The sequence below is a fragment of the Saonia sp. genome, from assembly GCF_056326165.1.
The window spans coordinates 1-57,671 of sequence record NZ_JBWFBN010000016.1; the positions used below are offsets into that span (position 1 = coordinate 1).

The 57,671-nt window shown below is 35.9% G+C and carries 45 protein-coding genes, 2 tRNA genes and 1 pseudogene (1 of these 48 running past the window's edge); 17 read left to right on the forward strand and 31 right to left on the reverse strand.

Features of this window, described 5'->3' with window-relative positions; all coding sequences use genetic code 11:
* The 3 genes and pseudogenes from AC000W_RS12995 to AC000W_RS13005 all read right to left on the reverse strand — a co-directional run.
* Positions 1–356: pseudogene (locus tag AC000W_RS12995) on the reverse strand (NrfD/PsrC family molybdoenzyme membrane anchor subunit); the annotation flags it as partial.
* A gap of 34 nt (positions 357–390) precedes the next feature.
* Positions 391–3,501 carry a TAT-variant-translocated molybdopterin oxidoreductase gene (locus tag AC000W_RS13000; protein WP_474748895.1) on the reverse strand — a complete coding sequence of 1,037 codons (3,111 nt, stop codon included), beginning with the start codon at positions 3,499–3,501 and terminating at the stop codon, positions 391–393.
* Positions 3,502–3,536: 35 nt separating this feature from the next.
* Positions 3,537–4,871 (reverse strand): c-type cytochrome, encoded by a 1,335-nt coding sequence (locus AC000W_RS13005; protein ID WP_474748896.1) that lies wholly within the window; start codon positions 4,869–4,871, stop codon positions 3,537–3,539.
* A gap of 232 nt (positions 4,872–5,103) precedes the next feature.
* Here AC000W_RS13005 and AC000W_RS13010 point away from each other — a divergent pair, with 232 nt between their 5' ends.
* On the forward strand, positions 5,104–5,475 hold the full coding sequence (locus tag AC000W_RS13010; RefSeq protein WP_474748898.1) for an SPOR domain-containing protein: 372 nt from the start codon (positions 5,104–5,106) through the stop codon (positions 5,473–5,475).
* A gap of 42 nt (positions 5,476–5,517) precedes the next feature.
* Here the strand turns inward: AC000W_RS13010 and infB are convergent, their stop codons facing one another.
* Genes infB through rimP form a run of 3 tightly spaced genes read right to left on the reverse strand, consistent with a single transcriptional unit; the run spans position 5,518 to position 9,983 of the window.
* Positions 5,518–8,232 (reverse strand): translation initiation factor IF-2, encoded by a 2,715-nt coding sequence (gene infB / locus AC000W_RS13015; protein WP_474748900.1) that lies wholly within the window; start codon positions 8,230–8,232, stop codon positions 5,518–5,520.
* Between the two features lie 43 nt (positions 8,233–8,275).
* Entirely contained in the window at positions 8,276–9,508 is a 1,233-nt protein-coding gene (gene nusA, locus AC000W_RS13020; RefSeq protein ID WP_474748902.1) for a transcription termination factor NusA, read from the reverse strand.
* A gap of 13 nt (positions 9,509–9,521) precedes the next feature.
* A complete protein-coding gene (rimP, locus tag AC000W_RS13025; RefSeq protein ID WP_474748903.1) occupies positions 9,522–9,983 on the reverse strand; it encodes a ribosome assembly cofactor RimP in 462 nt (153 codons plus the stop codon).
* A gap of 196 nt (positions 9,984–10,179) precedes the next feature.
* On the opposite strand from rimP, the gene AC000W_RS13030 reads away from it, so the two are divergent.
* A complete protein-coding gene (locus AC000W_RS13030) occupies positions 10,180–11,442 on the forward strand; it encodes a cation:proton antiporter domain-containing protein (protein WP_474748905.1) in 1,263 nt (420 codons plus the stop codon).
* 5 nt (positions 11,443–11,447) lie between these two features.
* On the opposite strand, the gene AC000W_RS13035 is transcribed toward AC000W_RS13030, so the two are convergent.
* The gene (locus tag AC000W_RS13035; RefSeq protein WP_474748907.1) at positions 11,448–11,780 is read right to left on the reverse strand and encodes a hypothetical protein; all 333 of its coding nucleotides are present in this window, start codon (positions 11,778–11,780) and stop codon (positions 11,448–11,450) included.
* A gap of 251 nt (positions 11,781–12,031) precedes the next feature.
* Positions 12,032–12,103: transfer RNA gene (locus AC000W_RS13040), tRNA-Gln, on the reverse strand.
* Positions 12,104–12,270: 167 nt separating this feature from the next.
* Between AC000W_RS13040 and AC000W_RS13045 the strand changes: the two genes are divergently transcribed.
* Complete coding sequence (locus AC000W_RS13045) at positions 12,271–15,615, forward strand: glycosyltransferase family 117 protein (RefSeq protein WP_474748908.1); 3,345 nt, start codon at positions 12,271–12,273, stop codon at positions 15,613–15,615.
* Positions 15,616–15,649: 34 nt separating this feature from the next.
* On the opposite strand, the gene AC000W_RS13050 is transcribed toward AC000W_RS13045, so the two are convergent.
* The 3 genes from AC000W_RS13050 to AC000W_RS13060 all read right to left on the reverse strand — a co-directional run bounded on the left by AC000W_RS13050 (position 15,650) and on the right by AC000W_RS13060 (position 18,043).
* Positions 15,650–15,946 carry a thioredoxin family protein gene (locus AC000W_RS13050; protein WP_474748910.1) on the reverse strand — a complete coding sequence of 99 codons (297 nt, stop codon included), beginning with the start codon at positions 15,944–15,946 and terminating at the stop codon, positions 15,650–15,652.
* A gap of 91 nt (positions 15,947–16,037) precedes the next feature.
* Positions 16,038–17,264: a metallophosphoesterase gene (locus AC000W_RS13055; RefSeq protein ID WP_474748912.1), complete on the reverse strand. Its 1,227-nt coding sequence runs from the start codon at positions 17,262–17,264 to the stop codon at positions 16,038–16,040.
* Between the two features lie 56 nt (positions 17,265–17,320).
* Positions 17,321–18,043 (reverse strand): copper homeostasis protein CutC, encoded by a 723-nt coding sequence (locus AC000W_RS13060; RefSeq protein WP_474748914.1) that lies wholly within the window; start codon positions 18,041–18,043, stop codon positions 17,321–17,323.
* A gap of 32 nt (positions 18,044–18,075) precedes the next feature.
* On the opposite strand from AC000W_RS13060, the gene AC000W_RS13065 reads away from it, so the two are divergent.
* Both AC000W_RS13065 and polA read left to right on the forward strand, forming a co-directional pair.
* Positions 18,076–19,071, forward strand: a complete 996-nt coding sequence (locus AC000W_RS13065; RefSeq protein ID WP_474748915.1) for an isoaspartyl peptidase/L-asparaginase family protein — start codon at positions 18,076–18,078, stop codon at positions 19,069–19,071.
* Positions 19,072–19,127: 56 nt separating this feature from the next.
* On the forward strand, positions 19,128–21,962 hold the full coding sequence (gene polA / locus AC000W_RS13070) for a DNA polymerase I (protein WP_474748917.1): 2,835 nt from the start codon (positions 19,128–19,130) through the stop codon (positions 21,960–21,962).
* On the opposite strand, the gene AC000W_RS13075 is transcribed toward polA, so the two are convergent.
* From AC000W_RS13075 to AC000W_RS13105, 7 genes are all read right to left on the reverse strand, one after another.
* On the reverse strand, positions 21,959–23,101 hold the full coding sequence (locus tag AC000W_RS13075) for a DUF4249 domain-containing protein (protein ID WP_474748918.1): 1,143 nt from the start codon (positions 23,099–23,101) through the stop codon (positions 21,959–21,961). The genes polA and AC000W_RS13075 overlap by 4 nt on opposite strands.
* A 12-nt stretch (positions 23,102–23,113) precedes the next feature.
* The gene (locus AC000W_RS13080) at positions 23,114–25,528 is read right to left on the reverse strand and encodes a TonB-dependent receptor (RefSeq protein WP_474748920.1); all 2,415 of its coding nucleotides are present in this window, start codon (positions 25,526–25,528) and stop codon (positions 23,114–23,116) included.
* 12 nt (positions 25,529–25,540) lie between these two features.
* A complete protein-coding gene (locus AC000W_RS13085; protein ID WP_474748921.1) occupies positions 25,541–26,686 on the reverse strand; it encodes a DUF4249 domain-containing protein in 1,146 nt (381 codons plus the stop codon).
* A 65-nt stretch (positions 26,687–26,751) separates the two neighbouring features.
* Complete coding sequence (locus AC000W_RS13090) at positions 26,752–27,933, reverse strand: DUF4249 domain-containing protein (protein ID WP_476658683.1); 1,182 nt, start codon at positions 27,931–27,933, stop codon at positions 26,752–26,754.
* A gap of 97 nt (positions 27,934–28,030) precedes the next feature.
* On the reverse strand, positions 28,031–28,531 hold the full coding sequence (locus AC000W_RS13095; RefSeq protein ID WP_474748924.1) for a lipocalin family protein: 501 nt from the start codon (positions 28,529–28,531) through the stop codon (positions 28,031–28,033).
* Positions 28,532–28,605: 74 nt separating this feature from the next.
* Complete coding sequence (locus AC000W_RS13100; RefSeq protein ID WP_474748925.1) at positions 28,606–31,230, reverse strand: DUF5916 domain-containing protein; 2,625 nt, start codon at positions 31,228–31,230, stop codon at positions 28,606–28,608.
* Between the two features lie 79 nt (positions 31,231–31,309).
* Positions 31,310–33,958 (reverse strand): DUF5916 domain-containing protein, encoded by a 2,649-nt coding sequence (locus AC000W_RS13105; protein WP_474748927.1) that lies wholly within the window; start codon positions 33,956–33,958, stop codon positions 31,310–31,312.
* A gap of 232 nt (positions 33,959–34,190) precedes the next feature.
* Here AC000W_RS13105 and rplM point away from each other — a divergent pair, with 232 nt between their 5' ends.
* From rplM to tsf, 4 genes are all read left to right on the forward strand, one after another.
* The gene (gene rplM / locus AC000W_RS13110) at positions 34,191–34,646 is read left to right on the forward strand and encodes a 50S ribosomal protein L13 (RefSeq protein WP_474748928.1); all 456 of its coding nucleotides are present in this window, start codon (positions 34,191–34,193) and stop codon (positions 34,644–34,646) included.
* Positions 34,646–35,032, forward strand: coding sequence for a 30S ribosomal protein S9 (rpsI, locus tag AC000W_RS13115; RefSeq protein WP_474748930.1), 387 nt, complete (start codon positions 34,646–34,648; stop codon positions 35,030–35,032). Before rplM ends, rpsI begins: the two co-directional genes overlap by 1 nt.
* A gap of 240 nt (positions 35,033–35,272) precedes the next feature.
* Positions 35,273–36,379 carry a 30S ribosomal protein S2 gene (gene rpsB / locus AC000W_RS13120; protein ID WP_474748931.1) on the forward strand — a complete coding sequence of 369 codons (1,107 nt, stop codon included), beginning with the start codon at positions 35,273–35,275 and terminating at the stop codon, positions 36,377–36,379.
* Positions 36,380–36,475: 96 nt separating this feature from the next.
* Positions 36,476–37,300 carry a translation elongation factor Ts gene (tsf, locus tag AC000W_RS13125; RefSeq protein ID WP_474748932.1) on the forward strand — a complete coding sequence of 275 codons (825 nt, stop codon included), beginning with the start codon at positions 36,476–36,478 and terminating at the stop codon, positions 37,298–37,300.
* 73 nt (positions 37,301–37,373) lie between these two features.
* On the opposite strand, the gene AC000W_RS13130 is transcribed toward tsf, so the two are convergent.
* A complete protein-coding gene (locus tag AC000W_RS13130; protein ID WP_474748934.1) occupies positions 37,374–39,245 on the reverse strand; it encodes a M61 family metallopeptidase in 1,872 nt (623 codons plus the stop codon).
* A gap of 155 nt (positions 39,246–39,400) precedes the next feature.
* Between AC000W_RS13130 and pyrH the strand changes: the two genes are divergently transcribed.
* The 6 genes from pyrH (at position 39,401) to AC000W_RS13160 (ending at position 46,795) form a co-directional block, all read left to right on the forward strand.
* On the forward strand, positions 39,401–40,108 hold the full coding sequence (gene pyrH / locus AC000W_RS13135) for a UMP kinase (protein WP_474748936.1): 708 nt from the start codon (positions 39,401–39,403) through the stop codon (positions 40,106–40,108).
* A gap of 41 nt (positions 40,109–40,149) precedes the next feature.
* A complete protein-coding gene (frr, locus tag AC000W_RS13140) occupies positions 40,150–40,707 on the forward strand; it encodes a ribosome recycling factor (protein WP_474748937.1) in 558 nt (185 codons plus the stop codon).
* Positions 40,708–40,771: 64 nt separating this feature from the next.
* On the forward strand, positions 40,772–43,174 hold the full coding sequence (locus tag AC000W_RS13145) for an efflux RND transporter permease subunit (RefSeq protein ID WP_474748939.1): 2,403 nt from the start codon (positions 40,772–40,774) through the stop codon (positions 43,172–43,174).
* A gap of 81 nt (positions 43,175–43,255) precedes the next feature.
* Complete coding sequence (asnS, locus tag AC000W_RS13150; protein WP_474748972.1) at positions 43,256–44,689, forward strand: asparagine--tRNA ligase; 1,434 nt, start codon at positions 43,256–43,258, stop codon at positions 44,687–44,689.
* A 43-nt stretch (positions 44,690–44,732) separates the two neighbouring features.
* The gene (gene rpoN / locus AC000W_RS13155; RefSeq protein WP_474748940.1) at positions 44,733–46,190 is read left to right on the forward strand and encodes an RNA polymerase factor sigma-54; all 1,458 of its coding nucleotides are present in this window, start codon (positions 44,733–44,735) and stop codon (positions 46,188–46,190) included.
* Entirely contained in the window at positions 46,190–46,795 is a 606-nt protein-coding gene (locus AC000W_RS13160) for a hypothetical protein (protein WP_474748942.1), read from the forward strand. The genes rpoN and AC000W_RS13160 overlap by 1 nt, the downstream gene beginning before the upstream one ends.
* Here the strand turns inward: AC000W_RS13160 and AC000W_RS13165 are convergent.
* The 8 genes from AC000W_RS13165 to AC000W_RS13200 form a co-directional block, all read right to left on the reverse strand.
* Positions 46,790–47,461, reverse strand: a complete 672-nt coding sequence (locus tag AC000W_RS13165; RefSeq protein WP_474748943.1) for a porin family protein — start codon at positions 47,459–47,461, stop codon at positions 46,790–46,792. The genes AC000W_RS13160 and AC000W_RS13165 overlap by 6 nt on opposite strands.
* A gap of 88 nt (positions 47,462–47,549) precedes the next feature.
* A complete protein-coding gene (locus tag AC000W_RS13170) occupies positions 47,550–48,032 on the reverse strand; it encodes an ExbD/TolR family protein (RefSeq protein ID WP_474748945.1) in 483 nt (160 codons plus the stop codon).
* Between the two features lie 26 nt (positions 48,033–48,058).
* On the reverse strand, positions 48,059–48,679 hold the full coding sequence (locus tag AC000W_RS13175; protein WP_474748946.1) for an ExbD/TolR family protein: 621 nt from the start codon (positions 48,677–48,679) through the stop codon (positions 48,059–48,061).
* 22 nt (positions 48,680–48,701) lie between these two features.
* On the reverse strand, positions 48,702–49,142 hold the full coding sequence (locus AC000W_RS13180) for a hypothetical protein (protein ID WP_474748948.1): 441 nt from the start codon (positions 49,140–49,142) through the stop codon (positions 48,702–48,704).
* A gap of 24 nt (positions 49,143–49,166) precedes the next feature.
* Entirely contained in the window at positions 49,167–49,916 is a 750-nt protein-coding gene (locus AC000W_RS13185) for a MotA/TolQ/ExbB proton channel family protein (RefSeq protein ID WP_474748949.1), read from the reverse strand.
* Between the two features lie 77 nt (positions 49,917–49,993).
* Positions 49,994–50,081, reverse strand: a tRNA-Ser gene (locus AC000W_RS13190).
* A 66-nt stretch (positions 50,082–50,147) separates the two neighbouring features.
* Positions 50,148–51,176, reverse strand: a complete 1,029-nt coding sequence (locus tag AC000W_RS13195) for an asparaginase (protein ID WP_474748951.1) — start codon at positions 51,174–51,176, stop codon at positions 50,148–50,150.
* 12 nt (positions 51,177–51,188) lie between these two features.
* A complete protein-coding gene (locus AC000W_RS13200; protein ID WP_474748952.1) occupies positions 51,189–51,956 on the reverse strand; it encodes a TatD family hydrolase in 768 nt (255 codons plus the stop codon).
* A gap of 37 nt (positions 51,957–51,993) precedes the next feature.
* Here AC000W_RS13200 and AC000W_RS13205 point away from each other — a divergent pair, with 37 nt between their 5' ends.
* Complete coding sequence (locus AC000W_RS13205) at positions 51,994–52,452, forward strand: retropepsin-like aspartic protease family protein (RefSeq protein ID WP_474748954.1); 459 nt, start codon at positions 51,994–51,996, stop codon at positions 52,450–52,452.
* 29 nt (positions 52,453–52,481) lie between these two features.
* Here AC000W_RS13205 and odhB read toward each other — a convergent pair whose 3' ends face one another.
* Together odhB and AC000W_RS13215 are read right to left on the reverse strand one after the other, a co-directional pair.
* The gene (gene odhB, locus AC000W_RS13210) at positions 52,482–53,690 is read right to left on the reverse strand and encodes a 2-oxoglutarate dehydrogenase complex dihydrolipoyllysine-residue succinyltransferase (protein WP_474748955.1); all 1,209 of its coding nucleotides are present in this window, start codon (positions 53,688–53,690) and stop codon (positions 52,482–52,484) included.
* A 29-nt stretch (positions 53,691–53,719) separates the two neighbouring features.
* Complete coding sequence (locus AC000W_RS13215) at positions 53,720–56,470, reverse strand: 2-oxoglutarate dehydrogenase E1 component (protein ID WP_474748956.1); 2,751 nt, start codon at positions 56,468–56,470, stop codon at positions 53,720–53,722.
* A 101-nt stretch (positions 56,471–56,571) separates the two neighbouring features.
* Here AC000W_RS13215 and AC000W_RS13220 point away from each other — a divergent pair, with 101 nt between their 5' ends.
* Positions 56,572–57,093, forward strand: coding sequence for an alpha-ketoglutarate decarboxylase (locus tag AC000W_RS13220; RefSeq protein WP_474748958.1), 522 nt, complete (start codon positions 56,572–56,574; stop codon positions 57,091–57,093).
* Here AC000W_RS13220 and AC000W_RS13225 read toward each other — a convergent pair.
* The gene (locus tag AC000W_RS13225; protein WP_474748959.1) at positions 57,090–57,446 is read right to left on the reverse strand and encodes a hypothetical protein; all 357 of its coding nucleotides are present in this window, start codon (positions 57,444–57,446) and stop codon (positions 57,090–57,092) included. The two genes, AC000W_RS13220 and AC000W_RS13225, sit on opposite strands and share 4 nt — an antisense overlap.
* Before the next feature lie 36 nt (positions 57,447–57,482).
* On the reverse strand, positions 57,483–57,671 hold the 3' portion of the coding sequence (locus AC000W_RS13230; protein WP_474748961.1) for a metal-dependent hydrolase family protein. 1,086 nt of this gene lie beyond the right edge of the window; only the last 189 of its 1,275 coding nucleotides appear in the window; its start codon lies off the right edge, out of view; it ends in the stop codon at positions 57,483–57,485.

The window sequence follows — 57,671 nt, forward strand, 5'->3', positions numbered from 1 at the left end:
GTCATTGCTTCTGCAGAACGGTTAATTGCCATTCTCCATTTTTGTCTAAACAATAACAATACGGCAGAAATCAATGTACCAGCATGACCAATACCTACCCACCATACAAAGTTGGTAATATCCCAGGCCCAGCCAACAGTTTTGTTCAATCCCCAAGTACCAATACCTGTAGAAATAGTATATAAGATACAACCAACACCCCAAAGGAATGCCAGCATAGCAATAGAGAATACAATCCACCAATGCTTATTGGCTCTTCCCTCTACCGGAGCTGCAATATCAACGCTTACATCATGGTAGCCTTTATCTCCAAGTACTAAGGGTTTTCGTATAGGTGCTTCGTAATGCGACGCCATAATTTATATTAAAGTTACTTGCTTTATTTTTTTGTTATGCTTCGTTTGTATTTCTCACTTTTACATGATAGAATACATTAGGTTTAGTGCCTACATGCTCCAATAAATGGTACATGCGGTCACTTTCCTTTAACTCTGCAATTTTACTTTCTTTGTCATTTACATCTCCAAATGCCATAGCTCCAGAGCTACAAGCAGCAGAACATGCAGTATGGAATTCACCATCCTTAATCTCTCTACCATCTCTCTTGGCATCCAAAATTGTTTTCTGTGTCATTTGTATACACATAGAACATTTTTCCATAACACCACGAGACCTAACATTCACATCTGGGTTGATAACCATTTTACCCAAATCGTTGTTCATGTTATAATCAAACTCATCATTGTTATTATATAAGAACCAGTTGAAGCGTCTTACTTTATAAGGACAGTTATTAGCACAATATCTTGTTCCCACACATCTATTATATGCCATATGGTTCTGCCCTTGTCGGCTATGTGATGTTGCAGCAACAGGACAAACAGTCTCACAAGGAGCATGGTTACAATGCTGACACATTACAGGCTGAAAAGCTACTTGTGGATTTTCAGATGGGTTTTCCAATTGACCAAAGCCATCTAAACTTCCATTATCACCCCAAAGACCATCTAAGCCTTCTTTTTTAGTATCATCCTCTTCAAAAGTTTCTTCAGAAGAATAATATCTATCAATACGCAACCAGTGCATATCTCTAGATTTACGAACTTCTTCCTTACCAACTACAGGAACATTGTTCTCTGCATGACATGCAATAACACAAGCACCACAACCAGTACAAGCATTTAAATCAATAGATAAATTAAAATGATGTCCTACAGAACGATCAAAACTATCCCAAAGATCAACTTCCGTTGCAGGTACCTCATTATGATTTAATGAAACTTGTGGAACAGGATTCCACTCAGCATGGTTTTTAGTATTGAATATCTCTAAGGATGTTTCCTTAATGATATCCCCTCTACCCATTAATGTCTTATGCAATTGAACACATGCAAACTCATGCATTCCAGCAGACTTTTCAATTGTAACAGATTGTATATTTGAGCATCCTTGGTATAAAACAAAAGCATTTACACCTGTCTGCATTTCTTCTTTCATCCCCACTTTCTTTCCATAACCGAAAGAAAGCCCTAAAGAACCTTTTGCCTGACCAGGCTGAATAATTACCGGAACATTATCTAGAGCAACTCCATTCACAGTTAATTTAGCATAACTACCATCCAAACCACCATTGGCAACATTCTCATTTACCAAACCTAGTTCTTCAGCATCAGCTTTAGAAACAGTCACATAGTTATCCCAAGAAACTCGTGTGATTGGATCAGGAAACTCCTGCAACCATGGATTGCTAGCTTGCAGACCATCTCCCATGCCCACTTTAGAATACAAGGCAAGTTCCATTCCAGAGCCCTTTGCTCCAGCCAAGCTACGAACCGCAGATGCTATTGGGGCAATTACAGCAGTTACTTCTTCTTCAACCACTACTGTTTCTGCAACTTCTTCTACCGGAGCCATTGGAGCAACAAAAGCACCATCTTGCAATGCCTTGTTCCACTCACCTCCATTTAAAATAGAAGTATTCCAATTTTCTTTTATATAATCGTAATAGCTTCTATCACTACCCATCCACTGCAATAGTGCAGTTTGGAACTGTTTTGTATCAAATAACTCCTTAATAGCAGGTTGCGCTAAACTATAATGTCCTTTTTTAACTTGAGCATCTCCCCATGATTCTAAATAGTGCGATGCAGCAGCTACATACTGGGAAACTTCTGTTGTTTCATTCTTATTTGATGAAAAAGTAACAGACAAATCAACTTTTTTGATTGCTTCCGCAAAATCGGCGGCATTTGGCAATGAATACATTGGGTTTACGCCATCCATAATTAAAGCACCAACCTTACCTGCTTTCATATCTGCAATAAGCGCATTGACAGCTTTAATATTTCCTTGTCTTACATATTTTGGTGAACCAGCATCAAATGCTTTACTGCCTAACATTTCGTTAATTGCTAAAACAACAGCTTGAGCATTTTCGTCATCCAATCCAGTAACAACAACAGCTCCAGGTCCAGCTTTTCCTATTTCCTTCGCAATACCATCAAGAGCTTTATCTAGACTCTCTGAAATATCTCCAGCAACATTGCTTCCGTTTAACTTTCCATACAATTTGGCTAAAGCCACTTTTTGTTGAGATGGAGTTAGTGGAATTCTTTTATCCGCATTGGCTCCTGTAAGAGACATATTAGCTTCTATTTGAATATGCCTAGACATTTTTCCATGATGTGGAACACGTCCTTTTGCATAGCCACTGTCATAACCTCCACCTTGCCAATCTCCCAAGAAATCTGCAGCAAAAGAAACTATTAAGTCAGCCTTCTCAAAATCATAATCGGCCAAAGCTCTTTCTCCATATTTAGCTTCAAAAGTATTTAAAGCCGCATCCTCAGAAATTGCATCATAAGTAACATGATTTACACTCCCATTAGTCTCAGAAAATTCCGAAATCAATTTGGCTGTAGATGGACTAGCATATGTTTGTGTTAACAAAGCAACTTGCTTTCCAGAGTCTTTCAGCCCTGCCAACTTTGCTTTAACAGTAGCATCTAAAACTTTCCACTCAATAGATTCACCATTAGCAGTAGGTCCTTGTAAACGCGTACTATCATATAAAGATAAAACTGATGCCTGAACACGTGCATTAGCACTACCCATAACTTTAGCATCCGTATTATTTTCAATTTTTATTGGTCTCCCCTCTCTTGTCTTTACCAAAATACTGGCAAAATCAAAACCATTGGCAATTGTCGTTGCATAATAATTAGCAACACCAGGAATTATACTCTCTGGTTGCACTACATAAGGAATGGCTTTAACCACTGGCCCCTCACAAGCAGCCATAGTAGCTGCCGCAGTACTAAACCCTACATACTTTAAGAAATCTCTTCTATTTGTAGTTGTTGATGCAAGTGTCTCTTTATCACCCAAAAATTCATCAACAGGAATCTCCTGCACAAATTCATTCTGTCTTAGCGTCTCAACAATGGAATCGTTGGGATTTAACTCCGCTTCGCTTTTCCAATATTTTTTGTTTGATGCCATACGATATATCTGAAATTAGCTCCTTTTAGTTTATATTAATAGTGACACTTTCCACATTCCAAGCCACCCATTTGTGCCGCTGTCAATTGCTCCACGCCATATTTCTTAGAAAGTTCAGCATGTATTTTCTCATAATACTCATTCCCCTCCACTTTCACGTTGGTTTCTCTATGACAATTAACACACCAACCCATTGTTAATGGCGAATATTGCTCAACAACATCCATTTCTTCCACTGGACCATGACATGTTTGACATTCTATCCCCGCAACAGAAACGTGCTGAGAGTGGTTGAAATAAGCAAAATCTGGCAAATTATGAACCCTTACCCATTCCACGGCTTTTGTTTCACCAGAATATTTTTGATTTTCCTCATCCCAGCCAACAGCTGCGTATAACTTTTTGATTTCACCTGTATAAAAGTCATTGGTATACCCATTTGCCAAATCATCTTTAGTAGGTCCCTCAGGATTACCTTGATATTGGTAGATAGATTTATGACAATTCATACATACATTCAAGGCTGGTATACCAGAAGTTTTGGAAACTCTAGCTGAAGAGTGACAATATTTACATTCAATCTTATTATCCCCAGCATGTACTTTATGTGAAAAATGAATAGGCTGCACAGGAGCATATCCTTGATCCACTCCTACTTGCATCATCCATCCATAAGCAAAATATGCACTTCCCAATAAAAGAAGTATTGAAGTAACAAGAACTAAAAATTGATTTTTTGCAAAAGCTTTCCAAATAGGTAAACTTTTTCCTTTTTCCTTTTCTAAATCAACACCATTGGCAGAAGCAATCCTTTTTAAGGTTTTGTTTACCAAAAAGAGCATCAATACCAAAAGTCCAAAAATAAGAGCCAAAGCTCCTAAAATCAATTCATTTGATATTCCAGAAGATTTAGCATCGGTTGATTCCCCAGCAACTCCTGAAGCTGCAGCTACTGGTGTAGCTGGTTCAGCAGCAGTGTAAGCTAAAATATCATCAATATCCGTATTAGAAAGCGTAGGAAAAGGCGTCATAGCCGCCTGACTATACTCATCGTATATTTTATTTGCGTAAGCATCTCCCGATTTTATTAAACTGGGACTGTTTTTAACCCATGCATATAACCATTCACGGTCCAATCCTTCATCATCAGACAAACGAGTTTCCACATTTCTCAAAGCTGGCCCAGTCATCTTACGATCTAAAGAGTGACAAGCAGCACAGTTTTGATTGAATAATTGTTTTCCTTTGGCCGGGTCTCCATCAGAAGGAGCATCTTGCGCAAAAAGAGAGGCTGAAAAGAGTAGTAGAAATGCTACTATGTTGATACCTAAATTTTTAGAAATTTGATTGCGGTACGGAACCTTTTTCATATTAAAAATATTTCTATCGAAATCTTGGCACGATATTTTGTGTTATACAGATACAAGCACATTTATCGTCGTTAAAATTGACGACAAAAATACGACATAGACTTTATTTGGGAAATGTTAAGGGATTGATAATTTATAATTTATAATAATTCTAAATAGAATTGAATTCTTTGGGTTGAAAATTAAAAAATTACATTTGTAGCACCCATATTTTTAAACATAAACAAGTACAATGAAAATACATATTAATTTGCTCACTATTATCTGCTTTGCATCCTTTGGCATTGCACAAGAAGGTGTTGTCACCATTGAGCAAGATGAAAAAATAGACAAATTACTGGACATCTATAAATCTGTGAATGAAAGCTCGGAACTATATAGAATACAAGTGTTTTTTGGCTCATATAACAGAGCTCAAGAAATAAAATCTGATGTTGAAATAGACTTTCCTGGATGGTATTCTAAAATAGATTTTGAATCCCCTAGTTATAGAGTACGAGTAGGGCGTTTTTCTACTAAATTAGAAGCAGAACGCAGACTTATTGAGGTGAGGAAAAAGTATCCCAGCGCCATGTTGTTAAAACCAGAAAAAACGGCCATGTAGGTCGTTTTTTTCTTTTATATCTGTATGATTTTTATTTGAGGTTTATAGCTTTTTCTTTACAGCTACCTCTTGGAAGGACTCAACAATATCTCCTTCTTTTATATCATTATAGTTCTTAATTTGCAATCCACAATCATACCCTTTTGCAACATCTTTAACATCATCCTTAAATCGTTTTAAAGAAGCCAGCTCTCCTGTATATATTACCACTCCGTCACGAATAAGACGAATACTTGTATTCCTATATATTTTACCACTGGTCACCATACAACCTGCGATGGTTCCCACTTTAGAAATCTTAAAGGTTTCTCTTATTTCTGCATTACCTGTAATTTCTTCCTTCATTTCTGGAGAAAGCATTCCTTCCATAGCATCCTTCAGCTCATTGATAGCATCATAAATAATAGAATACATTCTGATGTCAATTTCTTCCTTATCTGCAATATCTCTTGCATTGCCCATTGGTCTTACATTAAACCCAATGATAATTGCATCGGAAGCTGATGCCAATAACACATCAGACTCAGTAATCGCTCCAACACCTTTATGAATAATGTTTACCTGAATTTCTTCAGTTGATAATTTCTGGAACGAGTCTGTCAATGCCTCAACGGAACCGTCCACATCACCTTTTAGAATAACATTTAATTCTTTGAAATCTCCCAATGCGATACGACGACCAATCTCATCCAAAGTAATATGGCGTTGTGTACGTACAGATTGCTCACGTTGTAATTGACCTCTTTTAGCTGCTATTTGCTTGGCTTCCCTTTCATCTTCCAATACATTGAACCTGTCACCAGCTTGTGGCGCACCATCTAATCCTAAGATTGAAATTGGCGTTGCTGGGCCAGCCTTCTTAACAATTTTTCCACGTTCATCGTGCATGGCTTTTACTTTACCACTTGTGGTACCGGCCAATACATAATCACCTATTTCCAATGTTCCGGCCTGGACCAATATAGTGGACACATATCCTCTACCTTTATCTAAAAATGCTTCAACAACAGTACCTGTTGCCAATCGGTCCGGATTAGCTTTTAATTCAAGAAGTTCTGCTTCTAACAATACTTTCTCTAACAATTCTTTTACGCCTTCCCCAGTTTTTGCAGAAATATCATGAGATTGTATTTTACCTCCCCAATCTTCTACCAACAAATTCATTTGAGCAAGACCTTCCTTAATTTTATCAGGATTGGCTGTTGGCCTATCAATCTTATTAATTGCAAATACTATAGGAACACCTGCAGCTTGCGCATGACTAATTGCCTCTTTTGTTTGAGGCATTATGTCATCATCTGCAGCAATTACAATAATTGCTATATCTGTTACTTGGGCACCTCTTGCACGCATTGCCGTAAAGGCTTCGTGACCTGGAGTATCCAAAAATGTTATTTTTTGTCCGTCTTGCAACGTAACCCCATAAGCACCTATGTGCTGAGTAATGCCTCCACTTTCACCCGCAATCACGTTTTCCTCTCTAACATAATCCAGTAAAGATGTTTTACCATGATCCACATGCCCCATTACAGTAACAATTGGAGCTCTTGGTTTTAAATCTTCTGGAGCATCTTCCTCTTCAACAATTGACTCCTCAATATCGGCAGTCACAAACTCTACTTCATATCCAAATTCTTCAGCAACGATAGATAATGTTTCAGCATCAAGACGCTGGTTCATGGTTACCATGATTCCCAAAGACATACATGCAGAAATAATCTGAGTGGAAGAAACTTCCATCATTGTTGCTACTTCATTTACAGTAACAAACTCCGTTACCTTAAGAATTTTACTTTCTAATTCTTGTTGTTCTAAATCCTTCTCTGTTTGTTGCCTATGCTGATCTCTCTTATCTCTTCTATATTTGGCTCCTTTTCCTTTTTTGGACTTTCCTTGAAGTTTTTCCAAGGTTTCACGTACTTGCTTTTGCACATCTTCCTCTGAAGGCTCCACTTTTGGTGCCGATCCAAATCTTGGATTGTTGCCTTTTCTAGCTCCTGGTCCTTTGCCTCTTGCTCCAGCTCCGGTGCCACCTGTTTGTGGTCCTGTATTACTGACAATTCTTCTTCTTCTTTTTTTGCGATCGTTATTCGCATCTGCAGATTTTGGTTTATCCTTAGGTGTCTCCGCTTTTTTCTTGGGCTTCTCAAATTTGGCAAGGTCAATCTTATCACCCATTATTTTTGGGCCAGAAAGCTTCTTATATTGAGTTGTAAGTGTTTCTGCCTTTGGTTCCTCAGAATCTGGTTCTGCAGCTACTTCTTTTTTGAGCTCAACCTTCAGCTCTTCAACCTCCACCTTCATTTCAGCAGGAGCAATCTCTTTTTCAACAGCTTTCTCTTCTACTTTTTCTTCTTCTTTTACTTTCTTAACAGATGGTACTGTTTTTTTCGGCTCTAAGTCTATTTTACCAACAGTTTTAGGTCCAGAAAGTTCTGCTTTTGCTTTTACCACTTCTTCGGCAGCAGCTCTTCTTTCACGCGCAAGTCTTCTTTCCTCTTGCTCCTCTTCTAGCTTAATCCTTATGGCTTCCTTTTCTTTCCTTTTTTCCTCCCCAACTTCTTTGGACGCAACCTTCTTGCTCATGTCTGTTTGGAATTCATCCAACAACACTTGGTATACTTCATTAGAAATTTTGGTAGTAGGTCTAGCCTCAACATCATGCCCTTTAGATGAGAGGAAATCCACTGCCCTGTCCAATGAAATATTTAGTTCCCTAAGGACCTTATTAAGCCTTACCGTTGCGTTTTCTGCCATAAATATTTATTCCTATTCCAATAATTTGTTGCTAATATATAGCTTAATCTTCTAATTCTTCTTTTAGGATTCTAACAACTTCAACAATTGTTTCCTCTTCTAAATCAGTTCTTTTTACTAAATCATCCACATCTTGCTCCAAAACGCTACGAGCAGTATCCATTCCTATTTTCTTGAATTCTTCTATGATCCAAGCTTCTATTTCATCAGAGAATTCTGTTAATTCCACATCTTCCTCAACTCCTTCTCTAAATACATCAATCTCATAACCAGTTAATTGACCCGCCAATCTAATGTTATGACCCCCTCTACCAATAGCTTTGGAAACCTCTTCTGGCTTTAAATAAACTTGGGCAGTCATTTTTTCATCATTCAATTTCACTGATGAAACTCTTGCTGGGCTCAATGCTCTTGTAACCAATAATTGTGGGTTATTGGTCCAGTTAATAACATCAATATTTTCATTCCCTAATTCCCTAACAATACCATGAATCCTAGAACCTTTCATACCCACACAGGCTCCTACAGGGTCAATTCTGTCATCATAAGAATCAACAGCAACCTTTGCCTTCTCTCCAGGGATACGTACTGCTTTTTTAATAGAAATCAATCCATCGAAAACTTCTGGAATTTCTTGGAAGAACAATTGCTCCAAGAACAATGGAGAGGTTCTGGACATAATTATTGAAGGTTTGTTCCCCTTTAATTCCACACTCTCTATAATACCACGAACGTTATCCCCTTTTCTAAAAAAATCCGCTGGGATTTGTTTATCCTTTGGCAAGATGATCTCATTTCCTTCATCATCCAATAAAATAATTGCTTTATGTCTAATATGATGAACTTCAGCCGTATAAATCTCACCTTCCAAGTCCTTAAATTGCTTGTAGATGGTTGTATTATCATGCTCATGAATTTTAGAAATAAGATTTTGACGCAATGCCAAAATGGCCCTTCTTCCTAAATCAATTAATTTTACTTCTTCTGAAACATCTTCACCAACTTCAAAATCTGGCTCAATTTTACGAGCTTCCGTAAGTGATATTTCTTCATTAGGATCTTCTACCTCGTCATCTTCTACAACAATTCTGTTTCTCCATATTTCCAAATCCCCTTTATCTGGGTTAATAATGATATCAAAGTTATCATCAGAACCAAATTTCTTTTTTAGCGCATTTCTAAAAACATCTTCCAAAATCGCCATTAGCGTTACCCTATCTATGAACTTATCGTCCTTAAACTCGGAGAAAGACTCGATCAATGCAATATTTTCCATTTTTGACCTACAATTAAAATTTTAATACAACTTTTGCTTCTTCAATATCAGAAATGGCAATTTCTTGTTTTTTCTGAACTGTTATTTTTCCTTTGCCTACTGGCTTTGGCTCCCTAGATTTCCACTCCAATGTAATGGTATCTTCGTTTGCTCCGGTTAAATTTCCTTCCAAACTCTTACCGTTTAATTTTATCTCTAATTTTCTACCAATATTCTTTTTGTACTGTCTTGGCAATATGATGGGCGATGTTGCACCAGCTGATGCTACTTCCAAAGAAAAATCTTCCTCTTCCCTGTCCAAATTATGTTCAATGGCCCTACTAACATTCATACAATCCTGTAAGGACACCCCATTATCTCCATCCAAAATCACCTTTATTTTATTATCCAAAGACATGGAAAAATCAATTAAAAAAATTGATTCATTTTCTGCCAAAGCTGTGTTTAACAGTTCCGTTACTTTGTCTTTTAACATGACCTTCAATTTATTGAAAATATTTCTAAAACTAAAGTTTTACTAATAAAAGAGGGGACAAAATGTCCCCTCATGAATACTATTATATCCTTTCAGTGGTGCAAAGATACAACTTTTATTTTTTTTGACAACAAAGGATTCTACCATTTAAGATATGGGGATTTAATTGTATTTTGGAGTTCTAAATAACCTAAGTATGGAAATCCTATCATCATATAATGTTATAATTGCTGCCTCAGTTATTATTGTCCTTTCTTTTTGGTTCAATGGAATTTCCAAGAAAACGAACATTCCCTCAGTACTTATGCTCATAGTTTTGGGTGTAATACTACAATATGTTCTTAAATATTTTGTGCCAACCATGCCAGATTTGGACGGTGCTTTGGAGGTTTTAGGAATTGTTGGGTTAATAATGATTGTTTTGGAAGCCGCATTGGAATTAGAACTTAAACGAGAAAAGTTGGTTCCCATTCTAAAATCTATGGCCATTGCATTGATAGGGTTGGTGGCATCGGCATGGGTAGCTGCCCTTATTTTACATCAATTTATCCCAAATATGTCTATGCAATCGGCTTGGTTGTATGCAACACCTTTATCTATACTATCTAGTGCCATAATTATTCCAAGTGTTTCTGGCCTAAAAGATTCAAAAAAGGAGTTTCATATATATGAAAGTACGTTTTCTGACATTTTGGGCATTATGATGTTCTATTTTTTAACTTCTAGATTAGAACCTACAGAAGGTTCTGGCGTTGTAGGTTTTGCTGGCAGCACAGTACTCACTATTGTTATTGCATTAATTGCTAGTTATGCTATTATTCTAGTGTTTCAAAAAATAAAAAGTCAGGCAAAACAATTTTTATTGATTGCCGTATTGTTATTGCTTTATGCCATTGGAAAGAAAATGCACTTATCATCTCTCATTATTATTCTTATTTTTGGTTTGGTGATTGCTAATGTAAAGTTGTTCTTTCCTGGCAAAATGAAAGTTTTTTTAGAGCATGATAAAATAAACCAAATTTATCATGAGCTACATATAATCACCTTGGAAACTGCTTTTGTGGTCCGCACTTTTTTCTTTGTCATTTTTGGAATCACCATAGCTATAACATCCCTTTTTAGCTTTAGTGTTGCATTGGTAAGTTTATTGATTATAGCATCCATATACGCCATACGTTTTGTATTACTTCGCACTTTTTTTGGGAAGGACATTCTTCCACAACTTTTTATAGCGCCTAGGGGTCTTATTACTGTATTATTATTCTATGCTATACCAAAAGAAGCAGAAGTAGCGACCTTTGAATCTGGCATCTTACTATTTGTAATTATTGCCACTAGTTTAATTATGACCTGGGCCATGATTAAGGATAAAAAGAAAATAGGCACAATGATGGATGAGCTAGATGAGGAATATGAAGCTCGGGAAGATGCTTATGATGAGGAAACCTCAGAAGAATAGCTATATTATTTATCTGAAACAGAAAAACCACCTTCCATTTGAATTTTTTGCTCTTGACTTTTCAACTCAGTAAGGCTATCCACTTCTTTTCTATACCTTAATATCATTAATGAATCCAATTGCCCATATATACTATCCCTCATAGCTCTCCAGTTTCTAGAATTCATTCTTTTATTATATTGGGTGATTTTATCAAAACGTTCTAAATTAAACCTATTGGCTGTCCAGGCATGCTCAGTACTTTTTCTGTGCTGTAAATCCTGCAGATAAATACCTACACAAAAACCAACAACTACAAGAAGTAGGATAATCTTAAGATTCTTAGTGGTTAAATTCATGACAAATAACTTTAATTAGAGTGGGGTGATATTTAGAATGATGGAGCACAATTTATTCATCAATCCATTCACAATATACAAAACATCAGATTTATATTACAAAAATGTGCGATAAACAGAATTTTTTATAGTTTAAGTAACCTATTCTCTATTTTTTAGGCTCTTAAGGGTATTTTATACGAGCCAGACACAACCTTTTTAAAAACAAAAATCCCAACACCAAAAGATGTCGGGATTTGTTTAAAATTTTGTTGGCCCACAAGGACTCGAACCTTGAATGACGGTACCAAAAACCGGAGTGTTGCCAATTACACCATGGGCCAATCTCTCTAAAAGAGGTGCAAATTTAAAACAAAGTTTTGTTTGGGCAAATATTTTAAGACAATGATTTAAAAATATAGGTAACTTACATGTTAAAGGTTTATCAAAATTCTACATGCATATCTATTTTAATTAGTAAATTCGCCCATAGTACCAACAACTGCATTGCATGTTTTCAAAAAACTTCAAGAAATGGGACACCATCTTAGGATGGGTCGTTTTTTTTATAGCCCTTATCACATATGTTATAACTGTAGAGCCCACAGGTAGTTTTTGGGATGCTGGTGAGTATATTGCCACCTCTGCAAAATTGCAAGTAGGCCACCCTCCAGGAGCACCTCTATTACAAATGATAGGTGCCTTTTTTGCCATGTTTGCCTTGGAACCAAGCCAAGTGGCTTTTATGGTAAATTTCTTGTCTGGAGTATCCAGTGCCTTTACCATTCTCTTTATGTTTTGGACCATTACTAATCTCACAAGAAAATTGTTGTCCAAAGATGAAAAAATCACAAACAGCAAGGCAATTGCAATTTTAGGAAGTGGTCTTGTTGGCGCACTAGCATTTACATATTCTGATAGTTTTTGGTTTAATGCCGTAGAAACGGAAGTGTATGCCATGGCTAGCTTTATTATGTCTTTGCTTTTATGGCTGGGTCTAAAATGGACGGATAATTTGGACGACCCTAGAGGAAATCGTTGGCTGGTACTTATTTCTTTTGTGGTTGGATTAACGTTTGGAATTCAGTTTATGGGCTTTTTGGCTATCCCCACAATAGGTCTTTTGTTCTATTTTAAAAAATACAAAACCACAACCATAAAAAACTTTCTCATTGCCAATATAGCAGTAGTAGCAGTGCTAATGTTGGTTTATAAATTCTCTTTGACCTATGTTTTGAAACTCTTTAGTTGGAGTGAGGTGTTTTTCATTAATAGTATTGGACTACCATTTAATTCTGGCACCCTAATAATGGGTCTCATATTTATTGCCGCCTTTTATTTTGGATTGCGTTATACTAGAAAAAACGATTATAGAACAGCCAACACACTGGTGCTTTGTGTTATGTTCTTAATTTTTGGATTTTCATCGTGGATTATGCTTCCAATAAGAGCTAATGCTAATGTAGTCATCAACGAAAATGACCCATCAGATGCACGATCATTATTGGCATATTACAACAGGGAGCAATACCCTGGTGTAGACAGCCCTATTTACGGAACTTATTATTCAGACTTGTTTGCGCCTTCAGGTGACGAAGTGGACGATAAACCAAAATATGAAAAGGATGAAAAATTAGGAAAATATGTGATTGTTAATCATTATGAAAATGCCATTCCAGGTCCAAATGAAAAGCATAGGGGATTATTACCCAGAATGTGGAGCGACCAAAATGCAGAAAACTATATGACACATTTTGACCCTTTGGAATTTAAAATAAAATCTGAGTATTTAGGAAATTCTGAACTTAGGGGTGCCATAAAACAGTTCAAAGATGGCTATGCTAATGGTGAAATAGACTCAGAACAATACATTCGTTTTTTACATGAATTCAGTGATTATATAGAAGTTTTACCACCGACCGTTGGGCAAAATGTAAAATACATGTTCCAATTTCAATTTGGGTATATGTACTGGCGTTATTTTATGTGGAATTTTGTTGGAAAACAAAATGATGTTCAAGGCAGATATAATAATAATGGTAATTGGTTGAGTGGAATAAATTTTATTGATAATATTAGATTAGGAAGCCAAGACAATTTGCCTAGTGATATAAAAAATAACAAAGGAAGAAATACGTACTTCTTTTTGCCCCTTATTTTGGGAATTATAGGATTGGTTTTTCAAATTTCAAAAAACCCTAAACAGTTTTGGGCACTTTTTGTGTTTTTTATGTTCACTGGTATCGCTATACAGTTTTATACCAATCCAGGGATTTTTCAACCTAGAGAGCGAGATTATTCTTTAGTTGGGTCTTTCTACGTGTTTGCACTGTGGATAGGGATTGGGGTTTATGGCCTATTTGATGAATTTAGAAAGCTACTCTCTCCAAAAATATTGGCTCCAATTGTAGTTGTCATTTGCCTTTTGGCTGTACCAACCGTAATGGCATATCAAAATTGGGACGATCATGACCGATCTAACCGTTTTACAGCCAATTCAACTGCCAAAGCCTATCTGGATTCATGCGAAGAAAATGCTGGGGCCATACTTTTTACAATTGGTGATAATGATACCTTTCCACTTTGGTACGCACAAGAAATTGAAGGTCATAGAACGGATGTTAGAATTGTAAACACAAGTCTTTTTGCTACAGATTGGTATATAGACCAAATGAAGAGTAAAGCTTATGAAAGCGACCCTATTCCTTCACAGCTTACACATAATTTATATACATATGGGTCAAGAGATGCCATATACCATCAAGGAATCACGGATAGCAGATGGGACATTAAAGATTTTATGAATTGGGTAGGTAGTGACAAACCGCAAACTAAATTCAAACATATTTTACAACAAAGAGGCGCCGATTTAAACGAGTATCCAATTAGCAATCAGGATATTGTGTATTATCCCACCAATAAAATTCGCATCCCAGTGAATAAGAAAAATGTTTTGGAAAGTGGTTTGGTCAAAGAAAAAGATTCTGCATCCATAGTTGATTTTATAGATATTGACTTACCAAGTGCTTTACCAAAAAATCGAATTTTAATGTTGGACCTTATTGCCAACAATGATTGGAAACGTCCTATTTATTTTTCGGGTGGTAGTTTTGATACTGCCGAATATATATGGATGAAGGATTATTTGCAGTTAGATGGTTTAGTGTACAAATTGGTTCCTATAAAAACCAAAAATCAAAGCTCTTTTGAAATGGGAAGAATTGATAGTGACCTCATGTACGATATTGTAAAAAAATGGGATTGGGGTAATTCTGGAAGGGCAGATATTTATCATGACCCACAGACAAGAAGCCAAGGGTTATCATTTAGGAGTAATTTGGCTCGTTTGTCTGAAACCTTGATTAATGAAAACAAAATAGACAAAGCCAAAGAAGTAATAAACATGGCAATGGAAAATATGCCATTGGACTATTTTGGATTCTATGCATTTGTAGAGCCTTTTGTAGATGGCTATTATAAAGTAGGCGAAACATCCAAAGCAAGAGATTTGTTTGCTGGTCTAAAAACAAAATACCAAGAACGCCTAACCTATTATGCTGGCATGCCATTGGATGAGCAATATGACAATATTGATGATATTATTACCGATATGGAGGCCTATAGACGAAATATCGATATTTTAATCAGGAATAAGGATAGAGATTTTGCAGAAAAAGAAACCATCATTTTTAATGAATATATAGCAAAATTTAGTCATTTTTATGAAGGAAGTACCTTGGAAGAAGAATTATCACCTTCACCTATAGGTGACCCAGATATGCAAGATTCAATGGAAATAGATACCATTCCCAATAATGGTCAATTGGATAGTCTGTCTACACCTGTGGAACAATAACAAAAAAGGCGAGATTTAAATCTCGCCTTTTTTGTTAAATATATTCGTTTATAATCCCCAGCAACGTATTGGCATCCTGTTCGCCACTCTGTCGCCAGACCATTTCTCCTTTTTTATAAATCATTAGGGTTGGCAATCCTTTTACCCTTAAGGCTTGTGAAAGCTCCTTATTCTTGTCCACATCTATTTTAATTACTTTGCCTTTATCTCCCAAGGCAGCAGCAACATCCCTTAATACAGGATGCATAGAAGTGGATTGCTCGTTCCAATCGGCATAGAAGTCCAATAGTACAGGAACGCTTAAATCAATTAATTCGCCAAATTTTGACATATATGAATCATTGGGTTACAGGCCAAAAATACTAAAAAATGTTAAAAAACAACTGATACTGAAATTCCAACCACCAAGTATTACGTTAAATTCACGTTAAAGATTTCTTTTTTAATGTTATCACTGTGATTTCTGGCCAAATTCCTACCCTACCAGGGTAACCTAAAAACCCAAAACCACGGTTTACATTTATATACTGACCCATTTCCTCATATACCCCTGCCCAGTACTTATAACGCCACTTTACGGGGCTCCATTTTATCCAACCAGGTATTTCTATTCCAAACTGCATACCGTGGGTATGTCCGCTTAAGGTTAAATGATAATGGTAATCGTCGGAAATAACCTGATCTTCCCAATGGGACGGGTCATGGCTCAATAGTATTTTAAAATCTTCTTTGCCAATATTGGATTTTGCCTTTTGCAAATCTCCTGCTTTCTTGAATCCGCCACGGCCCCAATTTTCTACACCGATTAGAGCTAATTTATCATTACCCTTTTGTAAATACCTGCTTTCATTCAATAATAAATCAAAACCTATTTCTCCTTGAAGTTTTTTTAAATCCTTTAAATTTTGACTTTTTTCCTCTTCAGTATCCCAATCCACATAATCCCCATAATCATGGTTTCCCAAGATAGAGAACTTACCGTCTTTGGCTTCAAGCTTTGTGAAAAGAGATGCCCAAGGCGTCATTTCCTCTGCTTTGTTATTGACCATATCTCCTGTAAAAAAAAGAACATCACTTTTCTGCTCATTTATTAAATCTATAGCATAGCTAATTTTTTCCTCATTGTCAAAACTTCCACTATGTATATCAGAAATTTGGGTTATTTGATATCCATCAAACGCATCGGGTAAATCATCAAATTCTAAATTATATTTTAACACTTTGAAATTGTACTTGCCCCTATACATTCCATACAATAATGCACTAAAAGGAAGTGCAGCAACTCCAAGGGCTACCATACTAAGAAACTTCCTTCTAGATGGGATTGTAAACTCTGTATGCTTCCCCGAAATTCTGTAATATATGGCCGAAAAAAATCTAAAAATATCTTCTGAAAAAAGTAAAACGAGATTTATGGTCATAAAAGCCAGAATGGTTATTAAAAATCCAAAAGCATAACTTTTAGGCCTGCTAAGTACCCTACCTTCTGAACCAATGGTGAATTGATATATAAAATTGCATATGACTAACATAGCCACAATGACAAAAGCATAATGAATCCATTGTTGTTTGGTTACTGTTCTTAAAGCTTGGAGCGTATAAAAGGCAACCACCAAATAAATTAATATAAATATAATCCAACGCAACATATAATTCTTTTTTACAAATATATTTTATAAATAAGTGGTCTCTTCCCTGTTCACTTTTATTTAACTAAACTGCATACTTTTTTAATAGTGACTTCATTGGTCATAGCTGTTTTGTCATCAGAAATAAAAGAGTCGGAGTTCATAGAAATAATAGGCTTCTCCAACAATGTTTTGGTTAAACCCGTACCAGATAGGTGAACTGTTTTAAAACCATTTTGCTTAAATTCCATAACATTGGATTCATTAATTCCTCCTCCAGGTAATAGGACGCATGAGGTTGCTTTTTGTTTCAATGCCGACAAAAGATTGATTCCTTCAATAGCAGATTTCTTTTGTCCAGATGTTAAAATATAATCTACTCCTATTTGTTCCAATTGTTCCAAAGTTATAAAGGGTTCTTTCACCCAATCAAAAGCTCTATGAAATGTAAACTTCATTGAGCCAGCCAATTCCTTTAAAATTAATGTGCGTTCAAAATCCAATGTAAAGTCTTTGTGTAGTACTCCAGAAACTACTCCATTAACTCCCAGTTTTTTACAGAGGATAATATTCATTTTCATGATTTCAAATTCCAAATCAGAATAAGTAAAATCTCCACTTCTTGGTCTAATTAATACATGGATGGGAATTGCCAATTTCTCTTTTGTCATCTTCAACACCCCATAAGATGGGGTAATTCCACCAATGCCCAACTCGGAACAAAGTTCAACTCTATCTGCCCCGCCTTTTTGCGCATTTAGGGCAGATTCCAATGAATTGGCGCAAACTTCTACTAACATAATTGTATATTTAATCCATAAAGTTACACAATATGCAAAGAAGAAAGTTCCTTAAAAATTCGGCTGTAGGTACAGCTGGAATTTTATCCACGCCATTGATTACTGCTTCATGTAAAGAAGCTAATACATCTGCAACCCCAATTAATTCTCCTGAAAGTGTTAAACCAATTGTTATTGCCACATGGAACGTTCCTAACTCAACTTCTAAAGCATGGGAAGTATTGAATGCAGGTGGCAATGCTTTGGATGCAGTGGAAAAAGGAGTAATGGAGGAAGAGGCCGATGTTAACAATCAATCCGTAGGCAAAGGGGGCAGACCAGATAGGGATGGCAATGTAACTTTAGATGCGTGTATTATGAACAAAGATGGTGATTGTGGTGCTGTTGTCTACTTGCAAAATGTAACCCATGCAGTTTCTGTTGCCCGTAAGGTAATGGAAGACACGCCGCATGTGATGCTAGCTGGACTGGGAGCTGAACAATTTGCATATGAAAAAGGCTTCCCAAAAGAAGACTTGCTCACAGAAAAATCAAAACAAGAATGGTTGGAATGGAAAAAAACATCAAAATACGAACCCATCATCAATATAGAAAATCATGATACTATTGGCATGCTTGCCATTGATAAAGATGGTGATATTTCTGGGGCATGCACTACAAGTGGCATGGCATACAAAGTTGGTGGACGCGTTGGTGATTCTCCAATTGTTGGTGCTGGTCTTTTTGTGGACAATGAGGTGGGTGGAGCAACAGCTACAGGTGTTGGGGAAAAAGTAGTGAAAACGCTTGGCAGTTTTCTTATTGTGGAATTAATGCGCCAGGGAATGAGCCCTCAGGAGGCTTGTGAAGAAGCTGTAAACCGGATAGTCACAAAAGATACGGACTATAAGAACTTTCAGATAGGTTATATCGCCATCAATAAAAAAGGAGAAACGGGCAGTTATTGCATTCAATCTGGGTTTACCTACAGAAAATATTCCAATGAAGGGCATATAAATATTCCTTCTAACTCTTATATAACTTCATAAAACTTTAGAAAGGTTGATATTCTTTGTAAGTTTGAAACCCTTCAATAAAACATAAAATGGCAGACCAAAAACGACTTTTTTTATTAGATGCTTACGCCCTTATTTTTCGTGGGTATTATGCATTCATCAAAAATCCTAGAATCAATTCCAAAGGCATGGATACCTCTGCCATCATGGGGTTTACAAATTCCCTCTTTGATGTTATCCGACGTGAAAAACCAGACCATCTGGCCGTTTGTTTTGATAAAGGAGGAAGTGCCGAACGAACAGAGCTATTTCCTGAATATAAAGCCAATAGAGATGAAACTCCCGATGGTATAAAAATAGCTGTTCCCTATATCCAAGAATTGTTAAAGGCCATGCATATTCCTGTTGTTGTTTTAGAAGGCTGGGAAGCAGACGATATTATTGGAACTCTGGCCAAACAAGCAGAAAAAGAGGATTATAAAGTCTATATGGTAACTCCAGACAAGGATTTTGGACAGTTAGTATCAGAAAATATTTTTATGTACCGCCCTGCTCGTTTGGGCAATGGGATTGAGATATGGGGAATCCCTGAAATCCAAGAACGTTTTGGTGTGCAACGACCAGAACAAGTAATTGATTATTTGGGAATGATGGGTGATGCCAGTGACAATATTCCCGGATTGCCCGGAGTTGGAGATAAAACTGCCAAAAAATTCATTCAAGAATTTGGAGACATGGAAGGGCTTTTGGCAAATACGGATAAGCTAAAGGGCAAAATGAAAGAAAAGGTGGAAGAAAATGCCGAATTGGGAAGGTTATCTCGGAAATTGGCAACAATCTGCACCACCTGCGATGTTACTTTTGATGCCAAGGATTATGAATTATCAGAACCAGATGCCAAAAAAGTTCAAGAGATTTTTGAGGAGTTAGAGTTTAGAAGACTCAAAGACCAATTTTTAAAATTGTTCTCAAATGAACCTACTATTGAGTCTTCTTCTGAAATTAAAAAAGAAATCCTAAAAAAGGACCCAAGTGCGGCTGGGCAAGGTCAATTCTCATTATTTGGAAGTACAGGAGAAGCCAACGAACCTTTAGAGGCTATTTCTAGCAGAGATACGGCAAAAAGTGTGTCCCATGTATACCAAAGCATTGTGCCAGGTATGGCAATGAAACTTTTTGTACAAAATTTAATGAAACAGACCTCGGTTTGTTTTGATACGGAAACCACCTCGTTAAACCCCTTACAGGCAGAACTTGTAGGCATTGCATTCAGTTGGGAAGCAGGAAAAGGTTTTTATGTTCCATTCCCTGAAGACAAAAACCAAGCACAAGAACTTATAGAACAGTTACGCCCTTTCTTTGAAGCAGAACATATTGAAAAAATAGGCCAGAATTTAAAGTATGATGTTAAGGTATTGCGCAAATACAACCTCAACATAAAAGGCACCTATTTTGATACCATGTTGGCACATTACCTTATAAATCCAGATATGAGGCATAATATGGATGTGCTTGCCGAAACATACCTTAACTACACGCCTATTTCCATTACTGAATTAATTGGTAAAAAAGGAAAAAATCAGTTAAGTATGCGTGATGTTCCTTTGGAACAGCAAACGGAATATGCTGTAGAAGATGCCGACATCACCTACCAATTGGCACAACATTTTAGGCCTGAATTGGCTGAAGCAAAAACAGACGGGCTTTTTAACGATATTGAGGTTCCTTTGTTAAGTGTATTGGCAGATATGGAACTGGAGGGAATTAATCTTGATAAAGATTTTTTACATTCCCTATCGGCCGATTTAGACAATGACATTGCTACACTTGAAGCCAAAATATATGAGGAAGCTGGTGAGCAATTCAATATAGCATCTCCCAAACAATTGGGAGAAATTCTTTTTGATAAATTAAAACTGGTAGATAAGCCCAAAAAGACCAAAACTGGCCAATATTCTACTGCAGAAGATGTGCTTTCCTACTTAGCAAAAGACCATGAGATTATTCAAAATGTTTTAAATTATAGAGGTCTTGCAAAACTTAAAAGCACCTATGTGGATGCATTACCAGAACAGATAGAACCCACCACAGGTAGAGTACATACAGATTATATGCAAACAGTGGCTGCCACGGGCAGATTGAGTAGTAATAACCCAAACCTACAAAACATTCCTATTAGAACAGAAAGAGGGCGACAGGTACGAAAAGCCTTTGTTCCCAGAAATGATGAATATATTTTGTTAGCGGCGGATTATTCGCAAATAGAGTTGCGTATTATTGCCGCACTCAGTGAGGAAGATACCATGATTGAAGCTTTTAAAAACGGGGAAGATATTCACGCTTCAACTGCTGCCAAGGTTTTTAATGTTCCAATAAGTGAAGTAACCCGTGAGCAACGAGGCAATGCCAAAACAGTTAATTTTGGAATTATTTATGGAGTTTCTGCCTTTGGATTGAGCAATCAGACGGACTTGTCCCGTTCGGAGGCCAAAGACCTTATCGATACTTATTATAAGACCTATCCCAAGCTCAGAAATTATATGAGTGAACTGGTAGATTTTGCTCGTGATAATGGATATGTACAAACTGTTCTAGGGCGCCGTAGGTACCTAAAGGACATTAATGGAAGCAATGCAATTGTACGTGGCGCAGCAGAACGAAATGCTGTGAATGCACCTATACAAGGAAGTGCCGCGGACATTATTAAGCTTGCCATGATAAATATCCATAAAAAACTAACGCAGGGTGATTATAAAACCAAGATGCTTTTACAAGTACATGATGAATTGGTTTTTGATGTCCACAAACCAGAATTGGAAGAAATGAAAACTCTTATTAAAACCGAAATGGAAAATGCTTATACACTAGCTGTTCCTTTAGATGTTGAATTGGGAATTGGTGATAATTGGCTAGAGGCACATTAATCTATATCTACCCAAGCTTCTGGCGTAACTCCTGTCCTATATCTGGATTCTTCACATGGAATTGCCAAAGTATCAGGAAATGGAGTATCCACTCCTATTCCACCCTCATCATTAAAAATAACATTATTTACTTCCAATGGTGCTTCCTCAATTCCAGACCGATCCAAAAAAATTGATTTTGTTGACGACGCAGCAACTGTAAATCTACCTAAAACAACCTCATTACTATCATTAGGGTTAAACAAATTTCCAATTAAAGCAGCTGGCGGTGGAGCATTAAAGCTTCCACTATTGTTTATAATATCTTTTAAAGCTTTATAATATTGATATGCATCTGCAGTTAAGGAAAGCTGTTGAATTTCCACGGCTATATTTTCTTTAGTATATAGTGGAATATTGGCCACTGAAATATTGTTTACAGCTGCACCATTTGAAAACTCATCAGCAAATATTTGAATATTTTCATTATATCTTATTTGCCAACAAGGAGAATTACAGGCATAAGTAAAAAAAGGAACCAGAGTATATCCCTCAAAAGCACGACATTCTCCATTCCTAAAATAAGTCCCCTCATAACATACACCACACAGGATAATGGGCTCAAACGATTTAAAACGCCAGAAGTAATAATTTGCTTCATTTGCAGGATCATTAAAGCTTACAGAAATACCATGCCCTGGCACAAAGCCTTCTTGGGCATCACTAAAAAAAAGTTCTGGACTATAAGTTGCATTTATTTCAGAGATCTCAACTATGTTAGTAACTTTTTCAGGTTGGGACTGAAACTGTCTACCATCAGATAAGGCAACATGCATTTCCCAAGTTTCATTTTCTTGCACAACAAAATCACTTGGAGGAACATAGGCGTCTTCCTGCAGCATTAAATTTATCTGCTCTCCTGTTCCTGTATTCCTAAAAGTCACCAATGCATTATCAATAAAAACAACTTTACGAACACCAAATTCCGTAACAGATGTATTAACTGTAACTTGAGAAATTCCTGGAGATGTTGAAGCCAAAGCCTCTATATAAATAATTTCATCTATGTAATTGAATTCTGGTGTTACAGGGTCCGAACATCCTAAAAGCAACAAAAGAGCACTTAAAAAGATAAGCTTATACGACCTAATTTCTTGCATTTACTTATTAGATTAATCAAACACAAAATTATAGGTCAAGGAAAAAAGAGGGCTGTTCATTACAGAAAGTTCATAAGAACCCAATGGGCTTCCCAAAAAGATTTCTGAATTCTCTGGCCCCGTTCGCTGGGAATAATATAGATTAAAAGGGTTTCTTCTACTATACAGATTATAAATGGTAAAGGTCCAATCCCCTACCCATTTTCTGGTCAAATTTTTACCATATTTAATCTTCCATGAAAAATCCAATCTGTGATAAGGTCTCAATCTAGCATTGTTACGTTCAATAAATATGGGAACATTAATGTCCTCTAATGCAAAAACGCTATTGGCAACGGTATAAGGCCTGCCTGTTTGTCCTGTAAAATTAAAGCTGAACACATGGTTTTTCTCCCCTTCAAAATTAACAGTTGCATTTAAAACATGAGGCCTGTCAAAATCGGATGGGTACCATTCATTATTATTTACCCTGTCTGCAAGCCTTTCATTTTGTGAACGTAAAAAGCTTCTAGACCAAGTGTAATTAAACCAACCGTTAAACCTCCCTTTTGTTTTCTTAAAACTAAACTCCACACCATACGCTTCTCCTTGACCTTGCACTACATCCCTTTCTAAAAATTCCTCTAAAAAGAAATCTGCACCAGGTTTATAGGTTAAATTATTTCTGGAGTCCCTATAATAGCCCTCAATACCCAATTCTATAAGGTTATCATTTAAATTTTTATAAAGTCCCAAACCATAGGTGTCACTCTTTTGTGGTTTTATACTTGCATCGGATGTTTTCCATCTGGATGTTGGCAATGGTGTTGTACTATTATATACATTCTGTAAAAATTGGTTTACTCTGGCATAACTGGCTTTGACAGAGGTGCTTTCGTTTAATTTTAAGTTTAATCCCAGTCTGGGTTCTAACCCATCATATGATTTTACCTTTTCTCCCTTATCAAAAAACTGGGTATCTATTATAGTGCTGCCAGTTTCATCAAACTGAGCCATGGTATAGGGACCAACAAACATAAAATGGGTATAACGAAGTCCAGCAGAAAGAGAAAAATTGGAAATAGGGTTCCAATTAACATTGGCATACCCAGAAAACTCATAACTGGTTTCCGAACTTAATGTAACCGGATTAATACTGTTTCCTGAACCAGGATCTAAAGTTCCTGGATATATTTTATACTGATTTAACTGAATGCCAGAATAATAATCTACTTTTTCATCGATTTTTTTTGAATACTCTGATACCAAGCTTAAATAATTAATCCTAGATTCAAACTCAATCTCATTGGTGCTTTCAACTTCTGGAAAAATTGTCTTTGGGGTATAATCACTTGCAACAAACGTGCTTCTAAGGTTAGCCCCAGAATCAAATGAATGTAACCAATTTAATGTTCCGTTTAAGGTTTTAAAATCATATTGATTGTTTTCTGCATTGATATTCTCTATTTTGGATATCAAATCCAATTGATAAAAATCCTTGCTATAAAAACCAGTTAAAGAAATTTGATCCTTGTCTGTTGGTAAATAAAGCAACTTCATGGTGCCATCATAAAATCTGGCCTTGGTATTTTTTAACCTCTCTGAGACCAATGGAAGTAAAAAATCCGTCAATCCAGCTCTAATACCAGCAATGAGCGTTAATTTTTCCTTTACAATAGGTGTTTCCACAGTTAATCTACTGGACACCAATCCCAATCCCCCAGAAAGTTTTAATTTGTCCACATAAGGGTTTTTCACCTTAACATCCAATACAGATGCTATTCTGCCCCCAAAACGGGAAGGAATATTTGCTCTGTACAAATCTACAGATGAGAGAACATCTGGTGTAAATACCGAAAAAAGTCCAAATAAATGTGTTGGGTTAAAAACTGGAGCATGATCAAATAAGATAAGGTTTTGATCCAAAGACCCACCTCTTACCGATAACCCATTACTTATTTCCCCCGCACTGTTTACCCCAGCCAACAAAGTCATTCCCCGTAATACGTCATACTCTCCAAGTGCTGCGGGAATTTTTTTTAAGTCTTGGGATTTTAACTGTAGAACTCCCATTTGCGGAGTTTCTAAATTATCATTTATCCTTTTTGCACGTAGAATAACTTCGGATAACTGTTCCTCCCTTTCAAAAAGCTCTATCCTTAAAAATTTATTTTCATTCAGCAATACAGTTTGTAGATTATCTTGATAACCAATATAAGAAACTGTTATTCTATAAGTTTCTTCAGGTAGTTCAATAGAATAGCGGCCGTCTATGTTAGATATACCTCCACAATTACAAGGTTGTATGAAAATATCTGCATCTTCCAATGGGATACCTGTTACTTGGTCCAGTATTTGAAAGGAAAGTATATGTTCTTGGCTTTGCCCAAGTGCATTGTAGCATACAAAAGTAAAAAGGAGCAAGAAGTGTAGTTGGTATTTTTTCATTTGGTTTTGGTATTAATTTTCCACCCATCCTGGTGGTACAATCATGGTTCTATATCTATTTTCTGCACATGGAGCAGAAACAGTTGCTGGAGGTGGGTACGGTGACATGAACGTAGGTTCAGTAAATGTTGATATTCTGCTTTCCAGTGGGTTCTCTTTAATATCACTACGGTCAACAAAAATATGGGCTGTGGAAGTAGCTGCGGCAGTAATCCTGCCAAAAATAAAGTCCCCGCTATCATTTACATTGACCACATTACCAATTAATGCCGCAGGGGGAGGAGCATTAAAACCGCTATTATTATCAACAATATCCTTTAAAACTTTATAATATTCATAAGCGGCCGGTGATAATGAAATTTGTTGAATTTCTACCACCATATTCTCTTTGGTATATAATGGAACAATCCCAACAGGTAAGCCATCGGTTGTTTTGCCATCAGAAAACTGGTCGTCAAAAATATTCACAGTTTCCGGAAAACGTATTTTCCAACAATCTGTCTCGCATGGATAAGTAAAATATGGAGGAGATTCTGGCAAAGTTGTTCTTTCACATTCTCCATTTCTAAAAATCCCTTCATAGCACAATTCACAAATATCCAGATTTTCAAAAGCTCGATAGGTCCAAAAATAAAAATTCTCTTCACCCGCTGGATCATTAAAATCAACAGTTATTTGATGTCCGGGAACAAAACCTTCAGATGCTTCCATATAAAATAATTCTGGACTATAACTAGCCGATATATCATTTATTTCCACTGGCTCAAGGACAGTTTCAGGTTCTGATCTATATGTTGCGCCGTTGGGCATTAAAATTTCCACTTCCCATGTTTGGCCTGGTAACGCAATAAAATCAATTGGAGGAACATAAGCACCCAACTCTTCAGTAAGAACTATTTCTTCACCTGTATCACTGCTAACAAAAGAAACATTTGCCCCTTGGACAAATTTAGTCCCATAGATTCCAAACTCTATTACAGATTCTGTAATGGAAACAAAAGAAGCATCAGGAGATGTAGAAACAAAACCTTCAACAAATATGAGTCCTTCTTCAAATTCGAATTCTGGAGATACGGGATCTATACAATCACTAAAAAGAAGCAAAAACAAAAAATAAAATATAATTCTACCTAAAAGGCAAGATTTTATATATGACATGGCCGATTATAATGTTCTTAAAGTTAATGTATTACCACAATAATTGTTCCGATTTCCTGCTATTTTTAATTTTCTACCCATCCTGGTGGAATAATAGCAGTTCTATATCTTCTTTCACTACATGGAGCTGAAGTAACAGGGCTACAATCTCCTATAGGACATGTCCCAGGAGCACATGTTTCACATCCTTCAAATTTTAATGGTTCCCTTACTTCTATTGGAAGTTCTTGGATATCAGTTCTATCAATAAAAATATATGCTGTTGATGTAGATGCCGCAGTAAACCTTCCAAAAACAAAATCTTCTGCGTTATTTGGATTGTAAATATTCCCAATAAGACCTGCAGGGGGTGGCGCATTAAACCCTCCTTTATTGTCTACAATATCCCTTAATGTTTTGTAATAGTCATATGTAGATATAGGTAATGAAAATTGTTGGACCTCAACTACAATATCCTCTTTAGTATAGAGCAATATATTCGCCACAGGCAATTGGTTTACACTTGTGCCATTACTAAATTTATCAGAAAAAATCATGATGCTTTCTGGAAAACGTATTTTCCAACAATCAGAATCACAGGCATAATCATAATATCTTCTCAGCGACGCATCAGAAGGTGCTGGTAGTGCATATGGGTTTTCCACACAAGCATCATCCCTAAACATACTATCATAACACTTTTCACAAAAATTAAGGTTTTCAAAAGATCTATAAGACCAATAATAATAATTCTCCTTGTTTTCTGGGTCATCAAAACTTACGGATACTTGATGCCCTGGCACATATTTGCCTGTGGCGTCCCTAAATATTAGTTCTGGATTATAACTAGATGAAATATTTTTGATTTCAACAGGCTCTATTATTGATTCTGGCTCCGATTTATACATAGTGCCATTTTCTAAAACAATTTCTAGTTCCCATGTTTGACCTACCATAGCCACAAAATCAATTGGAGGAACATAAGAACCTTGTTGTTCTACAAGAGAGATTATTTCCCCTGTATTACTATTTATATAAGAAACATCTGCTCCTTGGACAAACTTAGTTCCATAGATTCCAAACTCAATAACAGATTCCGTAATAATCACAAATGATGCCCCAGGTGATGTTGATGCAAAACCTTCAACAAAAACAAGGCCTTCTTCAAATTCAAATTCTGGAGATACGGGATCTATACAATCACTAAAAATAATGAATGAAAAAAAGGCAATTATTTTGCCCAGCGGAAATTTTTTAAGAAGCATCATATTAATTATAACCTCTTAAAGATATAACATTTAAAACACAAAACCCTTCCAATAGCTTGAATAGTTTGGAAGGGTTTAATTAGCTATTTCTTATAACTTAGTTTTTTATAAAAACAATATCAGCACCTGTAAAATTATCTTCACTTATATCTTCTCCTGGGACTGTTAAGGTATCCCCACTCAATTGAATAGTACTTGTTTGTTCCATTCCGTCACCATCAATAACTGTAAGTTGATTACCATCCAAACTCCAAGTGGTTGTTTCTGTTTCAAAGGTATCTGGACAAGGAATTGACAATCCAGTTCCTCCACTATTTACATCTATTTCAATATCATTTACTCCACTTCTTGTGGATAAAGTGCCATCTTGATTAAAAGTCAATGTTAATGCACTACAATTTTGAGCTACCAATACATCTATAATTCCAGCCGCAAATAACAAATCGTCATTAGTACTTCCTTCATCAACCTTTAATTCGGCCACATCCCATGTACCTACAATGGAATTTTGTTGCTCTTCGTTCATGGAATCCTTGTCCTTAGAACAGGAAATCAATACGGTCATTGCTATAAAAAACAGGGAAAGGTTACGTTTCATACTTTAATTTAGTTTGTTTAATGTAACTAAAACGCAGAAACCTTCATCATATTATCCAAAACTAAATATCTGTATCACAATACAAAACGGTACGTTGCCTTCAATAAAAAGGTATTATCTTTCTCTTGATCAAGAATTTGGTTGTTTAAGCTCCTGCCTAGCCCATCTAATGGGTCACCTAGCCCAGTAACCCCTTGTGACCATACCAAAAAGACCTCTGACCCAGGAATATACTCCCATCGTAAAACTAAATTAGACCTAAATTGGACAAAAGAAAAATCTGGATTACCAAACTCATAATCAGTTGTTCCATCCAAATTTTCATCAACCAAATAACTATCATTCATAAAAGAAACCTGATTGTTATTATATAGAGATACTCTCTCATTTAGGTTCTTAGCGATAGGGTTGTTTACAAAATTAAAATCGGTATAAGTGCCCCTAGATATAAAAGGTTGTCCATAATATTGAACAGACAAATTGGGGTTTAGATTGTAATTTAACCTTAAAGACGTACTAAAAGTTCGTTGGTCTATATTTCCCGTAATGTAACGTGGTATACCATTAAAGCTTTGTTCTGTTACATATTGGGTTTTATTAGGATTTTCTTCATATTCTGTGGACATAGAAAAGCTAAAAGCATCAAAGGGTTGGTATCTAAGCCTTACTACATATCTGGCCAAAGAAAAATTATCCTGCTTGGCTTGGCTATCCACATAACCCAAGGTAAAACTGAATTTCTTTTGTTGGTTGGACCCAAAAAATAAAAACCAATAGTTTTCTTCTGACCATCGCCAGCGTGGTCCTCCTCTTAGAACAGTGTTTGTAAAAATTCTTGGTTTGTGCGAAGCCCCAACTTCTGTCCACCAATTATTTTTGTAACTAATAAATCCATTCCCCTCATACTGCATTCTATTATAGTTTCCGTCAAAGTCATAGGTAGAAACTTGGGCTAGTGCAAACTGCATTCTTCTATAAAAATTTGTAGGCTTTAAGAACAAGCGGCGTAATCTTGCATACTGTCTAATTTCATCTGCTTGTCTTAAAAATCCAACATCGTTCAATTCCAATTCTGGTGAGCGCCATACAATTCCACCATTATATCGCCAATTACCACCACCCACTTTACCAGTTTCCAATTTTCCTCCTGTTCCTGTTAAAGAGGTTCTATTTGGGTCTACCTCTACATGCCCAGCATCCACTCTTTGAAATAAATGGGTCAACGCCCTTTGGGTATTTTCTATTGCCTCCGCTGTTCCATTTACATGACTGGCAACCAAATTTCCTTCCACATAATAATTTCGGTCTTTCCAATTGTGTCTAAAATCCAATCCTCCCGAATATGCAGATTTTCTCAAGAAATCCAGATTGCTTTCCAATTTTCTATTGGTAGCCGTAAAAATTCCCCCCACATAAGAATTCCTATTATTAAAATCTTTTTGGACTCTCCCCACTAAATAATTAGTAAACGGTTCTACCAATTCATCCCTCCTATTACCATTATTGTCTATCTCAGCAAACATTTTACCCGTAATACTTTCCATAAGACCAAGAGACCATCCATTCTTGGTTTTACCAGAAAACTTTGCCGCACCTAAAATTGTAGTGTTATTGGGCATATTAACATATTCACCATCTACACTATTTACAGAGCCTTGAGGGCTTCTGCCAATTCTACGGCTATAAAAAAGATTATCATTGCCATTAGCAAACTCATAATCGAATATATTTTTGTTTTCAACAAAAAAGGGTCGTCTTTCCTCAAAAAATATTTGAAAACCGTCCAAAGCAATTGCTCCCGGGTCAGCTTCCACCTGTCCAAAATCCGGATTTACAGTTAAATCCAATGTAAGGTCATTTGTTATTCCAATTTTTGCATCTAGCCCGCCATTAAATATAAAATCGTTTCCATCTCTAAAAGGATTTCCAGCTTCAGTTGGATATGTGTCCAATTGATTTACCATAAAAGGCTGAATCTCCAATTGTTTTTGAGGTTGAATATCAATAAGTCCATGTAGTTCTCCAAACTCACTTACCCAACCAGAAGCATCTTGCGGGATTCTTTGCCATACAAATCGCTCATTCTCCCTAAAAAAACGTCTCTGAACTTGAAAACCCCATACCTGTTCCTTAGCTTTCCCAAATTTAAGTTGACTAAAGGGAATCTTAATTTCAGCAGTCCATCCCTCTTCATCAATATTAGTTGCTGCATACCAAATAGGATTCCAACTTGTATCCCAATTATTCCCATTTTGAGAAATAAACTCATCCCCTTTAACCCCCGCTACTGTTGTGGTAAAGGAAAATGCAGTTCTTTTATCATGATAGCTATCAATATTAATTTCTACCCAGTCACCTGCAAAACCATCTCGGCGGGACAATCTACTTTCTATCTTATCTGGTTCAGAATCATAACATCTATATGCTATATAAAGGTTCTTTTCATCATAAATTATCTTAAACTTGGTTTGAAAAGTGGGAGGTGTATTCTCGTCTGGTTCATACTCAACAAAATCTCCTGTCCATTCTGAACTATCCCAGCTTTTTTCGTCTATAACACCATCAATAACAGGGGAATTCTCTTCGTTAATTGGGTTTGTAGTATAAACTCTTTTTGGAACAACAGAGGTGGAGTCTTGTGCTATAAGAGAAGTTCTAAAAAGACATAATACGCACAGTGTCAAGATAATGTATTTCATGATGTTTTGATTGATGTATTCAAAAATGAGAAAGAAAACAATTATCTTTCTCATTTTTAACTTTTTTTAACAGAAAAAACTACATAACAAACCTGTAAGTAGCTTTTAGTAAAAATATGTTTTGAGGTTTTTGGTCGCCGAAAATATTGTTCTCCAAACTTCTAAAAAGTTGTTCTTGAGGATCTCCCGATTGGGAAACATCTTGTGACCATACCAAGAAAATCTCAGAACCTGGAATGTACTCCCAGCGTACAACTAAATTAGAGCGGAATTGAATGAATGAAAAGTCTGGATTGTCAAAACTAAAATCAGTTACATCATCCATGTTTTCATCTACACGATAGACATCATCTGCAAAGAAAATTTGATTCTCATTATATAAAGAAAACCTATCTGTAAACTCCTTGGCCAATGGGTCCGTTATAAATTTAAAATTTGAATATCTTCCCCTAGAAATAAAAGGTTGTCCCCAATACTGAATAGAAAGGTTAGGATTAATGGTATAGTTTAACCTAAGAGACATACTCAAAGTACGTTGTTCAATTTCTCCATTAAGGTACCTAATGTCTCCACCAACATCTATATTATCTATAAACTGTAATCTATCATTGTTGATTCCATAGGACGGGAATGCCGAAATGCGCAATGCGTTAGTAGGCTGGTAACTGACTCCAAATTCAATATTGTATGAGCTATACGATTTGTCTACACCAAAATTTCCATTTTGAAATATATTGAACCTTACTTTTTTTCTGTTATCGGTATTGATACCGTTCCAAAAACTCATTCCAGTAGATAATCTTAAACGTGGGCCACCTCTTAGTGCAGAATTGGAATAACTAATTGGTCTATAGTTAAACCCAACGTTTGTAAACCAATTGTTCTTCCAATTTTGCCAGCTGTTAGTATTAAACTGCATTAAATTATGATTGCCCCCAAAATCCCAGGCAGACCAGTGGTTGTAGTTTATCCCAACTCTTCTAAAGGTACTATCGGGTTTTTGGGTTTGGTACCCTATCCATGTATAATGACGAATATCATCTGCCCTTCTTTGAAAGCCAATATCATTCAACTCCAATTCAGGTGAGCGCCATGTTGCACCAGATTCAAATTTCCAACGGCCATCAAGGTTGCCTATTTGTACATTACCTCCTGTTCCTGTAAGCGAAGTTTTATTTTCATCAACTTCCAAATAATCTGCATCTACTCTGTGAAATAGATGGGTAATGGATTCTTGTGTATTCTGTATGGCTTCTTCTGTACCTTTTACATGGCTCCAATTTATGTTTCCACCTACATACCAGGCTCTATCGTCCCATTGATGCTTAAAATCAAATCCTCCGGTATATGCAGATTTATGAAGAAAATCTATATTCTCGGTCAAGTTTTCCCTGTTGACCGCTGTGAACATACCACCAATAAAAGTATTTCTTTCGTTGAAATCTTTCTGGAGACGCCCAACAAAATAGTTGGTCAAAGGCTCCACCACTTCTTTTCTTCTATTTCCATTATTATCTATAGTTGCGTATCTTTTGGCAGTAACACTCTCCAAAACCCCAATGGACCATCCATCCTTTGTTTTTCCACTAAATTTAGCAGCACCAATCATAGGTGTGTTTTCGGGTGAATCAACAAAATCCCCATCAACCGTGGAAACACTTCCTTGAGGGCTGCGCCCTATACGGCGTGAGTAAAAAACATTGTCAGAACCAAAGGTATTGCCTGCTTGTGATCTAGAAACCCGATAGTCAAAAATATTATTATTTTCCACAAAAAATGGCCGGCGTTCGTTAAAGAAAATTTGAAATCCATCCAATGCTATGGCAGATGGATCTGCCTCTACTTGTCCAAAATCTGGGTTTACGGTTAAATCCAAAGTCAAATCGTTTGTAATACCAATTTTGGCATCCAGCCCTCCATTAAAATTAAATTCATTTCCATCCCTAAAAGGATTTCCTGCCTCAGCTTCATAGGTTTCCAATTTTGTGACCGTATAAGGTTGAATCTCTAACTGTTTTTGTGGTTCAATGTCCATTAACCCATGTAATTCTCCAAACTCACTTACAAAACCGGCAACTTCTCTGGGTATACGTTGCCAAACATACCGATCTTCCTCTCTAAACAACTTCCTCATGACCTCCAATCCCCATGATTGTTCTTCAGACTTCCCAAATTTTAATTGACTCAAAGGGATTTTCATTTCAGCTGTCCACCCTTCTTCATCCACATTGGTCTTTGTGTACCATATAGGGTTCCAACTCTCATCAGAATTATTCCCATTATTAGTAGAGAATTCATCCCCTTTAACACCAGCTGCCGTTACTATAAAATTAAAGGAGGTGCGCTCGTCATTATAACTATCAATAAAGACACCTACCCAATCTCCTTGAAAACCATCCCGACGAGACAATCTTCTTTCTATCTTGTCTGGTTGCGAATCGTAACAACGAAAAGCTACATATAAGTTCTTATCATCATAGACAATCTTAAACTTAGTTTTTTCAGTGGGTGCGGTGTTTTCATCTGGTCGCATTTCTATAAAGTCGCCAGCCCATTCTACAATACCCCATCCAGAATCGTCCAAAAAACCATCAATTACGGGCGGGGCGGCTCCATTCAATGAATTGGTGGTATAAATTCTTTTGGGCACCACAATCGTGGAGTCTTGTGCTATACTAGTTTTAAGAAAAATAAAAATAGCACAGACTATAAGAAGGTTGGTTCTCATGATGTTGTTTTTAGATTGATTGATGTAAAGACCGTCAATATCCAAAACAGTTACAGTTTATCTGTTTTTTTAATTCTTTTTTAACATTTTTAACATTGGTGCCCAGCAACTTTTTTGGAGAAGAAAAAAATATCAAAATAATCGAAAATAAGCATTTGTATTTCAAGTTAATAATTGTACATTTGCACCCCGTTTATCGGGATTGAAGTGTTTAATAAATAAAACTATAGTAGTGGATACATTGAGCTACAAGACAATTTCAGCTAACAAAGCAACTGTTGATAAGCAGTGGTTATTGGTTGATGCAGAAGGACAAACATTGGGTCGCCTTGCTTCCAAAGTGGCAAAATTGCTAAGAGGAAAGCACAAACCAAACTTTACACCACACGTAGATTGTGGGGATAATGTAGTGATTGTCAATGCAGAAAAAATAAACCTATCTGGAAACAAGTGGGAAGATAAAACCTATGTTCGTCATACTGGTTATCCAGGCGGTCAGAGATTTCAAACTGCCGTTGAAATGAAAAACAAATATCCAGAACGTATCATAGAGAAATCTATAAAAGGGATGTTGCCTAAAAATAAATTGGGTGCAGAATTGTTCAGAAACCTTAGAGTATATGTTGGCGCAGAGCATGATCAAGAAGCTCAAAAACCAACTGTAATAAACCTAAATGAATTTAAGTAATGGAAATGATTCATAAAATTGGTAGAAGAAAAACAGCAGTTGCTCGTGTATATGTTACACCTGGAAAAGGCAATATTACTGTTAACAAAAGAGATTTAGCTGATTACTTTTCTACTGCTACTTTACAATATAAAGTAAAACAACCTTTTGCTCTTACCAACACTGAGGATAGCTACGATGTAAAAGTCAATGTCTATGGTGGCGGTATTACAGGACAAGCGGAGGCTGTTCGTTTGGCATTATCAAGAGTAATGTGTGAGATAGATGAAGAAAATAGATTAGCTCTTAAGCCAGAAGGTCTTTTAACTAGAGATCCAAGAATGGTAGAACGTAAGAAATTCGGTCAGAAGAAAGCCCGTAAGAAATTCCAGTTCTCTAAACGTTAATATATTACTGAACTAGTTTCAGTTTCAAAAATAAAAACCCCGAACTTGTTTTGGGGTTTATTAATCAAAGTTCATTGAAAGCTCCTGAAATAATGAAGGAGTTAAATTTTAAAACCATGTTGTCGTTGTTCCAAAAAGAAAACTTTTGGGAACTAGTTTAGCATCTAAATGGTAAAGGCCAATCGATAGATTGCCACTTTATCATTGCTAATTCAACGGAACGTAAACTAAGTACAAAAAATGGCAAGTAAAACAGAAGTAAAACAATTATTGGAAGCAGGTGTGCACTTTGGACACCTAACAAGAAAATGGAATCCGAACATGGCTCCCTACATCTACATGGAGCGTAACGGAATTCACGTTATCAACCTTTACAAAACAGTTGCGAAATTAGATGAGGCCAATGAGGCTCTTAAAAAAATCGCAGCATCTGGAAGAAAAATTCTCTTTGTAGCTACAAAAAAACAAGCAAAAGATATTGTTGCCGAAAAAGTGGCCAATGTAAATATGCCTTACATCACAGAAAGATGGCCAGGTGGTATGTTAACCAACTTTGTAACTATTCGTAAAGCTGTTAAAAAAATGGCTTCTATTGATAGAATGAAAAAAGATGGTACCTTCCTTACACTTTCTAAAAAAGAACGTTTACAAGTAGACCGTTTACGTGCTAAGTTGGAAAAGAACTTAGGTTCAATTTCTGAAATGACTCGTCTACCAGGTGCATTGTTCGTTGTAGATACTATGCGCGAGCATATTGCAGTAAAAGAGGCGCAAAAATTAAACATTCCAATTTTTGCAATGGTTGATACCAACTCTGACCCAAGACCAATTGATTATGTAATTCCGTCAAATGATGATGCCTCTAAATCTATTGAAGCTATCATGAGCGAAGTTACCAATGCAGTTGCCGAAGGTTTAGCTGAAAGAAAATCGGACAAAGCCGAAGGTGAGGCTCCAAAAGCAAAAAAAGAAGTTGAAAAAACTAAAGTAGCTGCAGAAGAAGCTCCAGTAGCAAAAGAGGAGAAAAAAGAAACAGCTCCAAAGAAAGCAGCTCCAAAGAAAACTGCTAAAGTTATTGCCGATGATTTAACAAAAGTTGAAGGCATAGGCCCTAAGGCTGCTGAAGCCATAGTAAATGCTGGTATTGAAACCTATGCAAAATTAGCAAAAGCAGATGCTGAAGCTGTTAAAACAATTCTTACAGAAGCTAGTTCTAGAATGGCTCATCTTGATCCAACATCATGGCCTAAACAAGCGCAAATGGCCGCTGATGGAAAATGGGACGAGCTTAAAGAATGGCAAGACAATGTAAAAGGAGGAGTTGAAGCTTCTGAGGAAGAAGAATAGATTAAAAAATCATAAACTAAGTATTAATTTAAAATTGTCTTAAACTAACATGGCTAACACCAGTGTAATTTAGGAGGATATTAAAATTCAAATAAAATGGTAAAAATTACCGCAGCAGACGTAAACAAATTAAGAAAAACTACTGGCGCAGGAATGATGGACTGCAAAAAAGCCCTAGTTGAAGCTGAAGGAGATTTTGATAAAGCAATTGAAATTCTTCGTAAAAAAGGACAAAAAGTAGCTGCTAAAAGAGCAGACAGAGATTCTTCTGAAGGAGCAGTTATAGCTAAAGTAAATGATAATAACACAAACGGAGTTATTGTTTCTTTAAACTGTGAAACTGACTTTGTTGCCAAAAACGAAACTTTTGTAACCTTGGCCACTGAATTGGCAAATCTTGCATTAGATTTTAGCAACAAAGAAGATTTTTTAGCTGCTGATTATAAAGGAGTGTCTGTTCAAGATAAACTTGTTGAGCAAACAGGTGTAATTGGGGAGAAAATTGAAATAGGTGCTTTTAAAACCCTTTCTGCTCCATTTGTAGGTTCGTACATACATGCTGGAAATAAAATTGCCACATTGGTTGGTCTTTCTGCTGCCATTGATGGTGCTGCAGAAGCTGCAAAAGATGTTGCCATGCAAGCAGCTGCTATGAACCCGGTTGCATTGAATGAAGAAGGTGTTGATCAATCTGTAATTGATAAAGAAATAGAAATTGCCAAAGACCAATTGAGACAAGAAGGTAAACCAGAAGCTATGTTAGATAACATTGCCAAAGGAAAACTAAAACGTTTCTTTAAAGACAATACTTTGGTAAACCAAGCTTTTATTAAAGACAGCAAGCAAAGTGTTGCACAATATGTTAAGTCTGTGGACTCTGCTTTAGAAGTAACAGCTTTTGAACGTGCCGCTTTAGGATAAAGCTTATCAAGTAAGTATAAAAAAGGGCCTTCTTAGTAAAGAAGGCCCTTTTTATTTTGATTGTATTTTAATATTACCCTCTTAGCCAAGCTTCTCTAAGTTTGGCTTGTTTTTCACTTGCACCTTCTACGGGGACAATAGTTTCTACATCTAAAGTAGGAGAACCAACTTTTCCACTCAACGTAACATCTTCCTCACCCCTTTTAATTACCACATTAATTTCAGTATCTGGTGTCCATCCAAAACTTTGCCCAATAATTGGACGAATAGCTTCCAAATCTATTGAAGTTCCATTTATTTCTTTAATAACATCACCAGCTTGCATTCCCAAATCGTTAAAGAAACTGTTAAGAACAATTCCCTTTCTAACAAAAATGGCATTATTGTTCTTCTGATCCACATCTATGAATGGAATCTCTCCATTTAAAAAATAACCGCTTTGCTCCTTTACAGTTGATGTAGTTAATCCCACCATGGAAAAATATTTCTCATAGTCAATTGGAGTATCCCCAACCACATGAGTGTCAAAAAAATCCTTTACTTCAGGATAGGTCAATGCAACAATTTCATCAATCAGTTTATCATCTTCAAATGGGCTATTTTGTCCATATTTTTTTGAAAGTTCTTTCATTAACCAAAGCACTCCCTTTTTCCCATCGCTCAAATCTTTTAAAAGAATATCCAAAGTCATATTAATCAATGCACCTTTCTCATACACATTTGCATAATTGTCCTTGTAAGGATCAACTAGAATATTTTTGCTCATTTGAGTAAAGGACATAGCATCATCAAATGTTTTAGAATTATTCACCTTTCCAATGATACGGGTGTAGAATTCTTTTTCATCAATCAACCCCTGTTGAATCTGAAAAAGGTTGGCAAAATATTCTGTTGTTCCTTCGTACATCCATAAATGTTGAGACATTTTTGGGTCATTAAAATCAAAATACTGTATCTCTTTAGAATGGACACTTAGAGGGGTTACTATATGAAAAAATTCATGTGAAACAACATCTACCATAGCTTGTTCCAAACGTTCTTGCGGCATAGCTTCTGGCAATACTACCACCGTGGAAGTGTAGTGCTCAAGTGCCCCAAAACCAGAAGCATCGGTTTCTTCCATAGTGGATAGATAAAGTAGAATATTATATTCTTTTGTGCTATTAACATCTCCTAAAAATGCCTTCTGCGCACCCATCATTTTCTCCATTCTATCCCTTAAACTAGCAGCGGTGTAGCTATTATTAGGTGAGAAAACACTAAGATTTACAGTAATATCATTTATCTGAAAAGACTCAGCTCCTCTTTTGGAATACATAATCGGGTTGTCAATCACCTCAAAATACCTGCTTGCAACAAATGTATCCAAAGTTACATCTTGTTTGTCCCCTCCCTTTTGAACCAAAGAAGTTGTTGCTTTTAATTTAGTGGGCTTGGTTATTGTAATTTCATAAGGAACCTCTTTTAACCCATCAAAATATCCAACAAAACCGTGTAAATTAAGCATGTAATTCTCCCCTGCACTTATGTTTGTTCCTGCTGGTGAAAATACAGCATCATCAACCTCGCCCTCAGTATCATAGGTGTCGTTTACCAAATAGGTGATTTTATCTAAACTTTTCCCCTTTGATATACTCCAGGTATTATCATCCTTCTTGTTAACCAAAAGTTCTTTACCATCATAGTCCATTGCTTTAAAGCCTTCTATATATTTACCATAATTATCCTCGCTATAGGTACCAGGAACTGTTTTTGGAATAAAAAACAGCACTTCATCTTTTGTAAAAGCTCCAGGGTCTATAATTACAATAACTTTATCATCTACAGTGTTTACCAAATCAATAGCTGTCAATATAGGTGTGCCATCTGCATTGATTAATGATTTGGTTGTCCCACATGCATAAAAGAATACAATAGCTAATATTCCTAAAATAAATTTCTTCATTATATAATTTTTCAAGTTTATTATCTGCAAGAATATAAAATATTATTAATGTTAATAGTAGTATTAAGAAATAATTAGTGAAAGTTATAAAGCTCCAAAGAGGTTTTAGCATAAATTTTTTTGACTATTTTTGTTTCGGTTTTTAAAAAAACAGCATGCAATATAAAAGAATACTTCTAAAGCTTAGCGGCGAGGCCTTAATGGGTGAAAAACAATACGGAATTGATGGAAATAGGCTTGCTGAGTATGCCAGTGAGATAAAAGAAGCAGTAGAAAAGGGCATAGAAGTAGCAATAGTTATTGGCGGTGGAAATATTTTTAGAGGCCTAACCGGTGCTAGTAATGGAATGGACCGGGTACAGGGAGATCATATGGGTATGCTGGCAACCGTTATAAATGGACTTGCCTTACAGAGTGCGCTGGAAATACAAGGCGTACAAACACGATTGCAATCCGCTATAAAAATAAATGAAGTAGCTGAGCCTTTTATTAGAAGAAGAGCTATGAGACATTTGGAAAAAGGAAGAGTTGTTATTTTTGGTGGCGGAACAGGAAATCCTTATTTTACAACTGATTCTGCAGCGGTTTTACGAGCCATAGAAATTGAAGCTGATGTTATCTTAAAAGGAACTAGAGTGGATGGTATATATACATCTGACCCCGAAAAAGATAAAACCGCTACCAAATTTGATACCATCACTTTTAAAGATGTGCTTACAAAGGGACTAAAAGTAATGGATACCACAGCATTTACATTAAGCCAAGAAAATGAGCTTCCTATTGTGGTTTTTGACATGAACAAAAAAGGTAACCTTTTGAAAATAATTTCTGGGGAGGCGATTGGAACAACTGTAAATATCTAATTCCTGGTACAATTTGTGCATTATTTTTTTAAATTACGCATATGAACGAAGACATTAAATTTATATTAGATACTACCAAAGAAGGTATGGATCATGCAATGCAGCATTTGGAAAAAGCATTTGTTAAAATTAGAGCTGGTAAGGCTAGTCCAATTATGTTGTCCAGTGTTATGGTAGAGTATTATGGGTCACAAACACCTTTATCACAAGTTGCCAATGTAAATACTCCAGATGCAAGAACCATATCTGTGCAACCATGGGAAAAAAATTTATTGCAAGAAATAGAGAAGGCTATTATGAATGCCAATCTAGGATTCAATCCAATGAACAATGGTGAAACAATTATCATTAATGTCCCGCCTTTAACAGAAGAAAGAAGAAGAGAATTGGTAAAGCAGGCTAAGGCTGAAGCTGAACATGCTAAAGTAAGTATTAGAAATGCCAGACAGGATGCCAACAAGGAAATTAGAAGCCTAGAAGATGTCTCTGAAGACTTACAAAAAAATGGCGAAGTAGATGTACAATCCCTTACAGATACCTATAGTAAAAAAGTTGATGAGGTATTGAGCGTTAAGGAAGCCGAAATAATGAAAGTTTAATTTATATTGGCTTTCTAGGAACACTACTAATCATTTTCTACCTTTGCCCGCGAAATAAAATTACATGGTAACTAAGCTTACCCAAGGTTTTTGGGCCAAAACAGCTAGAATAATCTTAAGAAACAGAATCCTGATATTAATTGGGATTACCGCAATTACCATATTCTTGGCATTGCAATGGGAAAATATGCGCTTTTCCAGCTCAGAAGCCAATCTTTTACCAGATGATCACCCCGTTAACATAGAATATCAATCTTTTGTAAAACACTTTGGGGAAGAGGGAAATGCCATAGTGCTAGCCATCCAAGATAGTGCCTTGTTTTCACCTGAACAGTTTAATCGTTGGAATAAATTTAGCAAGCAGTTAGGGGCATTTCCAGAAGTTGATGTTGTGCTTTCCACGGATAATCTTAAAGAGCTTGTAAAAAATGACGAAAAGCAAGAATTTGCTTTGGAGCCTTTTTTAAAATCGACTCCTACCACTAAAAAAGAAGTGGACAGTCTTATTCATCATTTATTTGAAGACCTACCTTTTTATGACAATTTGTTATACAATAAGGAAAGTGGAACCATACGAACTGTAATGTATTTGGATAAGGACATTGTGAACACTTCCGTACGAAAGGATTTTGTTTTAAAGGACCTTACCAATCTGGTCGAAAATTTTGAAGAAGAAACAGGAATGGATGTTAGGGTTTCTGGAATGCCCTATATACGTACCATGAATTCCCAAAATATTATTGATGAAATAGGGAAATTTATTCTGGCAGCATTGGGTGTAACCTCATTGATTTTCTTTTTCTTCTTTAGAAGTTTCCGCGCCACTTTTATTTCCATGTGTGTTGTAATTATTGGGGTAATGTGGGCTTTTGGAATTTTAGGGCTGTTAGAATATGAGATTACAGTCTTAACCGCTTTAATTCCACCGCTGATAATTGTCATTGGAATTCCCAACTGTATTTTCCTTATTAATAAATACCAGCAAGAAGTTAAAAAACATGGTAATCAGGCCCTTTCATTGCAGCGTGTAATCTCAAAAATTGGTAATGCCACCTTAATGACTAACGTCACAACAGCTTCGGGTTTTGCCACTTTTATTATTACAGACAGTAAATTATTGACAGAGTTTGGTATTGTAGCATCCATAAATATAATCGGAATTTTCATCCTTTCACTCTTGATTATTCCCATTATATATAGTTTTATGCCTCTTCCAAAAACAAAGCATTTAAAACATTTAAATAAAAGATGGATAGATGCATTTGTTAGCTGGATGGAAAAAATTGTAAGAGAGAAACGTATCACAATATATGTTACTTCTATTATATTACTTATTGTAAGTATTATTGGAATTTACCAAATAGATGTTTCTGGAAGCCCCATAGAGGACATGCCCAAGAAAGCAGGGTTTTTTAAGGACATTAGGTTCTTTGAGGAAGAGTTTGATGGTATTATGCCTGTTGAAATTGTGGTTGATACCAAGCGTGAAAAAGGAGTGTTAAAACCAGCCACTCTTAGAAGAATGAACGATTTAGGGGAAGTAATTGAAGAGATTCCTGAATTATCTAAACCTATATCTGTAGTCAACTTGGTAAAGTATTCCAAACAAGCATTTTATAACGGTATCCCAAAATATTATCAGCTTCCTACCACACAAGAGAACAATTTTATTATGGATGTGGCCCGTAAGTCTTCCGAAAACAGTAATTTATTGGAAAGTTTTGTTGACAGTACTGGTCAAACAGCTAGGATAACAACCTACATGAAAGACGTAAAAACGGATCGCATGGAGGAAATTGAGAAACGTCTCCAAGAGAACATTGCTAAAATATTTCCGTCAGAAAGATACAACGCATTCATTACGGGAAAAGCTTTGCTTTTTCTTAAGGGCACAAAGTACTTGGTTAAGAATTTAGTCTTGTCCTTGGCTCTAGCTATAGGCCTCATTGCACTATTTATGGCCTACCTTTTTCGTTCTTTTAGAATGATTATTATATCCTTAATACCAAATTTACTGCCTTTGGTAGTTACAGCTGGCGTCATGGGTTTTGTAGGCGTTCCCATAAAACCATCTACCATTTTGGTTTTTAGTATTGCTTTCGGGATTTCAGTAGACGATACCATACATTTTCTTGCAAAATATAGGCAAGAGCTCACTGAAAATAAATGGCGCGTTAAAGTCTCAGTATACAATGCACTGCGAGAAACTGGGGTAAGCATGTTTTACACCTCAATTGTATTGTTCTTTGGTTTTTCTGTTTTTACAATCTCCAATTTTGGCGGTACTGTAGCTTTAGGGTCTTTAGTATCAGCTACCCTACTTTTTGCCATGCTGGCGAATTTAATCTTGCTTCCTTCTCTCTTGTTATCGTTAGAAAAAAGTATTGCCAACAAACAGGTTCTTAAAAAACCACAAATTGACATCCTTCCAAAAGAGGAGTTAAATAACGGTCAGAACATTAATTAATATAGATTAATCGTGCTAATTTACTTATCCTTTTTTAGCAAAAAGGCTATCTTTGGCATCAAATTATTGAAGTGATTTATGATGAAATCATATCCTATTAAAGATTTATTTTCCAGTACTCTTTTACTACAAGAAGTCGTGGTAAACGGTTGGGTAAAAACATTTAGAAGCAACCGGTTTATAGCTTTGAATGATGGCTCTACCATTAATAACATTCAGTGTGTAGTAGATTTTGAGCAATTTGATGAAGAATTGTTAAAGCAAATAGCAACTGGCGCAGCTTTAAAAATATCTGGTACTTTGGTAGAAAGTCAAGGAAAAGGGCAAAGTGTGGAAATCCAAGTTAAGGACATTTTTGTCCATGGAACTGCAGACCCAGAAACATATCCCATTCAGCCCAAAAAACATTCATTAGAGTTTTTAAGAGAAAAAGCTCACTTACGAGTGCGTACCAATACATTTGCCGCGGTTATGCGTGTAAGGTCTGCGTTGGCATTTGCTGTACATCAATATTTTAGAGAAAATGGATTTTACTACGTTCACACACCTATCATTACAGGTTCTGATGCTGAAGGAGCGGGAGAAATGTTTCGAGTTTCTACTTTGGAGCAAAAAAATCCTCCGTTGACAGAAGAGGGTGAAATAAACTATAAGGAAGATTTCTTTGGAAAAGAAACCAATCTTACGGTTTCTGGTCAGTTAGAAGCGGAAACCTACGCTATGGGATTAGGAAAAGTATATACTTTTGGACCAACTTTTAGAGCAGAAAACTCTAACACCTCTAGGCATTTAGCAGAGTTTTGGATGATAGAACCTGAGGTGGCTTTTAATGATTTGGACGCCAATATGGATTTGGCTGAAGATTTTATAAAAAATGTAATTAACTATGTTTTAGATAATTGCAAAGAAGATTTAGAATTTTTGGAAAAACGCTTGTTAGATGAAGAAAAAACTAAGCCGCAAATAGAACGCAGTGAAATGGCTCTACTAGAGAAGCTTAAGTTTGTTTCCGAAAACAACTTTAAAAGAGTTTCATATACAGAAGCAATCGACATTTTAAGAAATTGCAAGCCCAACAAAAAGAAAAAATTTAAGTACCTCATTAACGAATGGGGAGCAGATTTGCAAAGTGAACATGAGCGCTTTTTGGTTGAAAAACATTTTAAATGCCCTGTTATTTTATTTGATTATCCTGCCAAAATCAAAGCATTTTATATGCGTCTAAATGAGGATGGCAATACGGTTAGAGCTATGGATATTTTGTTTCCAGGTATTGGAGAAATTGTAGGAGGTTCACAAAGAGAAGAACGCTTGGATGTTTTAATGGAGAAAATAAAAGCTCTAGGAATAGACGAAAAAGAATTGTGGTGGTATTTAGACCTTAGAAAATTTGGAACTGCCGTTCACAGTGGTTTTGGTCTTGGTTTTGAGCGTTTGGTTCTTTTTGCAACTGGGATGGGTAATATTAGAGATGTAATTCCTTTTCCAAGAACTCCACAGAATGCAGAGTTTTAATCTTATTTCTTTAACTTTATAAATAAGTAAAGAATATCCCCATATGCTTAAACAACACTTACAATTTAAACTATCGCAAAAATTATCTCCTCAACAGATTCAGTTGATGAAGTTAATACAATTGCCTACCCAGGCATTTGAGCAGCGTTTAAAACAAGAGTTGGAGGAAAATCCTGCATTGGAAACGGGTAAAGAATCCAGTGAGGCAGCAGAGGACAACTATGAAGATTCTTATGAGACGGAGACGGATAGTGACAATATTAATACAGAAGACATCAATATCGATGACTATCTAAGTGATGATGAAACACCTGACTATAGGACACAATCTAACAATTATAGTGCCGATGATGATGAAAAAAGTATACCATATGCCGCTGGCACTTCGTTCAATCAATTTCTTTTAAATCAATTAAACACAGTTTATTTGAATGACCAAGAATGGTCCATAGCAGAATTTCTTGTAGGAAGTGTGGATGAGAGTGGTTATATACGTAGACCTATTTCCGATATCCTGGATGATTTGGCTTTCACTCAAAATATTATTGCTGAAGAAGATACCATAAAAAAGGTGTTGAAAGTTGTACAAGAGTTAGACCCACCTGGTGTAGGGGCTACATGTTTGGAAGAATGCCTTATAATTCAACTTAAAAGAAAAGAAGTTACGCCAAGTATTGAGTTGGCAATTCTTATTCTAGAAAAATCCTTTGAGCAGTTTACCAAAAAGCACTATAAAAAGCTTATTCAGAAACATAATATAACTGAAGATGAGCTTAAGGCTGCTATTTCTGAAATTGAAAAATTAAATCCAAAGCCAGGAGGTTCATACGCTGGAAATAATAGAATTGTAGAACATATAGTACCAGATTTTTCAATTAAAATTGTTGAAGGTAATTTGGAATTGACACTAAATGGCAGAAATGCTCCTGAGCTTCATGTTTCTAGAGAGTATAATAATATGTTAGAAGGGTATAAGAACTCCAAAGAGAAATCTAAATCCCAAAAGGACACAGTGATGTTTATTAAACAAAAACTGGATGCTGCAAAATGGTTCATAGATGCTATTAGACAAAGACAGCAAACCCTTTTTATTACCATGAATGCCATAATGCAGTATCAAAAAGAATATTTTATTACTGGTGATGAGCGGAAATTACGCCCCATGATATTAAAGGACATTGCTGATACCATTCATATGGATGTATCTACGGTATCTAGAGTGGCTAACAGTAAATATGTTGATACACCATACGGTACAAAATTAATTAAGGAATACTTTTCTGAGTCTATGAAAAATGAACAAGGGGAAGATGTATCTACAAAAGAAATCAAAAAAATCCTAGAAACCGTTATTGGAGAAGAAACAAAGAAAAAACCATTAACAGACGACAGATTAGCCGCCATTTTAAAAGAAAAAGGGTATCCTATAGCACGGCGTACAGTTGCCAAATACCGTGAACAGCTCAATATTCCTGTGGCAAGACTAAGAAAGCAAATATAATGCGGGCTTTCTTAAAACTAATATCCTATATTTTTCATCCCCTCTTTGTACCCGTAGCTGGTACAATGGCCTATTTTATTATAACCCCAAAATACAGCCCTTTAGAATTACAAAGCGGAAATATTCTTCCCATTTTTATTCTAACCGTTATTATTCCTATCATTTCTTTTTTTATTTTGAAAAATATTGGATTAGTATCAACAGTTTTTATGCCCGAAATAAAAGAACGTAAGTATGCATTTTACATAAGCATTTCATTACTTCTATTAATATTGATAAAGGTTATTCCCAATAATTATATACCAGAATTATATAATTTTTTTTTAGGATTGTTGTCAGCCACTTTTGCCTCTTTATTACTACTCTTTTTTGGCTTTAAAAGCAGCATGCATTTAATGGGAATGGCAAGTTTGCTAATGTATATTATTAACTTAAGTATTCATTTTGAAATTAATGTTACCATTGCCATTAGTGTCATTACTCTTTTAACTGGCCTGGTTGCAACCTCTAGAATTTATTTAAAGGCACATACCATTCCCGAACTTCTTATTGGTTTCTTTTTGGGTCTGATTTCCCAGTTGCTTACCATTAAGTTTTGGCTATAGAATATAGAAAATAATCCCTATACGAAGTGGTTTAAAATCCATTGTGCCACCATCCAATAAACTTGCTTGTTCTTCAAATAAATTATTGAGGGCATAATAAGCTTGAAAATTAAAAGTATTATAACCAAAATTGAAAGTTAACCCATAATGGAAGTTTCTAACATCTGAATTAGGAAAGGATAATTTAACTGATTCTGACACAAACTTTGACCTAGCAGCCAATACATATCCAAATTTAATTCCTGTATAAATTCTCCAAAACTTATAATCAGACGCATCGGAACTACGCCATCTAAACTCTATTGGCGCCTCAATTAAATGTGTTTCTAGTTTGCTTCTTTTAAAATTCTCCAACTCAATATTATATTCTATTGAATTGGGTTCCTTAGAAGCGACAATATTGGTATAATATGAGTTTACTGCATATCCGAGTCCAATACCAAAGCCAATATTCCTATTTATATTAAATGGTATATCTTTTATAAACCCACCTTGAAGTCCATAAGAAAAATTTCTATGATTAACACCTTCGGGTTTATCTAATAAAAAATTATAGGTGAACCCCAAATAGAACTGATCTTCCAGATATTTGGAATCTTCACTATTTGATTGAGTCCAACCAACCGAAATAAAACCTAAAAGAAAAATAAGAACTAGTCTGTACATAGATTAAAGGTAATCTAAAAACTGTTTTTACAAAAAAAGCTCCAAATATATATTTGGAGCTTTTAAAATTTTATGAATTTAATATTCTCTATTTCAAATTGTTAAAGGCATCACCCTCATATGTAGTGTAATTAACTTTTAACGCATTTACTTTACGAAGCTGTTGTTTAATATCAGATATAATACCCATATTGGCTTCCTTATCAACCTTTAGAGCAGTAGTCAAAACATTCTGCAATTCTTGAGGTTTTTTTGCTCTTTCTGCCAAAATATAATCTCCAACTTCATTTACATTAGCAAACTTATCATTCAACTGAATCTTGGATTCAGTACCAAATTGTTTTTGATACTCTGTTGTAGGTTTACCAACATAAACATATATAACCCTGTCTTTCTTTTCCAACTTTTTAATTTCAGTTGCATTAGGCAAAGTGTTCTCTACCATAATGTCACTATCTTTCATTACAGTAACGGTCATAAAGAAAAACAGAAGCATAAATACAATATCTGGTAAGGAAGCAGTTGATACCGCAGGTATATCTCCATCCTTTTTCTTTGCAAATTTTGACATATTATTTTGTTTTTAACTCTTTAAATTTAGTTTGATGACGTTTCCGCTTCAGATAGTTTTTGAGGAAATAAACCTTGTACAGTTGTTACTTTCTCTTTTAAACTTTCCTTAGTAGACGGTTCCGTTTCTGGATTCAAATATTCTGTTTCCATTGCTGTATAATCTGTCCCATACAAACGATTTGCTTCTCTATTACGCAAATCATTATATGCCGCAACTAACTCATTTTGAACCGTAATATATGTGCCGTACTTAGTTTCACGATCATTTTTTAATGAGATAATTGCTTTTGATGGATTATCAGATGAATCTGCATCTCTCTCACCTTTACAATAATTGCAATATTCTTCACTGCCAGAAGGTGCTCCACCATTATCCAAAAAAGCTATAGCCTTTTCTCTTAAATCTTTAATATCGGTCAGCTCATCCTCCACCAATAACTGTCCATTCTTGTTAATGTTAACTGTAAAGATGTTTTTCTGCCTAATAATAGGCGGATTTTCTGGCGGCTCCATTGGAGGCAACATACGATCTAGTCCAGCATCTGTTGCAATAGTGGTTGTCACTAAGAAAAAGATAAGTAAAAGAAACGCTATATCTGCCATAGAACCTGCATTTACCTCTGGTGCTCCTGCTCTTCTTGCCATAATTTATAGGTTTATTTTTTATTTATTTACTGAACATTCTTTTAACTCCTGGTAGAACCATTGCAGCTACAGCAATAATGGTCAAAATAAAGAAAACATTCAATCCCATTCCTATTTTCTTCACTGTACTTTCTGTTGTCATTGACATATACTCATCAGCAACATCTGTTCCACTTGCCAAACCATAGGAGATTCCTACTATTAATAGTAGTCCACCAATGATATATAGTGCTTTTTTAAGACTCCCTGGTGTTGAGAACAAGTTCTTAAATGCAAAGAACAAACTAGCAATAACTGCTATTGCCAATAATAGATATGTTAATATGAACATAAAGTTCATGGCTCCGCTATTGATTGCTTCAGCCGGATTTGCTTCCGATAATTCTCTTGAAGGAAGCATGAACCATAGTACAACCCCAATTAAGCTGAGTACTATCAATCCTATTTTTAAAAATTTATGCATAATACTAAGTATTTTAAGTCCGACTTATTTTTTGTGGTCAACCAACATATCAATCAAAGAGATTGATGAATCTTCCATATCATTTACAATACTATCAATTTTTGCAATGATGTAGTTATAGAAGATTTGAAGTATGATGGCCGTAATCAAACCAAATACCGTTGTTAATAATGCAACCTGAATATCACCTGCAATAAGAGAAGCACTTAAGTTACCTACCGCTGCAATTTTCTGGAAGGCCTGAATCATACCAATTACCGTACCCATGAAACCAAGCATAGGTGCAATAGCAATAAATAAAGATAACCAAGAAACGTTTTTCTCTAATTGTCCCATTTGTACGCCACCATAAGCAACAACAGCTTTTTCTGCAGATTCTACACTTTCACCAGCTCTGTCCAATCCTTGATAAAAGATAGAGGCAACAGGTCCTTTTGTATTTCTACATACTTCTTTTGCAGCTTCTACACCACCAGATGCCAAAGCATCTTCTACTTGCTGCTTTAATTTGGAAGTATTTGTACTTGCCAAGTTTAAATAAATAATCCTTTCGATAGCCACTGCCAAACCAAGTATTAAACACAAAAGAACGATACCCATGAACCCGGCACCCCCCTGTATAAATTGTTCCTTAAGAACTTGTGTAAAACCTTTCTCAGCTTCTGGAGCTGCATCTTGAACAAGCAAGGTTACCGCAGCAACTTTTGCACTTACCATATTTGTACCTGCTACAAACGCCCCAGCAACAGCTAGGCTTGGGAATAATTTTTTCATTTTTTCAAACTTAATTTAGTTAGTTAATAGGGTTAAAGATAAAAAAAAATTGCAATTAAAAAATTAAAACTTAACAGCAGAGAGGAAGGGATTCGAACCCTCGATACACTTTTGGTGTATACACACTTTCCAGGCGTGCGCCTTCGACCACTCGGCCACCTCTCTAATATACCGTTTAGGGCGTTCAATAAACAAAAAAAATATTAGTTAAAGAAATTTGAGGAGTTAATTTTAGTGCATTTCTCCACGCAATGATGTCTCAAATATGGTTTTGAAGGAACTTCTGGAAACATTTGTGCCCAATAGATACATAAGCTTTGTAATAGCGGCTTCTGTCGTAATATCCTTTCCATTAATGACTTGCATTTTCTTAAGCTCCACACTGGTTTCATATTGACCCATGATTACACTCCCTCCTGAGCATTGAGTGACGTTAACTATATGAAGCCCTTTTTTTATTGCATTTTTTAATTCTGAAACCAGCCAATCTTCTGTAGGAGCATTGCCTGCGCCATATGTTTCCAAAACCAATGCTTTTAAATTGGGAATATTTAATATACTATGAAGCACCTCTTTATTAAGTCCAGGAAACAATTTTAAAACCGCTACATTATCATCTAATTTTTTATGTGTAACCATTTTCTTGTTTCTTCTTGGTTGCAATAGGCTATCATAATTCACTTTTAAATGCACTCCAGATTCTATCAAATCCGGATAATTTAGAGAGGCAAATGCTTCAAAATGCTCTGCATTTATTTTTGTAGTCCTATTGGCCCTATATAACTTATACTCAAAATATAGTCCTACTTCTTGTATCACTGCCTTTCCCTTTTTCCTTAAAGAAGCTATTTGTATGCTGGTTATTAAATTTTCCTTGGCATCGGTTCTTAGATCCCCAATTGGCAACTGCGACCCAGTGAAGACCACTGGCTTACCCAAATTCTCTAACATATAGCTTAATGCGGAAGCTGTATAACTCATAGTGTCACTTCCATGTAATACTACAAAACCATCATATTTATCATAATTCTCCTCAATAATAGTTGCAAGTTTTACCCAATGCTGGGTATTCATATTGGAAGAATCAATAGGGTTCTCAAAAGAAATACTATCTATCTCACAAGCTAATTGGTTTAGTTCCGGAATTCTCTCTAGAAGCTTACTAAAATCGAACGCTTTTAAAACCTCCGTTTCATAATCCTTTACCATTCCAATAGTTCCGCCTGTATATATAAGGAGTATGTTTGTTTGCTCTTTCATAGGTAACCTTAATTATATACCAAAGATATCTTTTGAGTTTTTGGTGGTAATACTTGCAATTTCATCCATGGATTTCCCATAGATGCTGGAAAGTTTTTCCAATACATTTACAATATACCCACTTTCATTTCTTTTCCCCCTGAAAGGTGTAGGTGCTAAATAGGGAGAATCTGTTTCCAAAACAACCTGTTCTATATCAATCTGATTTAAAAATGTATCTATTTTACCATTTTTAAAGGTAACAACTCCACCAATCCCCAATTTCATATTATAGGATATTGCTTTCTGAGCCTGTTCCATGTTTCCTGTAAAGCAATGAAAAATTCCATAAAGCTCAGCACTCTTTTCTTCTTCTAGCACTTCAAATATCTCATCAAAAGCTTCCCTGCAATGAATTACAATTGGCAATTTATATTTTTTGGCAAGGTTAATTTGAAATTTAAAAGCTTCCTGTTGTTGTTTCAAAAAAGTTTTGTCCCAATACAAATCAATACCAATCTCACCCACAGCGTAAAAATTTCTTTGCCCTAGCATTTCTTCTACATGTGCTAGTTCTTCTTTGTAATTTTCTTTAACATATGTAGGATGAAGTCCCATCATTAAAAACATATTCTTTGGATATGCTTTTTCTAATTGTAACATTGCATCTGTATAAGTAGAATCAATTGCAGGAATAAAAAAGCGTTCCACCCCTTTATCAATGGCACTTTGTATTACTTTATCCCTATCTTCTTCAAATGCTTCACTATAAAGATGTGTATGTGTGTCTGTAATTATCATAGCACAAAAATAGGTTTATCTTTGCTAAAAAAGATACATGCCCGTTCTCAAAAAGTTTTTAAAAAAGAAAAGCTACACACGTATTCCTTTGACCATGACCGCTACAAATCATTTTGAAATCAAGGCAAAAATTAATGGGATTTCTGGGCGATTTATCCTAGATACGGGAGCTTCTAACACCTGCGTGGGATTGGACAAAATAGAATTTTTTAAACTAAGTTCAAAAGAATCAAAAATAAAAGCAGCTGGGGCCGGTGCAACAGATATGGAAACTCAAATCTCCGTTAAAAACCATATTGAAATTGGTAAATGGAAAAAGAAAAAATTAAAAATAGTTCTTTTTGATTTGGTTCATGTGAACACTGCCTTAACCACCCATAAAGCATTGCCTGTAGATGGTATTATTGGTGCTGATGTTCTAAAAAAAGGAAAGGCCATTATTGATTATGACAAGCAATGTATGTATCTAAAACAAAAAAGCTCTAAGTGTTCTTAGAGCTTTTTATATTAAAATGGTTTATTTGGCTATAATTCCAAAGCCTTTTTAACATCATTATCCATTAATAATTCTGTTGGGGTTTCCAATGCCTCTTTTACAGCTACCAAAAAGCCTACCGATTCTTTACCATCTATAATTCTGTGATCATAAGAAAGCGCCACATACATTATTGGAGCAATTACAATTTCACCATCTCTAACAATTGGTCTTTCCACAATATTGTGCATACCTAAAATGGCACTCTGCGGTGGATTAATTATGGGTGTTGATAACATGGAACCAAATACACCACCATTGGTAATGGTAAAAGTACCACCTGTCATTTCATCCACGGTAATCTCTCCTTCTCTAGCTCTAATTGCCAAACGTTTTACCTCAGCTTCAACACCTCTAAAAGTAAGATTTTCTGCATTTCTTATTACAGGTACCATTAATCCTTTGGGCCCCGATACGGCTATACTGATATCAGAAAAGTCAAAGCTTATCATTTCCTTCCCATCTATCATGGAATTTACTGCTGGGTACATTTCCAAAGCCCTTACTACGGCTTTGGTAAAAAAGGACATAAAGCCTAGCCCTACCCCGTGTTTCTCTTTAAATTTTTCCTTATACTGCTTTCTAAGTTCAAAAATAGGCGACATATCCACTTCGTTAAAAGTGGTCAACATGGCCGTTTCATTTTTAACAGACACCAAACGTTCCGCCACTTTTCTGCGCAACATAGATAGTTTAGAACGAGTCTCTCCTCTTGGTCCACCATATGAAGAACCCATGGATGGAACACCCTTTATGGCATCATCCTTGGTAATTCTACCATCCTTACCTGTCCCTACAATGGCAGAAGCATCTAATCCTTTTTCAGCCAATATTTTTTTGGCCGCAGGAGACGCAGTGCCAGTTGCATATGTTTGCACCTTAGCTTCAGCAGGTTTAGGCGTTTCTACCTTAGCATCGTCTTTCTTCTCTACTTTGGGAGCACTTACTCCTTCTGGTTTATCTGCACTTGTATCTATAAGACATACAACCGCACCAACAGCTACCGCATCACCTTCTTCTGCTTTTAAGGTTATAACACCACTCTCTTCCGCTGGGAGCTCCAAAGTTGCCTTATCCGAATCTACCTCAGCAATGGCTTGGTCTTTCTCCACATAATCCCCATCTTCTACCAACCAAGTTGCTATTTCTACTTCTGTAATTGATTCTCCCGGAGAGGGAACCTTCATTTCTAAAATCATTCTTTAGATTTTTATAATCACTAATATATTTAAACAGTATCAAAAACACTATCGATTACCGCTTTTTGTCTCTTTTTATCTCTGGTACTAGAACCAGGAGCAGGTACAGATGCATACTCTCTAGAAGCAACTTCTAATTTTACCAACTCAAAACGTTGTAGCATAAAACTCCATGCTCCCATATTTTTAGGTTCCTCCTGTGCCCACACATATTTCTCTACATTAGGGTATTTATTAATTACTTCCTGTAATTTATCATAATGTAATGGGAACAATTGCTCAATACGTACTAGAGCAACATCTTTTCTACCTAAATTTTCTCTTTCTTCCAACAAATCGTAATAAAACTTTCCTGTACAAAAAACCAGCTTCTTAACTCCTTTTGGAGCAATCGTATCATCTATTACTTCTTCAAATTTACCTGTTGCCAATTCACTTAGAGACGATACTGCTTTAGGGTGCCTTAATAAACTTTTAGGGGTAAAAACAATTAAAGGTTTTCTAAAATTGCGTTTCATTTGTCTACGTAACAAATGAAACATGTTCGCCGGAGTTGTGCAATCGGCAACTATCATATTGTCCCTGCCACAAGATTGCAAATAACGTTCTATACGTGCCGATGAATGCTCAGAACCTTGTCCTTCATATCCATGTGGTAACAATACCACAATACCATTCTGCATTTTCCATTTATCTTCTGCAGCTGACAAATATTGGTCAAATATAATTTGGGCACCATTACTAAAATCCCCAAATTGTGCCTCCCAAATGGTCAAAGTATTTGGATTTGCCATAGCATACCCGTAGTCAAAACCAAGAACTCCATATTCTGATAACAGGGAATTGTAAATATACATTTCGCCTTTATTCGTTGGATTTGTATTTAAAAGATTGATACGTTCTTCAGATATTTCATCTCTTAGAATTGCATGTCGATGGCTAAACGTTCCTCGCTCCACATCTTGACCAGAAATTCTAACATTAAAACCTTCTTCCAACAAAGTTCCATAGGCAAGTGTTTCGGCCATTCCCCAATCCAAAACATCTGTTTCAAAAACCATTTTTGCTCGTCCATCCAAAATCCGCTCAGCTTTGCGAACAAACTTGACTCCTTCTGGAACAGTAGAAATAACCTTTGCTATATTTTTTAAGTTTTTTTCTGGATACGAACTATCTACAGGTCGTAACATACCTTCCAAACCTTGTCGGTCAAAATCTATCCAACGTTCTTGCATAAATTCACGAACTCTAGAAGAATCCGATTCTTTAGATTTTGCATACTCTCGCTCCAAGACCTCCTTAAAATCTTTTGCTATTTTTTTTGAATATGCCTCATCTATAGTTCCCTCAGCGATTAGCTTATCAGTATAAATTTTTAACGGGTTGGGATGTGTAGCAATGGATTTATATAGTTTAGGCTGAGTAAAACGCGGTTCATCTCCCTCATTATGTCCATATTTTCTATAGCCTAACAAATCAATAAAAATATCTCTCTTAAATCGCATTCTATAATCCACTGCCATTTCAATAGCATGTACTACAGCTTCAGCATCATCGGCATTCACATGTAAGACTGGTGAGAGTGTTACCTTACCCACATCTGTACAATATGTACTGGAACGGGCATCTAAATAATTGGTTGTAAAACCGATTTGATTATTAACAACAATATGAATTGTTCCCCCTGTTTTATATCCATTTAGCCGGCTCATCTGTACCACCTCATAGGCAATTCCTTGGCCAGCTATAGCTGCATCTCCATGAACTACAATAGGCAAAATTTGAGAATCGTCCCCATCGTAATCATTATCAATTTTTGCTCTGGTTATTCCCTCGGCAACAGGAGCTACAGTTTCCAAATGTGATGGGTTGGGAACCAAATTCATTTTTATAGTATGACCATTTTGGTAGGTTTTATCCAAGGTAAAACCTAGATGGTATTTTACATCACCATCAATATTCTCTTCTTCAAAATCCTTGCCTTCAAATTCACTAAAAAGTTCATGCAATGGTTTTCTAAAAATATTCACCAAAGTACTTAGTCTACCACGGTGTGCCATACCAAGCACACATTCCTTTACACTATAATCTATGGCTGCATTAAACAACGCCACACTAATTGCCGGAATCAAAGATTCTCCGCCTTCCAAAGAGAAACGTTTTTGACCTACATATTTTGTTTGTAAAAAACTTTCAAAAGTAACCGCTTGATTTAATTTGGAGAGTATATATTTTTTTGAATCAGCCGAATAGCTAGGATGATTATCATTCTTATGCAACCTCTCTTGCCACCAATTAACAATTTCTGGTTTCCGAATGTACATATATTCCACACCAATGGAATCGCAATATACCTTGTTAAGGTGATCTATAATATTGCTCAATGTACTAGGGCCTATCCCAATAATCTCTCCTGCATTAAAAACGGTTCCCAAATCTTCTGAGGACAAACCAAAATTTTCTATGTCCAAACTTGGAACATACTTGCGCCTTTCCCTTACTGGATTTGTTTGGGTAAACAAATGCCCCCTGCTTCTATATCCATTTATAAGTTTAACAACCTGAAATTCTTTTTGAACCGACTCTGGGATACCTACTTGTTGCCCATTGACTTGAGATGGTATATTTAATTCATCCAAGGAGGTCTCCAATCCAAAATCATACCCTTGAAAAAATGCTCGCCAACTTGGCTCTACACTATCAGGATTCGTTAAATACTTGTCATATAATTCTGCGAAAAAGGAAGTATGCGCAGCATTTAAGAAGGAATATTTATCCATGAACTACTATGTCGGTCAATTGAACAAAATTTCATCAAAAATACAACTTTTAGACTTTCTAAGTGTATCTTAGAAGTCAATAATGGTTAAAATTAACGATAATGTCAAGATTCATAAGAAACAATCACAAACCCTTCATATTATGCCTTTTATTTACATTTTTTTCTTCTTTAGGCTATGCCCAAAGCAAGGATTTTTGGAATAAAGTACATTATGGTGGTGGCTTAGGGCTTGGTTTTGGAAATGACACCTTTAATTTAAGTGTATCTCCCAGTGCTATTTATCAAGCTAATGAGCAATTTGCATTTGGAGTAGGACTCAATTATAACTATTATAAATTTCTAAATTTTAAATTACAAGCAGGTGGTGCCAGTCTTTTAACTCTATTTAATCCCATAAGACCCATACAATTGTCAGCGGAATTTGAACAGTTATTGGTGAATAGAAAATATGAAGTTTCTAACGGTATCAATTCTGAAACTTATTGGTCACCAGCTCTTTTTATGGGAGTGGGTTATTCCAACAGAAATGTAACAATTGGTGTAAAGTATGATGTTTTGCATGATGAAAACAAAAGCATTTATGCCGATGCCTTAATCCCCTTTGTTAGGGTATATTTTTAAGTGGCATATTTGGATTTATACCATACCTTTTGATATTCTCTTTTTAAAATCAAAAAAGTAATTTCCTCAGAAACATCCACCACATCAATGGAGGTTATTTCTTTTACAGTTTTCTCTGAAACATCTACCACGTACAGAAGATTTAGATATTCAGTGAATTTTTCTAAAATTAAATAGTATACCTTTTCATGAAGAATTGTTTTTAATTCTTTTGGATTGAACTCTTCTGGGAAGTCAACGGAAACATTTGCCAGTTTAAAATCCTTATTCAACTGTTCTACCAGTTTCTCATACAGATTTTCATCTTTTGAAATGTTGAGCAATTCAAGACTATTTGGAAAATCCAACTTCATAAATTATATACTGTCAAACTCAGAAAAATGATTTTATCAATTTTTGTAAACAACCCCTTCTTTCATTACAAAAGAAACACTTTCTAGCGTATGCACATTTTCAAGAGGGTTTTCGTCAACAGCAACTATGTCTGCCAAAAAGCCTTCTTTTAACTGTCCCAATTCATTTTCCATTCCCAAAAGATTCGCATTTGTGATGGTCGCTGACCTCAGTGTTTCAATAAT

Coding starts and splice junctions, on each gene's coding strand:
- AC000W_RS13095 (WP_474748924.1), bottom strand. CDS start 28,531: ATGAAACGTAACCTTTCCCTGTTTTTTATAGCAATGACCGTATTGATT.
- AC000W_RS13045 (WP_474748908.1), top strand. CDS start 12,271: ATGTTTTCAAAAAACTTCAAGAAATGGGACACCATCTTAGGATGGGTC.
- odhB (WP_474748955.1), bottom strand. CDS start 53,690: ATGATTTTAGAAATGAAGGTTCCCTCTCCGGGAGAATCAATTACAGAA.
- asnS (WP_474748972.1), top strand. CDS start 43,256: ATGAAATCATATCCTATTAAAGATTTATTTTCCAGTACTCTTTTACTA.
- AC000W_RS13160 (WP_474748942.1), top strand. CDS start 46,190: ATGCGGGCTTTCTTAAAACTAATATCCTATATTTTTCATCCCCTCTTT.
- rimP (WP_474748903.1), bottom strand. CDS start 9,983: ATGTTAAAAGACAAAGTAACGGAACTGTTAAACACAGCTTTGGCAGAA.
- tsf (WP_474748932.1), top strand. CDS start 36,476: ATGGTAAAAATTACCGCAGCAGACGTAAACAAATTAAGAAAAACTACT.
- rpsI (WP_474748930.1), top strand. CDS start 34,646: ATGGAAATGATTCATAAAATTGGTAGAAGAAAAACAGCAGTTGCTCGT.
- AC000W_RS13200 (WP_474748952.1), bottom strand. CDS start 51,956: ATGATAATTACAGACACACATACACATCTTTATAGTGAAGCATTTGAA.
- AC000W_RS13180 (WP_474748948.1), bottom strand. CDS start 49,142: ATGCATAAATTTTTAAAAATAGGATTGATAGTACTCAGCTTAATTGGG.
- AC000W_RS13005 (WP_474748896.1), bottom strand. CDS start 4,871: ATGAAAAAGGTTCCGTACCGCAATCAAATTTCTAAAAATTTAGGTATC.
- AC000W_RS13165 (WP_474748943.1), bottom strand. CDS start 47,461: ATGTACAGACTAGTTCTTATTTTTCTTTTAGGTTTTATTTCGGTTGGT.
- polA (WP_474748917.1), top strand. CDS start 19,128: ATGGCAGACCAAAAACGACTTTTTTTATTAGATGCTTACGCCCTTATT.
- pyrH (WP_474748936.1), top strand. CDS start 39,401: ATGCAATATAAAAGAATACTTCTAAAGCTTAGCGGCGAGGCCTTAATG.
- AC000W_RS13030 (WP_474748905.1), top strand. CDS start 10,180: ATGGAAATCCTATCATCATATAATGTTATAATTGCTGCCTCAGTTATT.
- AC000W_RS13055 (WP_474748912.1), bottom strand. CDS start 17,264: ATGTTGCGTTGGATTATATTTATATTAATTTATTTGGTGGTTGCCTTT.
- AC000W_RS13205 (WP_474748954.1), top strand. CDS start 51,994: ATGCCCGTTCTCAAAAAGTTTTTAAAAAAGAAAAGCTACACACGTATT.
- AC000W_RS13130 (WP_474748934.1), bottom strand. CDS start 39,245: ATGAAGAAATTTATTTTAGGAATATTAGCTATTGTATTCTTTTATGCA.
- AC000W_RS13145 (WP_474748939.1), top strand. CDS start 40,772: ATGGTAACTAAGCTTACCCAAGGTTTTTGGGCCAAAACAGCTAGAATA.
- AC000W_RS13195 (WP_474748951.1), bottom strand. CDS start 51,176: ATGAAAGAGCAAACAAACATACTCCTTATATATACAGGCGGAACTATT.
- AC000W_RS13035 (WP_474748907.1), bottom strand. CDS start 11,780: ATGAATTTAACCACTAAGAATCTTAAGATTATCCTACTTCTTGTAGTT.
- nusA (WP_474748902.1), bottom strand. CDS start 9,508: ATGGAAAATATTGCATTGATCGAGTCTTTCTCCGAGTTTAAGGACGAT.
- frr (WP_474748937.1), top strand. CDS start 40,150: ATGAACGAAGACATTAAATTTATATTAGATACTACCAAAGAAGGTATG.
- AC000W_RS13050 (WP_474748910.1), bottom strand. CDS start 15,946: ATGTCAAAATTTGGCGAATTAATTGATTTAAGCGTTCCTGTACTATTG.
- AC000W_RS13075 (WP_474748918.1), bottom strand. CDS start 23,101: ATGCAAGAAATTAGGTCGTATAAGCTTATCTTTTTAAGTGCTCTTTTG.
- AC000W_RS13170 (WP_474748945.1), bottom strand. CDS start 48,032: ATGTCAAAATTTGCAAAGAAAAAGGATGGAGATATACCTGCGGTATCA.
- AC000W_RS13010 (WP_474748898.1), top strand. CDS start 5,104: ATGAAAATACATATTAATTTGCTCACTATTATCTGCTTTGCATCCTTT.
- AC000W_RS13185 (WP_474748949.1), bottom strand. CDS start 49,916: ATGAAAAAATTATTCCCAAGCCTAGCTGTTGCTGGGGCGTTTGTAGCA.
- AC000W_RS13215 (WP_474748956.1), bottom strand. CDS start 56,470: ATGGATAAATATTCCTTCTTAAATGCTGCGCATACTTCCTTTTTCGCA.
- AC000W_RS13225 (WP_474748959.1), bottom strand. CDS start 57,446: ATGAAGTTGGATTTTCCAAATAGTCTTGAATTGCTCAACATTTCAAAA.
- infB (WP_474748900.1), bottom strand. CDS start 8,232: ATGGCAGAAAACGCAACGGTAAGGCTTAATAAGGTCCTTAGGGAACTA.
- AC000W_RS13100 (WP_474748925.1), bottom strand. CDS start 31,230: ATGAAATACATTATCTTGACACTGTGCGTATTATGTCTTTTTAGAACT.
- AC000W_RS13220 (WP_474748958.1), top strand. CDS start 56,572: ATGTCAAGATTCATAAGAAACAATCACAAACCCTTCATATTATGCCTT.
- rpsB (WP_474748931.1), top strand. CDS start 35,273: ATGGCAAGTAAAACAGAAGTAAAACAATTATTGGAAGCAGGTGTGCAC.
- AC000W_RS13085 (WP_474748921.1), bottom strand. CDS start 26,686: ATGTCATATATAAAATCTTGCCTTTTAGGTAGAATTATATTTTATTTT.
- AC000W_RS13105 (WP_474748927.1), bottom strand. CDS start 33,958: ATGAGAACCAACCTTCTTATAGTCTGTGCTATTTTTATTTTTCTTAAA.
- AC000W_RS13060 (WP_474748914.1), bottom strand. CDS start 18,043: ATGTTAGTAGAAGTTTGCGCCAATTCATTGGAATCTGCCCTAAATGCG.
- AC000W_RS13090 (WP_476658683.1), bottom strand. CDS start 27,933: ATGATGCTTCTTAAAAAATTTCCGCTGGGCAAAATAATTGCCTTTTTT.
- AC000W_RS13080 (WP_474748920.1), bottom strand. CDS start 25,528: ATGAAAAAATACCAACTACACTTCTTGCTCCTTTTTACTTTTGTATGC.
- rpoN (WP_474748940.1), top strand. CDS start 44,733: ATGCTTAAACAACACTTACAATTTAAACTATCGCAAAAATTATCTCCT.
- AC000W_RS13065 (WP_474748915.1), top strand. CDS start 18,076: ATGCAAAGAAGAAAGTTCCTTAAAAATTCGGCTGTAGGTACAGCTGGA.
- AC000W_RS13175 (WP_474748946.1), bottom strand. CDS start 48,679: ATGGCAAGAAGAGCAGGAGCACCAGAGGTAAATGCAGGTTCTATGGCA.
- AC000W_RS13000 (WP_474748895.1), bottom strand. CDS start 3,501: ATGGCATCAAACAAAAAATATTGGAAAAGCGAAGCGGAGTTAAATCCC.